Origin of the sequence: Pseudomonas sp. 51_B, assembly GCF_017491595.1 — a bacterium.
In the GTDB taxonomy this organism is placed as follows: Bacteria; Pseudomonadota; Gammaproteobacteria; order Pseudomonadales; family Pseudomonadaceae; genus Aquipseudomonas; species Aquipseudomonas promysalinigenes.
The window spans coordinates 115,344-171,489 of sequence record NZ_JAFGYW010000007.1 but is presented as its reverse complement, the minus strand read 5'-3'; the positions used below and the strand labels follow the sequence as shown (position 1 = coordinate 171,489).

Genomic DNA, 56,146 nt, shown 5'->3' with positions numbered 1-56,146 from the left:
TCGGGGCGAGGACCTTGGTGTAGCGCAGGTCGATCTGGGCACTTTTCAGCGACGCTTCGGCCTGCAATCGTTTGGCATTGGCATCGTCGAACTCCTGTTTCGACACCGCCTGCTCGCTCACCAGTTGCTTATAGCGTTCGGCCAGCGATTTGGTCGCTTGCAGATTGGCCTGAGCGTTGGCCAGGGTGGCTTCGTACACGGCAGGGTCGATCTGATAAAGCTGTTGGCCTTCTTTGACGTCGCTGCCTTCTTTGAACAGGCGCTTGAGGATGATGCCGTTGACCTGTGGGCGCACTTCGGCGATGCGGAAGGCGCTGGTGCGGCCTGGCAGTTCCGAGGTCAGGGTGAAGGGTTGCGGTTGAATGGTTACTACGCCGACCTGAGGAGCCTGCGCTGCAGGCGCGGCTTCTTCTTTCTTGCAGCCACTTAGCAGGGTTGCCAGGGCGACGGCGGAAACCAGAGCGGTAACGGCTGGCTTGAATTGCATGAGGATCCTCGGGTCGCTAGAGCAGGGAGACGCTCAAGAGTAATGGAAGAGTCTTGTCAGAAAAAAACTATCCGGTGGATAAATAGCTTACTAACGAATATACTTACATTCACGGTTGTTTGTAAATACTGCTGGTAGTACTTAGCTACTACCGTAGCCCCTGATTAGTTCATCCGTGAGGCACCCTGCAGAGGTGCCCTCGGCGGTTTACCCGTCTGCCAGTGCAGCCGGCCCCAGATGAGGTTGCACTGCCATGGTCCGTCGAACCAAAGAAGAAGCCCAGGAAACCCGCGCCCAGATCATCGAAGCTGCGGAGAAGGCCTTCTACAAGCGCGGAATCGCGCGAACCACCCTGGCCGACATCGCCGAGCTGGCAGGTGTGACCCGAGGGGCGATCTACTGGCATTTCAACAACAAGGCGGAGCTTGTGCAGGCGCTGCTCGACAGCCTGCACGAAACCCATGACCACCTGGCGCGGGCCAGTGAAAGCGAAGACGAACTGGACCCGCTTGGCTGCATGCGCAAGCTGTTGTTGCAAGTACTCACCGAACTGGTGCTGGACGCCCGTACCCGACGTATCAATGAGATCCTGCATCACAAGTGCGAGTTCACCGACCAAATGTGTGAAATTCGCCAGCAGCGCCAAGGTGCGGTGCTGGATTGCCACGTAGGCATCAAGCTGGCCTTCGCCAACGCCGTGCGCCGTGGCCAGTTGCCTGGTGATCTGGATATCGAGCGCGCGGCCGTTGCCTTGTTCGCCTATATCGATGGGCTGATCGGGCGCTGGCTGCTGCTGCCGGACAGTTTCGATCTGTTGCGCGATGCGGAAAAATGGGTCGACACCGGGCTGGATATGCTGCGCTTGAGCCCGGCGCTGCGCAAATGACACTTTGTTAAGGATTGTGAGGAAGTGTTTCCCGACTGTATTAACGGGGGATTAACCCACGCACCTTCAGCGCCCACGCAACTGCCGATCAGGCAGGGCCAGTGCCGCCAGCAACCCCAGCAGCGCGATGCTCGCACTGCCCAGCAACACATGGCGGAACGTTGCCAGCAGCCGCGTTTGCGTATCAGGGTCCGCCTGCCCGGCCTTGAGGCTGCCTAGCAGCGGGTTACCCAGCAACTCGAAGCCATCATGATGCAGCAGCGTCAGCAGCAGGCTGGACATGCACGCCACGCCCATGGCGCCTCCCAACGAACGGAATAGGTTGGTGGTGCTGGTGGCAACCCCGATATCCCTGCTGTCCACGGCGCTCTGTGTACCCACCAGCGACGTCGGGAACTGCAGGCCACAGGCGATGCCAGTCAGCAGCATGAACAGACCGCCGAGCATGGCCGATTGTGGTGGGGTGATGGCCATTGCGCAGATCGCCACGGGCATCAGCAGTGCGCCGGCCAGAATCTGCGGTTTGAAGCGGCCGGTACGGCTGGTCATGCGACCACCGGTAAACGCGCCAATGGGCAGCCCCATTGCCAATGGCAACAGATGCAACGCGGCGCTATCGGCACCGGCGCCAGTGATGCCCTGATAGCGCAGCGGCATCAACATGGTCAACGAAATCGACTGAAAACTGGCGCAGAAGATCACCGCCCAGCACAGCACCGCCACCCGGTTACCGAACAGGCCCATGGGCAGTAACGGTTCCGGGCAGCGGCGCTCGTGGCCAATGAACAACGCCAGGCCGAATACTGCGCAGGCGAACAAGGCCAGCACCGAGGGCGCGGTCCAGGGTTGGCCCTGGCCGACCAGGGTGATGCCTAGCAGCAGGCTGCCCAGGCCAATAATCAATAGCACGGCGCCTAGATAGTCGACTCGAGCTTGGCGATGCTGCACCGGCATGCCAGCCAGGGCACGATGGATCGCCCAAAGCGCCAATAGGCCCAGCGGCAGATTGATCCAGAACACCCAGCGCCAGGACAGGTATTCGGTCAGCCAGCCGCCGAGCACCGGTCCAGCTACGCTGGCCACGGCGTACATGCTGCTGAAGTAGCCTTGGTAGCGCCCACGCTCACGCGGCGGCACGAAATCACCAATGATCGCCTGGCTCACCGACACCATGCCGCCGGCGCCTATGCCCTGCAGCACGCGCGCCATGACCAGTTGCGGCATGTTCTGGGCCAGGGCGCAGCCTATCGAGGCCAGGGTGAACAGGCTGATACCGGTGAGGATCATGCGCCGACGGCCATAGAGGTCGCCTAGCTTGCCGTAGATGGGCACGGCAATGGTCATCGCCACCATGTAGCCGGAGATGACCCAGGCCAACAAGCCGAAGTCGTCGAATTGGGCTGATATGGCCGGCATCGAGACCGCGACGATGGTCTGGTCCAGGGCGCCGAGGAAAATCGCCAGCATCAAGGCAGTCAGCACGTTGCGCAGAACGGTCGGGGGCAGGGCGGCGGTCACGGGGGCACCTTGTGTTGTGGGGCAGCGCGAATAGCCGGATTGTAACCTGAGTTAGGTAGCTTCCTATGTACTATCTGCATCGCCTATGCAAGATCGGCATTGGCGCATTCATCCAGCGCTGCATGGCCGCGTGATATCGTTGGTATGCCACAGAGGCTGTAAGCCGCGGCCTGCACCAGGTTGGTGCAGCAATTTGCCGCAGTGTTCGCAAGCCGCTGTCTCCACACCTTTTATTCCTCTGCCTGCATGTCGAGCATAACCGCCCAGATGGCGACGGTTGGAACAGGGCAGGTAGACCCGATTCAGGGGTCGGTAGCAACCGTTCAATTTCTACAGATATAAGCGGAGTGATCATGCCCAAGGCTTCCCACCAAGATCTGCGTTTTGCCTTCCGCGAGCTGCTCGCTTCAGGTTCCTGCTACCACACCGCTTCGGTGTTCGACCCGATGTCGGCACGTATCGCTGCCGACCTGGGTTTCGAAGTCGGCATCCTCGGTGGTTCGGTGGCCTCTTTGCAGGTACTGGCCGCACCTGACTTTGCCTTAATCACCTTGAGTGAGTTCGTCGAGCAGGCCACGCGCATTGGCCGAGTGGCACAATTGCCGGTGCTCGCCGATGCCGACCACGGTTATGGCAATGCGCTCAATGTGATGCGCACGGTGGTCGAGCTCGAGCGCGCTGGCGTGGCTGCGCTGACCATTGAAGACACCCTCTTGCCCGCCCAGTTCGGGCGTAAGTCCACCGACCTGATTTCGGTTGAAGAAGGCGTGGGCAAGATTCGCGCGGCACTGGAGGCGCGTGTCGACTCGTCGCTGTCGATCATCGCCCGCACCAACGCAGGCGTGCTCAGCACCGAGGAAATCATTGTCCGCACTCAGAGCTACCAGAAGGCGGGTGCCGATGGCATCTGCATGGTCGGGGTGAAGGATTTCGAGCACCTGGAGCAGATTGCCGAGCACCTTAGCGTGCCGTTGATGCTGGTGACTTACGCCAACCCCAACCTGCGTGACGATGAACGCCTGGCGCGCCTGGGGGTGCGGATCGTGGTAGATGGCCATGCCGCTTACTTCGCAGCGATCAAGGCGACCTACGACTGCCTGCGCCTGCAGCGCGGTCAACAGAACAAGTCCGAAAACCTCAACGCTACCGAGCTTTCGCATACCTATACCCAGCCCGAGGACTACATCCGTTGGGCCAAGGAGTACATGAGCGTCGAGGAGTGATCGGCGTGGTGCCGCTCAGCTAACGCACGGCACTCAAGGTTGCGGTATGGGGCACGCAGTGCTCCTGCTCGCAACGGTGCGCTGCACTGGGCTGGCTGCGTAACAGCTCGGCGCGCCAACAGGCCGAACCGTACAACGCGGCGACAGCGATCAAGGCCATGGTCATGGCGACTCGTTTGGATTTGATGCCCATGTAACGCACCTCCTGTTTGGCGCGACACTGACACCTTCAAGCATAGTCAATACAGATCGCTGTCCCATGGCGGTTCGTCCTTGAACCGGTGCGCCAGGAAATCCAGCATGCTGCGCAACGTGGCAGGCATGTGCTTGCGGGAGGTGTAGACCGCATTCAGGTTCAACGCCTGTGGCTTAGCCTCGGGGATCAGGCGCAGCAATGCGCCGCTGCGCAGGGCATCGGCTGCCTGGTAGGTCGGCAGCATGGCAATGCCAGCGCCGGCCAGAGCCGCCCCCTGCAATGTCATGCTCTCGTTGGCGCTGATATTGCCTTGCACCGGGACGGCGACCTGTTGTCCGTCTACCTCGAAATGCCAAAGGCTGTGGCCGAAATAGGCGTGGGTCAGGCAATTATGCTGGCTCAGTTGCTCGACCCGCAGCGGCGTGCCGTGCTCACGCAGGTAGGCTGGTGCTGCGCAGATGACCGAGCGGCACAGGGTCAAGCGCCTGGCGATCAAGTTCGGATCCAGGTCATTGCTGGTGCGGATCGCCAGGTCAATGCGCTCATCCACCAGGTTGACCGTGCGATCGAGCATCTGCAGCTCGACCTTTACTGCAGGGTAGCGCCGCACGTAGTCAGCGATTGCCGGTGCCAGCTGGGCCTGGCCAAACGATGTACTGACGCTGATGCGCAGTGCGCCCCTGGGCGCATCGTTGGGTTGTTGCACGGCAGCTTGAAGGTCGCCGGCCAGCTCCAGCAACTGACGGCAGCGGGGCAGGGTCTGTTCACCGGCGGCCGTGAGGCTGAGTTTGCGGGTAGTGCGCTGCATCAAGCGTGCGCCTACCCAGTGCTCAAGCTCGGCCAGGTAGCGCGATACCACCGGTCGCGACAGCTGCAGGTGATCCGCTGCGGCGGACTGGCTACCCAAGTCGACGACGGTGACGAAAACGCGCATGGCGTTGAGACGGTCCATGATTTGCTCGATTTCAGAAACAAACTATGTTCGAGCATCGCATTTTTTGTGATGGTTTGGGCAACTAAGCTGGCAGCCATCTTTCCTATCACAGGGCTTATCGATGTCGTTGCTTACACCTTTGCGTGGCCTATTACTGGCATGTGTTGCCTTGGCCGGACCCGCGCTTGGCGCAATGCCTTTGCACCTGGATGTCTACAACCCAGGCGAACAGGCAATTTTTCCGGTCAGCTCGGTGATCGTTAGCGGAACTAAAGACGCCATCCTCATCGATGCCCAATTCGGCAAGGCTCAGGCCGAGCAATTGGTGCAGCGCCTGCGTGCCAGCGGCAAGCGCCTGACCACTATCTATATCAGCCATGGCGACCCGGATTACTACTTCGGCCTGGATACCGTGACCCGTGCCTTCCCCAAGGCCAAGGTGTTGGCCTCGGCAGCAACGCTGGCTCACATCCGCCAGACCATGGATGCCAAGCTTGCGTATTGGGGGCCGCTAATGGGTGCCGATAAACCGGCGCAGCTGGTGTTGCCCCAGGCACTCAAGGGCCAGCGCCTGATGCTCGAAGGCCGGGCGCTGGAGGTCGTGGGGCTGGACGGGCCGCAGCCTGAGCGCAGCTTTGTCTGGATCCCCTCGATCAAGGCAGTGGTTGGCGGTGTCGTGGTTTCGCAGAACATCCATGTGTGGATGGCTGACACCCAGACAGCCAAGTCCCATGCTGATTGGCTTGGTACGCTGGCCAGGATCCAGGCCTTGGCACCTCGTACGGTTGTGCCGGGGCACTACCTGGGCCAGAGCAACCACTCCCTCGACGCAGTGCGTTTTACGGCCGATTACATTCGTGCCTTCGATGCCGAAACCAGCGAAGCGACAAACAGTGGCGCACTCATCCAAGCGATGAAGCAACGCTACCCCAAGCTTGCCGATGAAAGTTCGCTGGAACTCAGCGCCAAGGTCGCCAAAGGTGAGATGAAGTGGTGATTGCGCGCCGCTCAGGCGCGTGCCGATGGGCAGGGGCGCAGTGACCCAGGCCAGCCAAGGTTGTTAATCCGCCTGCCGCTCATGGGCTGGCCTGCTGCTCTAGCCAGTCCATGAGTTCTACCAGCCCCGGCGGCAGGCTCTTGGCCTGGCTCGCCAGGTAATACCCTTTGCCGGTACGCACCTTGAGCGGGAACGGCATGCACAGCCTGCCGCTACGCAAGTCATCGCCGATCAGCGCCCAGTCGCCGATCGCCACACCTGTGCCTTGCGAGGCCATGGCCATCGCCATGTCCAGCGTTTCAAAATGCTGCTTGCGCCCCGGGTTGTGCAGGTCCACCCCCGCAGCGTGAAGCCATAGCCGCCAGTCATGTTCATCTCGGGAGGGGTGCAGCAACATGTGCTGCGCCAAGTCCCGGACCTCTCGCAGCGCAACTGGCCCCTCCAGCAGCGAAGGCGCGCAGACAGGCGTCAGTTGTTCGTCGAACAGCTTGCGCACTCGCAGCCCATGGTTGGGTGCATCGCCATAGACCACAGCCGCATCGAAACCTTCACGGCGAAAGTCCACCCCATGCTGCACTGTGGTGGTCAGCTCCACTGGCACATCAGGCCTCAGCGCCTGCCACTCCATCAGCCGTGGCAGCAGCCAGCGCATCACGCAGGTTGGGGCCTTGAGCTGCAAGGTGGCATTGCGCCCGCCAACCTCGCGCACGCCCTGTTCGATCAGGCCAAAGACCTGTTGTACCCGAGGCAACCAATCCTGGCCCTCGCGGGTCAGGCTCAGGCCGCGGGCCTGGCGCTGAAACAAGGCATAACCCAGATGCTCTTCGAGCCCGGCAATCTGACGGCTGACGGCGCCCTGGGTGATGTGAAGCTGCTGTGCAGCGCGGGTGAAATTGCAATGCTGCGCCGTGACCAGAAAGGTGTAAAGCGCTGGCAGGGGAGGTAGGCGTTTCATCGCGCTGAGCCATGTGTTCAGGACATGGCTAGTATGTGTTTTTTTGCCTTGTGGCGGTAGCCATGGGTTAGGTCCAATGGCGCATATTCCAACACTATTCTGGGTGACCCCATGGCAACCTGCGGCGAAGTACTGGTCAAATTCCTTGAAGGCTATGGCGTGGACCATGTCTTTGGCATTCCTGGTGTACATACCGTGGAGCTGTACCGTGGTTTGGCAGGTTCGTCGATCCGCCACATCACCCCGCGCCACGAGCAAGGCGCTGGGTTCATGGCTGACGGCTATGCCCGAACCCGCGGCAAGCCTGGCGTGTGCTTCATCATCACCGGCCCTGGCATGACCAACATCACCACTGCCATGGGCCAGGCCTATGCCGACTCCATTCCGATGCTGGTGATCTCCAGTGTGCAATCGCGTGACCAATTGGGCGGTGGCCGCGGCAAACTGCACGAGCTGCCCAATCAGGCAGCGTTGGTGTCGGGCGTTGCGGCGTTTTCCCAGACGCTGATGAGCGCCGCTGACCTGCCTCAGGTGCTGGCGCGTGCCTTTGCTGTGTTCGACAGTGCACGCCCGCGCCCGGTGCATATCGAGATCCCCCTGGATGTGCTGGTCGAGCCGGCGGACCATTTGCTGCCCGCCCGTGCGGTACGCAGCGCCCGCGCAGGCGCAGCCCCTGGCCCTGTGGCGGCCATGGCCCAGCGCCTGGCCAACGCCCGCCGGCCACTCATCCTGGCCGGTGGCGGTGCGCTGGCGGCGGGCGCGCCGTTGGCGCAGTTGGCGGAGCACCTGCAGGCGCCTGTCGCCCTGACCATCAATGCCAAAGGGTTGCTGCCGGCCAGCCATCCACTGCAGATTGGTTCGACCCAGTCACTGGTTGCTACCCGTGAGCTGGTGGAGGAGGCCGATGTGGTATTGGCGATCGGCACCGAACTTGCCGAGACCGACTACGACGTGACCTTCAAGGGCGGCTTCAAGATTCCAGGCAGCCTGCTGCGAATCGACATCGACCCCGACCAGACCGTGCGCAACTACCTACCGGAACTGGCCCTGGTCGCCGATGCCCAGTTGGCTGCCCAGGCGTTGTTAGAGGCCCTGCGGTTGCTGCCAGCGCCACCCTGTGATGAAGGTTGGGGCGCTGCCCGTGCCCTGCGGTTGCGCAAGGCCATGGCGGCCGGCTGGGATCAGCCCACCTTGAGCCAGACCCGCTTGCTGACGAGCATTTTGCAGCGCCTGCCAAACGCGATCCTGGTAGGGGATTCGACCCAGCCGGTGTACACCGGCAACCTGACCCTGGACATGCAGGCACCACGCCGTTGGTTCAATGCATCTACCGGTTACGGCACGTTGGGCTATGCGTTGCCTGCTGCAATGGGCGCTTGGCTCGGCAGTGCCGAACAGCCCAACGAGCGTGCGCCTGCGGTCTGCCTGATCGGCGACGGCGGCATGCAGTTCACCTTGCCGGAACTGGCCAGCGCCGTAGAGGCCAAGGTGCCGCTGATCGTATTGCTGTGGAATAACCAAGGTTACGAGGAGATCAAGAAGTACATGGTCAACCGCTCGATCGAACCGGTGGGCGTGGATATCCACACCCCCGACTTCATCGGGGTGGCACGTGCATTGGGCGCCGACGCCGAGCAGGTTGACGATGTCATGCACCTGCAGGCTGCACTGGGCAGGGCAGTGCAGCGCCAAGGCCCGACGCTGATCCAGGTCGATCAGAACGCCTGGCACGCCGCAGTCACGGGCTGAACTCAGCTGGCGCTGGCGCGCAGCCTGGCGACGTCGCGGATCGGTGGAGCGCCGTAGAGTCGGCTGTATTCGCGGCTGAACTGCGACGGGCTTTCATAGCCTACCCGATACGCGGCAACCGCCGCTTCCAGGCCGTCGTTGAGCATCAGCCGCCGCGCCTCCTGCAACCGCAGTTGCTTCTGGTACTGCAACGGGCTCATGGAGGTGACGGCCTTGAAGCGGTGATGCAAGGTCGAGATGCTCAGATGCACCTCGCGCGCCAGTTGCTCGATGCGTAGCGGCTGCTGGTAGTTCTGGTTAAGCCAGGTGATGGCCTGGCAGACCCGATGGGTCTGGCTATTGGCCAAAGCAATTTCGTACAGGCGATAGCCCTGCGGCCCGCGCAGCAGGCGGTAGAGGATCTCGCGCCTAATCAGCGGCGCCAGCATGTCGATATCCCGCGGAGTGTCGAGCAGGCGCACCAGGCGCAGCAGCGCGTCGAGCAATTGCGGGTCGGTTCGCTCGACATACAGGCCACGGCCGGAGGGCAGATTGGGCACCAGCATCGGCCCGCTTTCAGCGATCAGCTGGCTGATTTCGGCAGGGTCCAAGTCCATACGAATGCCAAGGCTCGGGTTTTCCGGGCTGGCGTCGAGCTTCACGCCGCTCAATGGCAGGGTTACCGATACCACCATGTAATGCAGCGGGTCGTAGGCATACTGTTCATCGCCCAGGAACAAGCTTTTGCTGCCCTGGGCCAGAATGCACAAGGCCGGTTGGGCCAGGGTCGGCACCGAGCGCACGTTTTCGGTATAGCGCACCAGGTACAGGTCGTCGATGGCTGAGGCGGGGCCATGGGGAGCCGTGGCGTGCTTGCTTATCAGCTGGGCCAACTCCTGGCGCTGCACTTCCAGGGTTGGATCGATGGACGGGGCGGTGGTCATGATGGCTTTCCTCTGCTGACCGACGCAGCATAGGTTTGGGCAATGGCCGACGCTAGTCGAATGCTGCACGTCGATTGCCTGATCCTGCCGCGCAGCAGGATCAGGCAATCGCTGAGCAGTAATGGCCTAACGCGTCGCGCGTGCCAGCACCTAACCTTGGCAGCCTGGCTTTTCCGTCCGCCTGCTTCAAGGAGATCGTGCTATGACCCAGCGCCAACCGGTCACTCACCTGGCTTTCATTCGTGCCTGCAGCGGCCGTTCCGCCGAACTTGGCGCACGCCTGCGCGACCTGCTGGAACCGTCCTTGCAGACCCCGGGCTGCCTTAGCTTTACGGTGCAGCGTTCCCAGGCCGACGCCGACCTGTGGCTGCTTAGCGGTAGCTGGCAGGACCAACAGGCAATGACGGGCTACTTTGCCTCGCCCACCTTGAATGTGTTCGGTGAACTGGTTCAAGCGCAGGTAGTCAGCAGCCTGGACTTGCATACCTTCGATTGAAAGGCGGTTAGAATGCTGCCCCTCAATCAACAGGCGCAGGGCAACATGGCACGCAGAGAATTCCCCCATTTCGAAGCAGTTTCGGCGATGGTTCCGGTTGAGGGCGGCGGCTATAACGCTGCTATCGCGGTCAAGGCCCTGGGTATGGGCGGCGCTGCGCGCTTTCACAAGGTACTAGGCGATGAAGTCTTCAAAAGCGCTATGGCGGCTGACGAAGCCGCCTGCGCCGAGCTTGCACGCCTGCAGGGCGTGAGCGAGGAAGGCGAACTGATCTGGTGATCAGGCCTGTGGGCGAGCCATCTTGAACAGGTTGCCCAGCTCGAAATAATCCGCTGGGCCACCGCCACGCAGGATCGGTTCGGCCGCGGCGGTGTCGTAGATACCGTCCTTGAGCAAGTGCTCGGCAATGTGTACCGCCACCACCTCACCCAGGATCAACCAGCTCGGCACCAGTTGCTGGTCGGCGCGTGTGAGCTGGACGATCTGGGTCACCTTGCACTCGAAAGCCACCGGCGTTTCGCCCACGCGCGGCACTTTGACGATACTCGACGGCACTGCCGTCAGGCCGCTCAGTTCGAACTCGTTGACGTCGGCAGGCACAGCCGCGCAGCTTTGATTCATTTGCTCGGCCAATGGGCGGGTCGCCAGGTTCCAGACGAATTCGCCAGTCTGCTCGATGTTGTTCAGGCTGTCTTTGCGCCCGACGCTGCAGAAACCGATGATCGGGGGGATGTAGTTGAAGGCGTTGAAGAAGCTGTAGGGCGCAAGGTTCAACTGGCCATCTTGGCTCTGCGAAGAGATCCAGCCGATAGGGCGCGGACCAACGATGGCATTGAAGGGGTCGTGAGGCAGGCCGTGGCCTTTGGCGGGTTCGTAGTAGTACATCTTGCCGACATCCTGGGGAAGGGTGGCCTAGTGTGCCAAGCATTTGCTCCCCTGAAAATGATCAAGCCCGGCCGAAGCCGGGCTGGTAGCACGCAGCAGCACTCAGCTGATGCGGTGGCCATTGGTGCGGTCGAAGCCATCTTCGGCAAAGCGCTGCGCATTGGTGTGATCGAAACCGTCTTCGGCAAAGCGTTGTGCGTTGGTGTGATCGAAACCATCTTCGGCGAAGCGTTGTGCGTTGGTGTGATCGAAACCATCTTCGGCGAAACGTTGTGCGTTGGTGTGATCGAAACCGTCTTCGGCGAAGCGTTGTGCGTTGGTGTGATCGAAACCGTCTTCGGCGAAGCGTTGCGCGTTGGTGTGATCGAAACCATCTTCGGCGAAGCGTTGTGCGCCAGTGTGGTCGAAACCGTCTTCGGCGTAGCTGGCAGATTGAGTCACTGCTGCAAAGGTGTGTGCACTGGTACGGTCGAACCCATCTTCAGCGAATGCGCCAGCAGCGACAACCGAGAGGGCCAGCGTCAGGATCAGTTTGCTTTTCATGGTGGTGCTCCTTGGATGTGGGGGAAGTTTGTTTCTATGGATTCAATGCTACGCCTATTAATCCGATAAAAAAGCGCAAAAGTTGGCGTTTAAAAATCGAATTATTTGATGTTTTGGTTGGCACCTAGCGTTCATCTGCTTTTGCACGTGCATATGCGTGAGAGACGTCAAGGGCTAGAGCGGCGAGATGCTTCACCTGCATTTGCAGGATGAGATTCTGGGATTAATCGTGAGTTAAGAACGCGAGATATACATCACTGCTTTGGTCGGCGACCCTGATCGGCATTTGCTGAAAATTGCCATCGCCTGGCGCTTGGGTGAACCCTTGACGTCACAAGGATCCAGCAGTGCATCAATGAAGCTTTACCTGGCTGGGAATTCTGACTTGCATCGTGTTGGGCACCGGATAGGGGGGCAACGCTGCAGACCACTCGCCAACGTCAGCCGCGACAGGCATTGAGAACGTTGCTATCAGTCGCAGCTCAAGCAGCGCCGACGCGTCGTTCGATAGCATAGCCGCACGAATCTGCAGCCCAGCTTTTGGCAACCATAAAAAAAGGGCGTCCGTTTCACGGAGCGCCCCTTCTTCAATCGCACGACCCGGTCAGTCGGTGGTAATCCGCGAATGCTGCTTGGTGTCTTTCATGGTGGCGTACACCAACAGCGAGCAAGCGATGCACGCTGTGACGTACCAATAGAAGCCGCTCTCCATGCCTACGCTCTTGAACCACAGGGCCACGTACTCAGCGGTACCGCCGAAGATCGAGACGGTCAGCGCATACGGCAGGCCAACGCCCAGGGCGCGGATTTCAGTCGGGAACAGCTCGGCTTTGACCACTGCGTTGATCGAGGTGTAGCCACTGACGATGATCAGCGCCGCCATGATCAGGAAGAACGCGCCCCACCAGGTCTGGATGGTGTGCAGGGTGCTGAGAATCGGCACGGTGAACAGGGTGCCAAGTACGCCGAAGGCGATCAGGATCGGGCGTCGGCCGATCTTGTCGGAAAGGCCGCCGATCACCGGCTGCAGGCACATGAACAGGAACAGCGTGGCTGCCGAGATGGTGGTCGAGTCACTGATGCTCATACCCACGGTATTGACCAGGTACTTCTGCATGTAGGTGGTGTAGGTGTAGAAGGCCAGTGTGCCGCCCATGGTCAGGCCGACCACGGTCAGCAGTTCCTTGGGGTGGCGCATGAGGGTGCGCATCAGGCTTTCTTTGGCCTTTTCCTTCTTGGTGAAGGAGGCGGTTTCTTCCATGCCGCGACGCAGGTACAGGGCGACCACCGCGCACAGCGCACCGATCACGAAAGGTACACGCCAGCCCCAGGCATACAATTGCTCAGTGGTCAGGGTCTGCTGCAGGATGATCAGTACCGCCAGAGCAATGAGCTGGCCGGAAATCAGCGTTACGTACTGGAAGCTGGAGAAGAAGCCACGGCGGTCCTTGCTGGCCATCTCGCTCAGGTAGGTGGCAGAGGTACCGTACTCGCCGCCGACCGAAAGGCCCTGCATCAGGCGTGCGATAACCAGCAGGATCGGCGCGGCGACGCCGATGGTTTCATAGCCTGGGGTCAGGGCGATCACCAGGGAGCCGGCGCACATCAGCAGCACCGAAGCCATCAGCGCAGCCTTGCGGCCCTTGCGGTCTGCATACAGGCCCATCAACCAGCCACCGATTGGGCGCATCAGAAAGCCCACGGCGAAGATCGCGGCAGTATTGAGCAGTTGAGCGGTGGAGTCGCCAGCCGGGAAGAAGGCCTTGGCGAAGTACAGCGAGAATGCAGCGTAAACGTACCAGTCGTACCATTCGACCATGTTGCCGATGGACCCACTGAAGATCGATTTAAGGCGGCTGGCGGTGGTTTTTTCAGCAGCGGGCGCGACGGCCGCCCCGGCTGGCAGGGAGGTGGCGTTATCCATCTGGGATACCTTCTCGTTGTTTTTGTGGAGCGCGCCGAAGCGCAGCTTGCCAAGACAATTGCAGAAGCTGTGCCAAACGGGTGCATGGCGATCCAAATGGGGGCGCGGAGCCGGTGCAGGCTGGGTTTTAGGTGAGAAGTGCCGTGGGCCTTGGAGGGGCAAGCCTGTTTGAGTGAGCGGATTTCCGCTTATCGCCCTGCGCACATGAGCGAAAAACCGCTCATTGCACGAAGTCCTCACGAACAATCCCGTGACGCTGCATCTTTTCGTTCAGGGTGCGGCGCGGCAGTTGCAGCGTCTGCATCACTGCTTTGATTTCCCCTGCGTGCTGGCGCAAGGCTGCACGCAGGCACTGAGCTTCGAAAGCTTCCATCTGCTCCACCAGCGATGGGCCGGCAGGGGCGACTTCGATATTCGGCGAGCCCAGGCCCAGCGCGTGGCGCTCCGCTGCGTTGGCCAATTCCCGTACATTGCCTGGCCAGTCGTGGCACAGCAGCTGCGAGAGTTGTGGACCGCTCAAAGGCGGCGCCGCGCGTCCTAACCTGGCAGCGGCCGACTGTGCAAAATGCTCGAACAGCAAGGGTATGTCTTCACGCCGGTCGCGCAGCGGTGCCAAGCGCAACTCCGCCACATTCAGGCGATAGGCCAGGTCCTCGCGAAACCGCCCGGCCCGCGCCTCTTCGAGCAAGTCAGGTTTGGTGGCGGCGATGATGCGCAAGTCGACGCTGATGCTCTGGTTGGCCCCTAGCCGCTCCAGTTTCTGCTCCTGGATCACCCGCAGCAGCTTTGCCTGCTGGGCCAACGGCATGCTTTCGATTTCGTCGAGAAACACCGTGCCGCCGTTGGCGTACTCCAGTTTGCCGATGCGTTTGCCCTGCGCACCGGTGAATGCACCGCTTTCATGGCCGAACAATTCGGCTTCGAACAGTGATTCGGGGATGGCTGCGCAGTTGAGCGCCACGAATGGTTTGTCGGCGCGCGGCCCGAAGTCGTGCAGGCAACGCGCTACCCGCTCCTTGCCGCTGCCGGTTTCACCGCGCAGCAGCACGTTGACTGGCAAGCTGGCCAGGTCCAAGACCTGCCTGCGTAGCTGCTGCAAACCTTGAGACATACCCAGCAAGGTGGTTTCCAGCCGCGACTTGAGGTCGGCCTGTTCATGCAGGCGGCGGTTCTCCAGCACCAACTGACGCTTTTCCAGTGCCCGTCGCAGGCTCCCGAGCAAGTGCTGTGGGGTGAAGGGCTTTTCCAGGAAGTCATACGCACCACTGCGCATCGCCTCCACCGCCATCGGCACATCGCCGTGGCCGGTCAGCAGAATCACCGGCAGGTCCGGGTCATCCAGTTGCAGGCGCTCGAGCAGCTGCAGGCCACCCATGCCCGGCATGCGTACGTCGCTGATGACCACGCCGGCAAAGTGCGCAGGCAGTTGCGCCAGGCAGTCCTCGGCGCAAGCGAACAACTGCACGCTGAAGCCAGACAGGCTCAGCCACTGTTCGACCGCGGTGCGGATGCTGGCTTCATCATCCACGACGATCACCGAGTTCAACATACAGTCTCCAGGTCACGGGGCAGGGTCAGGCTCAGCCGGGCGCCGCCGGGCATGTTCTCTGCGTACAGCAGGCCTCCGGCCTCGACGATGATGCCATAGGAAATCGCCAGGCCCAGGCCCAAGCCTTCGCCCACCGGTTTGGTGGTGAAGAACGGATCGAAGACCTTCGCCAGGTCCGCTTGGGCAATACCACCGCCTGAATCCAACACGCTCAGGCGCCATTGATCGTGCAGTGGTTCGATGCGCACCTCAAGGCGTTTGTAGCGCTTGTCAGCCATGGCGTCGAGGGCGTTGTGCAGCAGGTTGATCAGCACCTGCTCAAGGCGGATCGCATCGCCGCGGACCCAGGCCGGACGTGCCAGGTACAGCGCTACGTCCACTTGCTCACTGCGCATGCGCGTGTCCAGCAGGTGCAGGGCCTGATCGACCACGGTTGCCAGGTCGAGGCGTTCGCGCAGGCCAACCGGGCTATTGCGGGCAAAGGTCTTCAGGTGGCCGGTCAATGCGGCCATGCGCGTGAGCATCTGCTCCAACGGCTCCAGGGCTTTGCGTGCATCGTCGTAGCGGCCATGGTCGAGCAGCAGGCGCAGGGTTTCCAGCTGCATGCGTTGCGTGGTCAGCGGTTGGTTGATCTCGTGGGCCATGGCCGCCGACATCTGCCCCAGTGCCGCCAGTTTGGCCGACTGCACCAGGCCTTCCTGGGCAGTACGCAGTTCGCGGGTGCGTTCTTCGACCTGCCGCTTGAGCGCCTCGCGGCTGCGCTGGCGCAGCCGGGCCAGGCGTAAACGCTGGCTGACGAACAGCGCGGCGAACACCAGGCTGAGCCACACGGCGGCGGCGCTCAGTGCGGCATTGCGGCCGGCAGCCTCGACCTGAGGTTTGCGCAGCAAGTGCAAGGTCCAGCCCTCACCGTCCAGCGGCAAGCTTTCCCAGAGGTATTCGACGCTACCTCCTGGGCCTTGCACGCGGCTCAAGTGGCTGTTGCTGGCGAACCGGGTCAGCTCTTGATGCGCAAGTGGCACCAGCGGCTGCTTGTCGTACTGACGGGTCTGGGCAAGCTCGGCACGATCGGCTCCGCTGAGCGGCTTGAGCTCTCGATAGCGCCAGCCATCCTGATTGGCGATGAAGGTGATGCCACGGGCGTCACTGACCAGCAGAATATTGCTACCTTGGCGCCATTCGCGTTCCAGTTCCGGGAACTCCAGCTTGACCACCATGGCGCCGAGAAAGCGCCCCTGCTCGTCGCTGACTGCGCTGGCCAGGAAGTAGCCAGGCACACCGCTGGTCACCCCCACTGCATAGAAGCGGCCGCTACCATGGCTGCGGGTCTGTTTGAAATAGGGCCGAAAGCCGTAGTTGGAGCCGACGTAGCTGGTGGGCATGCGCCAATTACTGGCGGCCACCGCCAGGCCGGTGCGGTCGAGCAGCTCCAGGGTCGAAGAGTTGGCTGCGCCGTTGATGCGCTCGAGTTTCAGGTTGAGCGCGTGCTGCATCTGCTCGCTGACCGGGCCGCGCAGGGCGTCGATCAGCTGCGGGTCCAGCGCCAGCACGGCGGGCAGAGCGCGGTAACGGTCGATCAGGGTGTGCAGGGCATTGGCGTACAGCACCAGCTGCTGGCTGGCGCGGCGGGCGTCATCTTCCATGGCCTGGCGCTTGGCCTGGTGCATCGCCCAGCCGCCACTCAGGGCCGTACCTAGCACGATCAGCAGGGTAATCAGCCCCAGACGCAGGGCGCGAAAGGAAAAGGGCATGGGCGGGTCCAGGTAATGGTGATATCAGGCCCGGCCTCTACACGGCGGTTCATCGCATGGATGAACCGCCGTGTAGAGGCCGGAGCCGACGACGAACCTGTTACAGCAGCTCGAAGCTCTTCTGCTGCACGGCCTCTGAATCCAGCCCGATCTGGACATTGAACTCGCCAGGCTCGGCGACCCGCTGCAACTGGCCATTGTAGAACTTCAGATCATCTTCGCTGATGGGGAAGGTCAGGGTTCGCGACTCACCAGCCTTGAGCATCAGTTTCTGGAAGTTCTTCAGTTGCTTGACCGGGCGGCTCATTGATGCCGAGACATCCTGCAGGTACAGCTGCACGACGGTCTCGCCATCACGCTGGCCGGTATTTTTCACGGTGATCTTGGCTTGCAGCGTATCGCCTCGCTTGAGCTGGTTGCCAGACAGGGACAGGCCCGACAGCTCGAAACTGCTGTAGCTCAAGCCGTAGCCGAATGGGTACAGCGGGCCGTTGGGCTCTTCGAAGTACTGCGATGTGAAGTTGCCTGGCTTGCCGGGAGTGAATGGCCGACCGATGCGCATGTGGTTGTAGTACATCGGAATTTGCCCTACCGAACGAGGGAAGGTGATGGCCAGCTTGCCCGATGGGTTGTAATCGCCAAACAGCACGTCGGCAATGGCGTTGCCACCTTCGGTGCCGGAGTACCAGGTTTCCAGGATGGCATCGGCCTGGTCACGCTCCCAGCCAATCGACAGGGGGCGGCCATTCATCAGCACCAATACCAGCGGCTTGCCTGTGGCCTTCAGAGCCTTTATTAGCTCGCGCTGGCTAGCCGGAATTTCCAGGCTCGTACGGCTTGACGACTCATGGGACATCCCACGCGACTCGCCAACCACAGCCACTACTACATCGGACTGCTGGGCAGCCTTGATCGCTTCGTCGATCATGACGCCCGCAGGCCGTGGGTCATCGACGATCTCCGGGGCATCGGCGTTGAGGAAATTCAGGTAGTCGACGATTGCCTTGTCACCAATGATGTTGGCGCCTTTTGCGTATACCAGCTTGGCCTTGCCCTCCAGAGCACGCCGCAAGCCCTCGCGCACGGTGACAGAGTGCATCGGCTTGCCATCGGCGTACCAACTGCCGAGCATGTCATTCGGGGCATCTGCCAATGGGCCGACCAGAGCGACTGTACCGGCTTTTTTAAGCGGCAGAGTCTGGTTGCGGTTCTCCAGCAATACCAGGCTGCGCCGGGCCACGTCACGGGCAGCTGCGCGGTGCAGGCGGTCTTCGGTGTAATAGTCCTTGAGGTCGTTTTCGGCTTTGGCAATGCGCAGGTAAGGGTCTTTGAACAGGCCCATGTCATATTTGGCGCCGAGCACTTCGCGCACGGCCTGGTTCAGTTCGTGTTCTGTCACTTCGCCAGACTTCAGCAGCCCGGGCAGTTCTTTGCCATAAAGGGTGTCGTTCATGCTCATGTCGATGCCGGCCTTGATCGCCAGCTTGGCGGCTTCGCGGCCATCTCGCGCCACACCGTGGCGGATCAGCTCCTGGATGGCGCCGTGGTCACTGATGGTCACACCTTTGAAGCCCCACTGCTTGCGCAGCAGATCGTTCATCAGCCAAGTGTTGGAAGTGGCCGGGACACCGTTGATCGAGTTGAGCGCCACCATCACCCCGCCAGCGCCCGCGTCGAGCGCGGCGCGGTAGGGTGGCAGGTAGTCGTTGTACATCTTGGGCAGGCTCATATCGACGGTGTTGTAGTCACGTCCGCCTTCCACAGCGCCGTACAAGGCGAAATGCTTGACGATGGCCATGATGCTGTCAGGGTTGGCCGGGCTGCTGCCCTGGAACGAGCGCACCATGACCTGGCCAATCTTCGAGGTCAGGTAAGTGTCTTCGCCGAAGCCTTCGCTGGTGCGCCCCCAGCGCGGGTCGCGGGCGATGTCGACCATGGGTGCGAAGGTCATGTCCAGCGCATCGGCCGAAGCTTCGATGGCCGAAGTGCGGCCGACCTTGGCGATCGCGTCCATATCCCAGCTAGCCGCCAGGCCCAGGCTGATCGGGAAGATCGTGCGTTCGCCGTGGATGGTGTCGTAGGCGAAGAACATCGGAATCTTCAGGCGGCTGCGCATGGCAGCGTCCTGCATCGGCCGGTTCTCGGGGGCGGTACGCGAGTTGAAGGTGCCACCGATGCGCCCGGCCGCGATTTCTTCGCGGATCTTGTCGCGGGGCATTTCCGGGCCGATGCTGATCAGGCGCAACTGGCCGATCTTTTCGGCCTCGGTCATCTGGCTGATCAGATGGTCGATGAACGCCTGCTTGTCCTGCAGGGGAGGGGCGGTTGGAGCGGCAAGCGCCGCCTGGCTGGCAAGGGCCATGGCCAGGCCCAGCAAAGACAGTTTCATCATCGATTCCATAATCGAGGCCTTGGCCGTATCCGGAGCGGTACGCGCGTGGCCGAAGTTTTCAGGCGGCTATTGTTGTACGATTCGCCGGTAATTCATCCAGCGGCGGATTATGCCTGAAAGTATCGGTCGCGGATGAACACCCCAATGCCGGGATAAAAACTATAAAAACGCTGACGAGACCCAAGGCATGACCCTGCTCAACGAATACCAACGCCGCCAGGTGGCCGAGGCGATCGCCCTGGCAGAGCGGCGCACCGATGCGCAACTGGTGACCGTGCTGGCGCGCCGTGCCGATGACTACGCCTATCTGCCGTTGTTCTGGGCCGCTGTGCTGGCCCTTGCCACCCCGGCGCTGTTGAATTGGCTGGTGGGCTGGCCAGGCTTGCGTGGGTTGCTGGTGGCCAACGTACTGCTGTTCATCGGCTTGTGCGTGCTATTGCGCCAGCCACGGGTGGCTGCATGGCTGACTCCGACAGCCTTGCTGCGCTGGCGCGCCGCGCGCCTGGCGCACCAGCAGTTTCGGGAGCAGAACCTTGAGGGTACGGCCGGCGCCACGGGGGTGCTGATCTTTGTCGCCGAGCAGGAGCAGCATGTAGAAATCCTCGTCGATCAAGGGGCAGCCCCTTACCTGGATGCCAAGGTCCGCGCAGTGTTGGTGGCGCGCCTGACTGAACAGGTGCGTCAAGGCCATACCTTGCAGGGTTTTGTCGAATGCATCGAGGCTTGTGGCGAACTGCTGGGCAAACACCTGCCGCGCACCCACCCTCGTAATGAACTACCCAACCACCTGGTGATTCTCGACTGAACTGGCGGCTAGAGGGGTGTAGAATGCGCGGCATCGCGCAATGCGCCCCTTTTTGTAACCTGAGGCACCTGTTTTCCATGTCTGCCAGTAATTGCGCGCCCGCGGCGCCCGATGCACGCGCCCAGTTTCTAGACCAGCTCGATGCTGCCCTGCGCACCAACTCATTGGTCAAGTTGGTGCTGGCGCGCCATGTCGGGGCCGACCCGACCTTGCAGCGCATCATTGCCAAGCCGCTGCAGGTCAAGGGGCAAGAGCAGCTGTCGCTGGTGTATCGACACCAGACGCGTGACATCACTCGCAACCTGCCAATCGATCAGGCTCAGGCGCTGATAGCGCAGCTGTTGCCAGAGAGCTTTCGCAATGCCCACTTGTTCGACGCTCACGGCGAAGTGCAGCTGACCTTCAGTAAAAAAGGCAAACCTATGCTCCAGCGCCACGCGGCGCAGGCTCCGCGAGAGGTGGTAGCCAAGGCTGAGCATGACCGCCAGAAGAAACGCTATCTAGAGCTCTCGCGGCCTTTCCTGCGCGACCTGGGGGTGACCGATGCTCAGGGCGCGCTGATTCCGTCGATGTCGCGCAAGTGGAAGCAGATCAACAAATTCATCGAAGTGTTCGATCACGCCCTGGCCAATGCACCGGTGCTGGCGGCGCAGCCGCTGCGCGTCGCCGATTTCGGCTCTGGCAAGGGCTACCTGACCTTCGCCATGCATGACTTCCTGCGTAATACCCAGGGCCGCGATGCGCAGGTAACCGGTGTGGAGTTGCGCCAGGACATGGTCGAGCTGTGTAACGCCGCCGCTCAGCGCCTGGAGCATTCGGGCCTGGAGTTCCAGTGCGGTGACGTTCGCAGCGTTGTGCCCGAGGCAATCGACGTGATGATTGCCCTGCATGCTTGCGACATCGCCACCGACTATGCCATTCACACAGGCATACGCTGCAACGCTGCGATCATCATGTGCTCACCGTGCTGCCACAAGCAAATCCGCCCGCAGCTGCACAGCCCGGGGCTACTGCAACCGATGTTGCAATACGGGCTGCATCTGGGGCAGCAGGCCGAAATGCTCACCGACAGCCTGCGCGCGTTGTATCTGGAGGCGTGTGGTTATGAAACCAAGGTGTTCGAGTTTATCTCCCTTGAGCACACCAACAAGAACAAGATGATTCTTGCGGTGAAACGTCCGCAAGTGGGTGATAACACGGCATTGTTGGAAAAGATCGGGCAGCTCAAAGCGTTTTATGGGGTGCAGGAGCATTGCCTGGAGACGTTGTTGCAGGCCGATAAGCTTCTGTGATTGCCACAACCACATCTTAGCCAGTCGCAATCAACGTTCAGCGAACCGCTGACGGCCCTTCGATCGCCAACCCTTCCATACCCAATGGATGCGTAGTCGCATCGAAGAAGTACAGCCGCGTCCCCGGCATGTTCCCGAACCGGTCGACGAAATGCTGCTTCTGGTTGAGCACAGACGCTTCGCTCAGCGGCCGGACAGCGATCGACAAGTGACTGGGCTGCGCCTGAACGATGGCTTCGAGCAAATGCTTGTCGCTGCCGTCCAGATGCTGCCCGAACAGGCACAGGCCCTGTTTCTCCTGAGCCAGTTGCCCCAACCCCCAGGCCAGATAATCGGAGTGGCGGATGGCGCGCATCTTCTCGTCGCTGCGCTCTTCGTTGACGAACAGCGGCACTTCACCGGGAATGTTCACGGCGAAGCCTTCGAGTAATTCTGCACTGTCGGCGCTGCGCTGGCGGGTGCTGCCATCGGGCAGCTTTAGCAGGTGCAGGCCGCCATGCAGGTGCAAGACTCGAATGCCCTCGCTGCTGGTGCGGCGCACGTCGAAAAAACCTTCCTCGTCGAACAACGCGGCAAAGCCCTGCGGGTCATGTTGTATCGCCCAAGGCAGAATCAGGTCGTAGTTGCTTGTGTAGACGCTGCGATACTCGCGCAGGGCCTGGTTGATCGATGTCAGGGTGGCGGCGGGTACCAAGGCCCAAGGCAGATGCACGGTGCGGATCGCGTGGATCAACCCTTCCTTGATCGAGTAGTAGCGGTTCAACGGCGCAGTGGAGTTGATGGCCAGGGCTGCGTTGGCGCGTACGGTGTGATTGAGAGTGCTCAACACCGGCTCGAACAGTTCGGTGCCCAGCGACTTGAACAGCGCCTGATCGCTAATCGCTAGGCCCTTCTTGCGCCCAGCGCGCTGGGCTTGTTCGTATAGTGAAAAGTAGCCGAACGGCTTCCACAGCGCACGACTGGCACCGTTGCCCAGCAGCAATGCAGTGCAGGGGTGGCGCTGGTTGAGATCAGGCCAAGCGGCGAGGTGGGCGTCGAGAGTTGGCATGGGCAATCCATTCGGTGAGGCGGGAAACGGCCAGGACTTTAGCACGACATATGGGCGCTGAGCGCGGGCGCCGTCGGGGGTTGGCGTAACAACGAAAAAAGGAGCTCGAGGCTCCTTTTGACAGCGATGACGTTGTTGGAACGCCATGCGAGGATAGCAATGTTTGGAGCGGGTAGAGGGAATCGAACCCTCAACTAAAGCTTGGGAAGCTTTCGTTTTGCCACTAAACTATACCCGCGTTTGCGATGCACTTTTTACCAGAACCTTCCTTGAAATAGAAGCCCGCGTTCTAAAAAAGCTGATCGGCGCCCCATCTGTGCGGGTGTCGAACACAAGGCGCCGATACGCTTAAATAGCCAATGCATGCTGCCCCTGGATGTATGCGCCAGCGCGTGGGCGGGTTTCGCGCGCCGTGGGTTTGAGAAAACCTAGCAAGGCGTCGCGGGTATCATCGCAGGCTGACTTGCTTTCCATATCCAAAAAATGCCCAGCGTCGCGGATGACGCTGAACTGGCTATTGCCGACGTGTTTGCCGAATTCTCGGGCATCTTGCACCGTGGTGTACTCGTCGCGCTCGCCGTTGATGAACAGCACCGGGATGGCGATATTGCGGGCGCCGTGCAGTGCCCGTTGCAGGTCGCGCTGCAACACTTGGTTGATGTGGAAGTGCATCTGCGCATACTCGTGGCTGTCCAGGCTGCTGACGTGCCGGAAGTTGAAGCGCTTGAACAGTGACGGCAGGTACTTGCCGATGGTGTCATTGACCAGGTTGCCGACTTGGTAACGGTCGCAGGCGGCCAGATACTGGCAACCCCGTTCCAGGTAGTCGCGCATCGGCTCGTTGATAACTGGCGAAAACGAACTGACCACGGCCTTTTTCACCCTGCGCGGCTGGTGCGCCAGCGCCAGCAGGGTGCAGGCACCGCCCCAGGAAAAGGACATGACGTGGTCGCACTGGAACCGCTCTATCAGCTCCAGCAGTATCTGCGCCTCGTCCTCCTTGCTGATCAGCCGCTCTTGGCGGTTGTGCGGCTTGGACTTGCCAGCGTATGGCTGGTCGTAAAGCACTACGTTGAATTGTGGGTGCAGATTGCGCACGGTCTGGGCGAACGAAGCGGTGGTGGCCAACGACCCATTGATCAGAATGATCGTCTTTTCGGCCGCGTCCGCGCGATAGAACTCCGTGTAAACCCGATACTGACCTTGGATATCAAGTACAGCGATTTCTGGCCTCATGTCATCGACTCCTGGCGCAAAAAGGGTAATCGCGTCACCTAGGGTGCACGTTCTTTATGACAGGTAGGCATTCGCCTGAGTAAATCGGGGGGCCCTGTGTCGATCCTTGGCACACGTGTCGACGATGTTGTTCTGGTGGGCAATTGCCGTGCCCCAACGCATCGAGGCGTAGGGTGGCCGGCAAAAGGTGTCAGGAACTGCAGGCGTGACTGGTTGGTCACTCGCGGACTGACAAGGATGGAGTCAAGCAGTGAGGCAGACTTCGCGCAAGTGCTCTTCGCGCGAATTTGTGACTTCAACCGCTCAGCGGTCGTATGCCGATGTTATGGCATTCACACCGAGGCGATTTCGTCTGCAGTCAAAGCCCTGTATTGGCCGGGCTGTAAGCTCGGATCGAGGCGAATCGACCCCATGGTTTCACGGTGCAGGCCGACGACCTTGTTGTCGAAATAGCCGAACATGCGTTTGACCTGGTGGTAGCGCCCTTCGACGATCGCCAGCCGGGCCAGGCGTGGACCCAGGATTTCCAATCGCGCGGGCAAGGTGGTCAAGTCTTCAAAAGCGAAATAAAAACCTTCCTGGAATTTGCCCACATAGTGGTCGCCAATCTCGCCTTCGGTATGCACCAAGTACTGCTTGGGCAGCTTGGTGGCTGGCTGGGTCAGGCGCCGCGACCATTGGCCATCGTTGGTCAGAATCATCAAGCCTGTGGTATTGAAGTCCAGACGCCCGGCGATATGCAGGCCCTCGCGCAAGGCTTCGGGCAGCAAGTCGAGCACGGTGCGATGTTGCGGATCTTGGGTCGCACTGACGCAGCCTATAGGCTTGTGCAGCATCAGGTAGCGGGCGAGGTGGCCGCCTTGCAGCAACTGCTCGTCGACCTCAACTCGGCTGAATTCACGGACCTGCGCCTTCGGGTCGGTTACCACTTCGCCGTCCAGGCGGACACGGCGCTGCGCCAGCAACATGCGCACTTGCTGGCGGTTGTAGCAGGGCAGGTTGGCAAGGAATCGGTCGAGGCGCATGGTGGCTGCGGGAAAAAGGCGGCAGTTTAGCGGTTTTCATCGCTGCGCGGGGCAGCCTTTGAGGCCAACTGATCCTCTACGGCAGCACAGCGTGGGCACAGGCAGGCTTTGTTTCGCAGTTCGGCTGGCAGAGCTTGGAGCACCGCCGGATCTATACTCACGCCGTAGCACCAACAGGCCTGGGTGGCGCTGCGTGGGTCGGCCAGGCTGCAGTGGTTGAGTGCACCGCAGGCAGGGCAAAGCTGGCTTTCAGTCATGACCGCTTTCCGGTGTTTCACTGCAGACGCAGTTGCGACCGGACTGCTTGGCACGGTAGAGGGCACGGTCGGCGCGGGTCAGCAGGGCGTGCAGGGAGTCGCCAGGCTGCAAGGCGCTGACGCCGATACTGGTGGTCAGGCGCAAAGGGTTTTCTTCATAGTTGAAGGTCAGTTGCTCGGTACGGCGACGGATCTTCTGCGCCACTTCCAGCGCCTGCCTGCATTCGGTTTCACGCAACAACACGATGAACTCCTCACCCCCCCAGCGGCAGAGTATATCCGACTGGCGCAGGCTGCCTTGCAGCACGTTGGCGAACTGACGCAGCACTTCGTCGCCTGCCAGATGACCATGGGTATCATTGAGCACCTTGAAATGATCGAGGTCGATCAACAACGCGACCAGCGGTGCGCAATTGCGCTGAGCATCTTTTAGCGCTTGTGCAGCCAGAACATCGAAACTGCGCCGGTTGGGCAGGCCGGTGAGGCTATCGAGGGTGGCTAGCGCCTCGGTGCTGGCGCGATGCCGCCTGAGCATGCCGTTGAGCAGGCACAGTACCACCAGGGTGATCATCGCGCAGATGACCAGGTTCAGGTACAGCGAGTGACGGATGTGATCCAGGGTGCCGGTTTCACGTTTGTCCACCATCAGATACCAGCCCAGCTCAGGCAGCTGCCGCACATTGAGGAAGTGGCTGTGGCCCTCGCTGTCGTTGTATTCGTGGCTGCCTTCGGCAGGCGTCGGGCGTAGTGCAAGCAACGCTTTGAGGTCGGCATTGTCGGCCAGAGGTTGGCCGACCTTCAGGTCATGGGGCGCACCGTGGGAGCCGGTTAGGATGACCTTCCCTTGGGCGTCAGTGAAGAATACCGAGCGTTGATAGCGAAGCTGATAGTTGTCGATGAGTTTGATCACCGCGTCCACGCTCAGGCCAACCCCGGCAGCGCCGATGAAGCGCTGCTGGTAATCCAGGACGCGGTAGTTGATGAACACGGTCAGGCTATCCTGGTTCGCCATGTCCACGTCGACGTTTATTTCATAAGGCGCTTGCATCTGGCGCAGGCGGAAATACCAGGCATCGCGCCAGGTACCGGGCACCACTTGCTTGAGCACGCCCTTGGCCTGGTAATAGGTGAGGCTGCGGTCGGAGACGAAGAATGATGTGAAGATATCCTGTTTGCCCATGACCTCGCCGAGGTAGCGGGTGATGCGCTGGGTATCTTGTTCACCGGCCAGCACCCAGTCACGCAGGAAGGTGTCCTGGGCCATCATCGAGGCGATCAGCACCGGGCGTATGAGGTCTTTCTGGATTTCCGAGTAGACGGTGTCGGAGGTCAGTGGCAGTTCAGTGTTGACGATGCCGTCACGAATCGCGCTGCGCGAAGCGAAGTAGCTGATCAGCGAAGTGGCGAGAAAGCCACAGGCCAGCAACAGCAGTAGGGCCAGTATCAGCGAGCGCTGTGATAACAGGGCGGAGCGTGAAGGCATGATCTTCCCATGATGTGTGCCGAGGCGCTCATTCTAGTGAGATGAATGGCAAATGACTGCAAGTTTTTAAGGGCCATATTCGGTTGTATCAATTTGTTGCCGAAATGGCACTGCACGCCTCCGAGGCTGTCTGAATCTGTGTCGATGAACGCATTGTGTCGACGCTCGTCAGCGCCGCTGTTCGGGCACCCCAGCGGTCCAGGAGGCCGCCATGTCCTATCGAATTCTGTTGATCGCCCTGTTGGGGTTGATGACCACTGCCTGCGCGCCCTATTACGAAGGCGGCGAGTATTACCGATCCGATTATTACACCACTGACCGCTACGCAGCGCCGGGCTATTACCGTTACGACCGTTATTATGTAGCGCCGCAGCCACGCTACTACTACCAACCTGCGCCTCGCTACTACCGCCCGGTGCCTGCGCCGCACTATCGGCCCGGTCCACCGCCGGGGCTGAACCAGTGGCATGGCAACCCGCGCTACGATTATGGCAACCGCCAGCGCAATGATTACGGGCGAGATCGCGACCGCTACGATTATCGCGATGGCAGTCAGCGCTACCAAAACGACCGCTGGCACTCCAACAACCGCGGCGACGACGGCCGCAGGCCAGCTGGGTGGCGCGGCGGTGATCGCAACTGGCAGCGCTGAGGCTGTCACGCATCGAGGTCTTGCAGTGGGTGGCGCCCCTCCCACACCTTGGCGAAATGCGCCTCGACCACCGCTGCGGGCACTTGTGCAACGTCTGGCCAGTGCCAGCGCGGCTGGTTGTCCTTGTCCAATAGTCGGGCGCGCACGCCCTCGCTGAACTCCGGATGCCGGCAGCAATTGAGGCTGATGCCGTACTCCATCTGAAACACCTGAGCCAATGACAGGTGGCGTGCGCGGTGCAGTTGTTCCCACACCAGGTGCGCCGTCAGCGGGCAGCCTTGATCCAGGCGCTGCCCGGCGTCGGCCAGTACCGGGTCGCTATGGTGCTTGAGGCCCTGCAACGCCCGCCAGGCGGCTGCGGGGTCTGCCACATCAAGCAGTGAGTCCAGCTCCTGGCGCCGCGGCAACCATTGCGCACTCGGCAACTCGGCCCAGGCGCGATGCTGCTCTGCCTTGAGTAGGCTATTGAGTTGTAGGGCGGTCTGCTCTTGCCAGTTCAGTTGGAGCAACTCTTCGATCAAGGACTCTTGCTGTTGTTCGCCGAAGAAACGGTCAGCCAGACCCAGGTCGAGGGCATCTCGGGCGTTGATTGGCGCTCCTGTCAGCCCTAGGAACAGGCCGAGCTTGCCGGGCAGTCGGGCGAGGAACCAGCTGGCGCCAACGTCCGGGTACAGGCCGATGCTGATTTCTGGCATCGCCAAGCGGCTGCTGGGTGTGACGATACGTACTCCAGCGCCTTGCAGCAGGCCCATGCCGCCACCCAGCACATGGCCGTGGCCCCAGCACAGCAACGGTTTGGGGTAGGTGTGCAGCAGGTAGTCCAGACGGTATTCGGCCGCGAAGAAGCTGGCGGCCAGCGGCGGTACACCGCCGGGGTGCGCGAGACAGGCCTGGGCCAGCGCTCGCACATCGCCGCCGGCGCAGAACGCCTTCGCGCCGTTGCCACGCAACAGTACGCAGACCACTGCAGGGTCGCGGGCCCAACGGTGCAATTGTTCGCCGAGCACTTCGATCATCGGCAGGTCGAGAGCGTTCAGCGCCTTGGGCGCATCGAGGGTGGCGATGCCGATACGGGCGCCATCGACGCCGGTTAGTACCTCGCAATGAATGGCCATGGACTACCTCGCACACGTGATCTTGCAAGTATGGCCCGGATGGCTGAGCGTGCCGGTCGTCGGTCGGATCGATTGACAAGCCCAGGTAGCTTACCTAGTGTCGCGCCATTGTTTACGGATGGCCGCCATGACTGAAGACGATCGCATCAAACTCGAACCCAGCTGGAAGGCTGCCCTACGCGCCGAGTTCGACCAGCCCTACATGCAGCAGTTGCGTGAGTTCCTGCGCCAGGAGCACGCAGCCGGCAAAGAGATCTACCCGCCGGGGCCGTTGATTTTCAACGCGCTCAATACCACCCCGCTGAGCCAAGTCAAAGTGGTGATCCTCGGCCAGGACCCGTACCACGGCCCCGGCCAAGCCCATGGCCTGTGCTTCTCGGTACAGCCGGGCGTACCGGCACCGCCGTCGCTGGTCAACATCTACAAAGAGTTGCAGCGCGACCTGAACATCCCCATCCCTAATCACGGCTACCTGCAAAGCTGGGCCGAGCAGGGCGTGCTGCTGCTCAATACCACCATGACGGTCGAGCGCGCCAATGCAGCCTCGCATGCCAAGAAGGGTTGGGAGCTATTTACCGACCGAATCATCCAGGTAGTCAGCGAGCAGTGCCCCAACGTGGTGTTCCTGCTGTGGGGGGCACATGCCCAGAGCAAGCAGAAGCTGATCGACGGCACCAAGCACCTGGTGCTCAAGTCGGTGCATCCCTCGCCACTGTCGGCATACCGCGGTTTTCTTGGTTGTGGGCACTTCAGCCGTACCAATGCCTTTCTCGAACAGCGCGGCATGGCGCCTATCAACTGGGCATTGCCGCCACTGTGAATACCGCCCGGGGCTGCCAGGCAGCCCTTACGGACGGGCCTTTACCCAATACCTGAACAATGGCTCTGCCAGAAACAGCACCAGCACCAGCCGCACCACCTGCAGCGCCGTTACCAGCGGTACCGACAGTTGCAAGGTCTCAGCCGTAAGGCTCATCTCGGCGATGCCGCCGGGCATCATTCCCAGCGTCAGTGAGCGCAGGTCAAGTTCGGTCATCATACTGAGCACCCATGCAGCGCTGCCGGCAATGGCCATGCACAGCGAAGTGGCGAGCAGTGTACGGCCTAGAAAGGAGGGTGCGCGGCGGAAAAACGCCCGGTTGAAGTGGCATGCCAGCCCGCTGCCGATCAGCCACTGGCCTACCTGGCTGGCGCCATCGGGCAGGGCGATCTGCAACGTACCTATAAGGCTTATCGAGGCGGCCACCAGCAGAGGGCCGAACAGCCAAGGGTTGGGTTGACGCAGGCGCTGCCACACAAAGCCCATGCCCACACCCAGCGGCACGATCAGCGCCAGCCAGCCCCAGCTGACACTGGCGGTGTGGTTCAGTGGCACGCCATCGCCTAGCAGAAACTTGAACAGTGCCGGCACGCACAGCACCACCGTCAGTACCCGCAGGCTCTGCGCTGCAGCCACTTGGCTGAGCACAGCACCGTTGCGCGCGCCAAGGTTGACCATTTCACCCGAACCACCGGGCATGCTGGCGAAGAACGCGGTGGCACGGTCCTCTCCGGTGCGCCGCAGCAGCCATACGCTGATGACGCTGGACAAGGTGGTGAACAGTGCGCCGAAGCAGATCAGTGCGAAGTGGCTGGCGACTTGCTCGATCACTGCCGGGGTGAAGTGCAGGCCTATACCGATACCAATGATGCATTGGCCGCATTTGCGGCCATTGGGTATTTCCGCTAGCTGCCAAGGCGTCAGGCAGCGCACCAGGATGATCGCCAGCAACGAGCCGACCATCCAAGGCAAAGGCCAGCCGACCTTGCTGGCGGCATAACCGCCTGCAAGCCCGACCAGCCCGGTGGCAACGAACAGCGGTACAGACCGATCAGGCATCGGCCATGGCCCGGCGCTGCAGGCTGCGTTTGCGCCAGATGCGCAGCAGCGGCAGTGCCAGCATGCAGCCCACCAATACCCAAACGCCCATGCTGATCGGGCTCGACCAGAGGATGCCCAGTTCACCGTTGGAGATCGACAGGGCGCGGCGCAGGTTCTGCTCCATCAGGCCACCGAGGATGAAGCCCAGCAGAATCGGCGACAGCGGGAAGTCCAGCTTGCGCAGGATGTAGCCCATGATGCCGATGCCGACCATCAGGAACAGGTCGAAGGTGGTGGCATGCACGGCGTACACGCCGATTGCGGTAATGATTGCGATCACCGGCACCAGCGCCCAGTTCGGCACGGCCAGAATGCGAGTGAAGATGCGGATCATCGGAATGTTCAGAATCACCAGCATGATGTTGGCGATGAACAACGAGGCGATCAGGCCCCAGACGATGTCTGGCTGTTGTTCGAACAGCAGCGGGCCTGGAGTGATGTTGTACAGGGTGAGCGCGCCGATCATTACCGCAGTAGTGCCCGAGCCGGGCACGCCAAGGGTCAGCATCGGTACCAGCGCACCGCAGCAGGATGCACCGATAGCGGTTTCCGGGGCCGCCAGGCCGCGGGCATCACCCTTGCCGAACTTGCCCGATTCACCGGCCAGCCGTTTTTCGGTCATGTAGGCAACAGCACTGGCCAGGGTTGCACCGGCGCCCGGCAGCACGCCCATGATGAAGCCCAGCAGGCCGCAGCGGATGTTGACCACGAACACCGACGCCGCTTCCTTTAGATTGAACAGCATGCGCCCGGTGGCCTTGACCGCTTCGTGGCCATGGTGGGTTTTTTCCAGCAACAGCAGGATCTCGCTGACCGAGAACAGGCCCAGTACCAGCACCACGAACTGGATGCCATCGGCCAGGTGCACACTGTCGCCGGTGAAGCGGTAGACGCCGCTGTTGGCATCGATACCGACGGCCGACAGGAACAGTCCGATCAGTGCGGCGATGAAGGTTTTTAGCGGCTTGTCACCGGCCATGCCGCCCAGGGCGACGATGGCGAACACCATCAGCACGAAGTACTCCGCCGGGCCAAAGGCGATCGCCCACTTGGCCAGCAGCGGGGCGAACAGCACCATGCCGCAAGTGGCGATGAGCGCGCCGATGAACGAGCTCCAGGCCGACAGCGACAGAGCCACGCCGGCCAAGCCCTGGCGTGCCATTGGGTAACCGTCCAGGGTGGTCATCACGGTCGAGGCTTCGCCGGGAATATTCAGCAGGATCGAGCTGATCCGGCCGCCGTACTCGCAACCCAGGTAAACGGCAGCTAGCAGGATCAATGCAGACTCCGGCGGCAGGCCCAGGGCGAAAGCGATTGGGATCAGCAGCGCCACGCCGTTGATCGGGCCCAGGCCTGGCAGCAAGCCGACCACGGTGCCGATCAGCGTGCCCGACAGGGCGGTGACCAGGTTGTAGGGGGACAGGGCGACGCCGAAGCCCTGGCCCAGGTAGCTCAAGGTATCCATGTGTCAGTTCTCCAGTACGCTCAGCAGGCCAAGGGGCAGGGGTACGTCCATGACGCGGTCGAACAGCCAGTAGAGGAATACGCTCATGCCCACCACCACCAGGGTGCTGTGCAGCCAGCGGCCACCGTACAGGCGGGCCATGGGGATGCCGACCAGAATGGCGCTGAGGATGAAGCCCAGTACTTCGAAGGTGGCTGCGAACAGCACCAGCAGGCCGACGCAGCAGGTGATCTTGATCAGGGTTTGGCGGTCCAGCTCTGGTTCATCGTCCTTGCGCACGATGGGGGTCGGGCGGATGGCCAGGTACAGCAAGCCCAGGCTCATCAAGCCGAGCATCAGCAACGGGTAGGCCCGGGGCCCTACCGGCTCGTAGGAAAAAGCGGCCTGATAGGGCCAGGCCATTACGGCCAGGATGGCGCACAGCGCCAGCAAGACCACGGCGAAGAGGCGTTGCAGGATCATGTTGGAATCCTCGGGAATGTTCGACGCGACATAGACCCTGTGGGGCTGGGTTGACCCGCGAACCAGTGCCAAGCACTGGCCATGCGCCGCGGGGAGTGCTTTACGGGTCAACCTGCTGCCACCAGGGTCGAGTTACAGCTCCAATCACTGAACCAGGCCGAATTCCTTGGCCAGTTTCTTGTACTCAGCCACTTGGTTCTTCACATAACCGTCCAGCTCCGAGCCGGTCATGGCGAACGGGAACAGCTCACGCTGGTCACGCAGCTTGGCGAAGTCTTCGGAGGCCAGCATCTTGTCGAACGATTCTTTCCACCAGGCGTATTCCTCGTCGCTCACCTTCGGGCCGAGGTAGAAACCGCGCACCACTGGCCAAACGATGTCGTAGCCCTGCTCCCTGGCAGTGGGGATATCTTTCATTTCTGGCTCGTCCAGGCGGTTTTCAGAGAACACGGCGAGGATGCGCATGTTGCCGCTCTGGATGTGCGGCATGGAGTCGGAGATGTCGGTGGAGCCAACCTGGATATGCCCACCCAGCAAAGCGGTGGCGATTTCACCGCCGCCTTCAAGGGCCACGTAGCGCAGGTCTCGCGGGTTGATACCCGCTGCTTTGGCGATCAATGCGGTTTGCATCCAGTCCTGGCTGCCGACGGTGCCGCCAGAACCGATCACGACCTTGCTCGGGTCCTTTTTCAGCGCCGCGACCAAGTCGTCGAGGCTTTTATAGGGCGAGTCGCTTTTCACTGCGATAGCGCCGTAGCTGGTGCCGACGGCGGCCAGCCACTTCACCGCGTTCTCGTCAAAGCGGCCGAACTTGCCCTGGGCCAGGTTCAACAAAGAGCCACTGGACCAGGCGACCAGGGTGCCGGCGTCGGCCGGGCGCTGGGCGACCACCGCGTTGTACGCCACCGCGCCGACACCGCCAGGCATGTAGGTCACACGCATCGGCTTGCTGAGGATTTTTTCCTGCACCAGGGCGCTCTGCGCCAGCTTACAGGTCAGGTCGAAGCCACCGCCTGGGGAGGCTGGGGCAATGCACTCGGGGCGTTTGGGCTCGGCGGCCAGAGCGTTACCGGCCAGCAACAGGCAACCGGTGGCGAGGGCGAGGCGGCGCAGGGAAAAGGTCATCGTCAGTCTCCGTGAACATTGTTGTTTTGAATTACCACAGGGCTACGCTGTAGCTCACCAGTACCCGTACTTCGTCCGCATCACGGGCGAAATTGGAGCGGAAGGTGGCGTTGCGCAGGCGCACGGCGACGTTTTTCAACGGGCCGGCTTGTACCACGTACTTGATTTCGCTGTCGCGTTCCCACTCCTTGCCCTCGCCACCAGCGGCGCGGCTGACGTTATCGCCGTTGATGTAGCGGGTCATGAAGCTCAGGCCTGGAATGCCCAGGGCGGCGAAGTTGTAGTCGTAGCGGGCTTGCCAGGAGCGCTCGTCGGCATTGGCGAAGTCGTTGATCTGTACGAAGTTGACCAGGTAGGGATCGGCGCCGTCGATGTAGGGGAAGGCGCTGTCGCCCGACAGCTGCTGCCAGGCGGCGCTGACTTTGTGCCCACCCAGGCTATAGCTGAACATGGTGTTGAAGGTGGTGTTGTCGATTCGCCCGGCCTTGGCCGCCCCTGCGTCGTCACTGATTGCCAGGCGTACGTCGGCGGCGAGGGCGCCCGGGCCCCAGGGCTGGGTGGCGAGCATGCCGATGAAGTGCTGGCGGTAGATGTCATCGAGCTGCGCGAAGTGGTAGCTGCCGGTGATGCGGTCGGAGAACTTGTAGTCAAGGCCCGCCAGATCGAGGTTGTCGGCGCTGAACGAACCACCGAAGCGGCCGTTCTTGTTGTTCAGGGCAAGGTCTTCCCAGTTGGTATCGTTGCGGTCCTTGGCCTTGTCCAGGCGCCCACCGGTGAAGGTCAGGCCCTTGATCTCCTGAGAAGTCAGCAGGCCGCCTTCGAAGGTTTGCGGCAGAATACGCCCGTCATTGGGCTGCAAGGTCGGCAGTTCAGGGATGAGAGTGCCGATCTTAAGCTCGGTCTTGGAAACTTTGACCTTGCCGGTCAGCCCAAGCTTGGAGTATTCGTTGGCGGCTTTGCCGTCATCGTGGGTCGGCAGCAGGCCGGTGTCGGTGCGGTCGGGGCTGGAATCAAGCTTGATGCCCATCATACCCAGCGCATCCACGCCGAAGCCCACCGTGCCATCGGTGTAGCCGGACTCGAAGTTGAGCATGAAACCCTGGGCCCATTCGTCGCGCTTGGATTGCTGCGCACTGGTGCCGTCGCGAAAGTCGCGATTGAAATACATGTTGCGGGTTTCAAAGGTCGCCGTGCTGTCTTCCAAGAAGGCGGCCTGGCTGAGCGGAGCAACACCGGCAAGTGCAAGAGCGCTGGCGATGGCAGAGGGGCGCGGGGACAGGGAACGGCTAGGCGCGAACGCCTTCGGCTGCAATGACAGCATCGAGATGACTCCGTTTATTGTTCTTATTCGTTGCACCTTACTGGTGCTTTTTTCGGCGCATGGAGCGACCGTAGTGCGATGCTAGGCAACGAACCTTTCGCTAACCTTTCAGCGTGAAAGGTTTGTTCGAAGGGCTTCACAGGGTTGCCGACAGCGGTAAACTCCGCGCCACCGCCCCACCCGAGCAGGGAGAATCCGATGCGTGTACTGCTGGTCGAAGACCACCTGCAACTGGCCGAAAGCGTGGCCCAGGCCCTCAAGAGTCACGGCCTGACGGTGGACGTGCTGCATGATGGCGTAGCTGCCGACCTGGCCTTGGCCAGCGAGGAGTACGCCGTTGCCGTGCTCGATGTGGGCCTGCCGCGCATGGACGGTTTCGAAGTGCTGGCGCGCCTGCGCGGCCGTGGCAAGACTGTACCGGTGCTGATGCTGACAGCGCGCAGCGATGTGAAGGACCGTGTGCATGGCCTGAACCTGGGGGCGGACGATTACCTGGCGAAACCTTTCGAACTGACCGAGCTCGAGGCCCGGGTCAAGGCATTGCTGCGGCGCAGTGTGCTGGGTGGTGAACGCCAGCAACGTTGCGGGCCATTGGTTTACGATCTGGACACCCGACGCTTCAACCTCGGGGACGACATTCTGACGCTGACCTCTCGTGAGCAGAGCGTGCTCGAGGCCTTGATCGCTCGCCCCGGCCGGGTGATGAGCAAGGAGCAGTTGGCGGCGCAGGTCTTTGGCCTGGATGAAGAGGCCAGCCCAGACGCCATCGAAATCTACGTTCATCGCCTGCGCAAGAAGCTCGATGGCTACCCGGTCGCCATCGTCACGTTCCGGGGCCTGGGTTATTTGCTTGAGCATCGTGATGCGCAGTAATGGCAGCCTGCGCGGGCGGCTGCTGGGCAACCTTGCGCTGCTTCTAGTGGTATTGATGCTGGCCAGTGGCTTGAGCGCTTACTGGAATGGACGTGAAGCTGCCGATACCGCTTATGACCGGACCCTGCTGGCATCGGCACGTACCATTGCCGCCGGGCTTTCGCAGCGCGACGGCAGCCTCAGCGCCGATGTGCCTTATGTGGCCCTCGATACCTTCGCCTATGACAGCGCCGGGCGTATCTACTATCAGGTCCTGGACATCAACCAAAAGTTGATTTCAGGCTATGAGCACCTGCCACCGCCGCCGCCCGGCACGCCGCGTACTGACGACTACCCCGCACTGGCGCGCTTCTACGATGCCACGTACCTTGGCCAGGACGTGCGCGTGGTCAGCCTGCTCAAAGCGGTGAGCGAGCCGAACATGAACGGCATGGCAGAAATTCGCGTGGCCGAGACCGAAGAGGCGAGGGTACGCATGGCGCGCAGCTTGATGGCCGATACGCTGCTGCGTCTGGGCATGCTGGCGCTGGGCGCACTGGTATTGGTGTGGTTTGCCGTGAGTGCGGCGCTACGGCCGTTGGAGCGCCTGCGCACGGCGGTCGAGGAGCGTCAGCCTGATGACCTGCGGGCGCTGCCAGTGGTGCAGGTGCAGCATGAGTTGACGCCGCTGGTCGGTGCCCTGAACCACTTCACCGAGCGTTTGCGCGGGCAGTTCGAACGCCAGGCAAAGTTCATCGCCGAAGCTGCCCACGAACTACGTACACCGTTGGCGGCCCTCAAGGCGCGGGTCGAGCTGGGGCTGCGCTCGCAGCGGCCCGAAGAATGGCGGCAAACCCTGGAAACCGCCGCACAGGGTACCGACCGGTTGACTCATCTGGCCAATCAGTTGCTGTCGTTGGCGCGGGTTGAAAATGGCGCCCGTGCCATTGCCGAGGGCGGGGCACAGCGTCTGGACCTGAGCCAGCTTGCCCGGGAACTGGGGATGGCCATGGCGCCATTGGCCTATAACCGGGGTGTGGCTTTGGCGCTTGAGGCACCGGCGCCAGTGTGGCTGAAAGGAGAGCCAACTTTGCTCAATGAGTTGCTCAGCAACCTGGTGGACAACGCCCTGGCCCATACGCCGGCCAATGGCAATGTCATCATTCGTGTACTGGGCCCGGCGGTACTTGAGGTCGAAGATGACGGTCCCGGCATCCCCGAAGATGAGCGGGAACGGGTATTCGAGCGGTTCTACCGCAGAGGTGCGCAGGGCAGCGGCCTGGGCTTGGCTATCGTGGGTGAGATCTGCCGGGCTCACTTGGCGCAGATCAGCCTGCACGATGGCGAGAAGGGTGGGCTGAAGGTGCGCGTGAGCTTCATCGCTGACTGACCTTTACCGCTTGGGCAACCGCTAATCAGCGCAGCATGCTGCGTGCTTCCAGCAGCTCTGCCACTTCGAGCTCCGTGCCGAACGGCAAGCCAAGGTGCTGGTAGGCAGGCAGCGCCGCCAGGGGCCGGCTGCGCCCGCGCTGGCTTAGGCACTTGGCGATCTGCACCACGTCGATGTAGTCGACCTTATCGGTGCGACGGTCCAGGTCCTGCACCTGGCTTGGTAGGTTCACCAACTGCTCGGGAAACTCCCACGCAGAGAGAATCTTGTCACCCAACACGGGTTGGATCTGCTCGATCACATAGTGCAGGCAGACAGGGTCGGACAGCAGTTCGTTGTGTTCTTCGGCATAAATCAGCACGGGCAGAGCGCCAATCTGGTTGACGAGCCCCCCGAGTGTCGCCTGGTCAGGCTTCAAGTGGGTGTATCTTCGGCAGATTTCATAGCTAACGCCGGCGATCTCGAGGCTATTCGCCCAAATATCTCGTAACTTCTGTTCCACGGCGGGTGAGCGAGCATGGAAGATCTGCTCGATGACCAAGCCGATGGACAAGTTGCAGCTATAGTTGATGCCCAGACGGGTAATGGCAGTGTGCAGGTCAGTGACCTCTACCGCAGCACGCAGCAGGGGGCTGTTGACCACCTTGATCAGGCGCGCCGCCAAGGCGGCGTCGCGTCCTATCACTTTGCTCAGCGCGGCTACGCTGATTTCGGTGTCTTCGGCCGCCTCGCGAATGCTCAAGGCAACCTCGGGCAGGGTCGGCAGCACCAGGTCATCGTTCTCGATGGCAGCGAGCAACTGTGCTTGAACCATCTCGGCCAGCTTGTTCATGAACGTCTCAACGGCAAAGGGGGTGCACTGTTCAGCGCTGGATTTCCCGGTCGCGGTCCAACTCATACGGCAGGGTCAGCAGCTGCAGGCGTGGGCCTTCAAGGCTTCCCAGGTGCAAGTTGTCATCCTCTACCGCCTCCGCGCTCAGTACCGCCAATAGCTCGCACTCATTGCCAGCGCTGGCAGCCAGTACGACCTCGCCTACCGATGACCCATGGGTAGGCGAAAAGATTGGCGTAGCGGGGGCTGGAGCCTCCTGCTGAGCCAGTGCCAGCCGGTACTGGCGGCGCTTGAGCTTACCCAGATACTGCATGCGCGCGACGATTTCCTGGCCGGTGTAGCAGCCTTTCTTGAAGCTTACGCCGTCGACCGCTTGCAGGTTTATCATCTGTGGGATGAACAATTCACGGGTCGGGCCCATGACTTGGCCGATACCGGCGCGGATCTGGCCCAGCAGCCAGTCGTTCAGGCAGCCTTCGGGCAGCGTTGCAGCCAGCCGTTGGCGAACGTCGGCAGCCTGCGCCACAGGTATCCAGAGTTCGCTGCGCTCAGCCGAGACGGTAATGGCGATAAGGCCATCATGACGCACGGTGCTACCTGGCGCTGGCGGTAGGTCAAGCCCTAATGCCTGCAATGCGCCAGCGCCACCTTGCAGGCCGAAACGCGCCCAGGCGGCGCTCTCGTCTGTGAGGGTTGCCTTGGAAAATACTGCATACTTCTTGAGGTCGGCCAGTTGAGGCTCCAGCAACTCGCTGGCCATCGCCAGCAGGTAGCCATTGCCTTCGGGCAAAATCCGGAAGCTCGACTGCATGCGCCCTTTGACCATGCAGCGGGCGCCCAGGCTGGCGTACTCAAGGCTCAGATAACTGATGTTGCAGGTCAGCTGGCCCTGCAGGAACTTGCCGGCGTCGGAGCCGCGCACGGCGAGAATGCCCTCGTGGGACAGGGGGGTGAAGAAAGCGGAATCGGCCATGGGACATCGCATTGGCTAAAGACTGGCGGCCATCATAGAACGCCAGTAACAAAATAGGTAGGTGACTAGACCAACGCCCTGTGCCGCTTCCTTCAGCGCGCGGTATACTGCGCGACCATTCGAGGAGGGCCCCATGGTCGAACAAACTGAACTCAACCGGCTTTTCTGGCACAGCCGTCGCGGCATGCTGGAACTGGACGTACTGCTGGTGCCATTCACCCAGGAGGTCTATCCGACCCTGAGCGAAGCTGACCGCGAACTCTATGTGCGCCTGCTGAGCTGTGAAGATCAGGACATGTTCGGCTGGTTCATGGAGCGCACCGAATCTGAAGACCCGGAGCTGCAGCGCATGGTCCGTATCATTCTGGATCGTGTCCAGCCCAAGTGAGTATTTCGACTGCCGCTGGCAGGGCTCGCGCCTGCTGCTGGCGGCTTACCTGGGTTGCCAGGTGCTGGCCCTGCTGGCGCTGTGGCTGATTGCATTACCTGGGTGGCTCGGGCTTTGCCTGCTGGCCGCTGTCTTCGCCCACGGCTGTTGGGCCATTCCCCATCGTATTCTGCTGACAGCTCCCCGCGCCATTACCGGCTTGCGCCGCAGCGCCACGGGCTGGTGCGTGTACAGCCATGCCCAAGGCTGGCAGCCGGTTCGTTTGTGTCGCGACACTGTGGCACTGCCGGGGTTGGTAGTCTTGCGCTTTGCCAGAGCTGGGCACTGGTTCGGCCAGAGCCAGTGCATACTTGCCGATTCCCTGGCGCCTGACCTGCATCGACGTTTACGGGTGCGGCTGAGGTTCAGCCGGCGCCGCTTCAACGTCAACCTCAAGCCGGAGTGAGAACGGTGTCCTTGGCCTCGGTAAGCATGCTTGGGTAGTCCAGGGTGTAATGCAAACCACGGCTCTCCTTGCGCTGCATCGCCGAGCGGATCATCAGTTCCGCCACCTGTGCCAGGTTGCGCAATTCGATCAAGTCGCGGCTGACCTTGTAATTGCTGTAGAACTCGTCGATTTCATCCAGTAACAGGCGTACGCGGTGTTCGGCGCGCTGCAGGCGCTTGCTGGTGCGTACGATGCCCACGTAGTCCCACATGAAGCGCCGCAACTCGTCCCAGTTGTGCGCGATGATCACGTCTTCGTCCGAGTCGGTCACTTGGCTGGCGTCCCAGCAGGGCAGGGCGTTGGGCATGCTGATCCGGCCAAGGTGCGCCTGGATGTCCGCTGCCGCAGCGCGGCCATACACGAAACATTCCAGTAGCGAATTACTGGCCATGCGGTTGGCGCCGTGCAAGCCAGTGAAGCTGGTTTCGCCGATTGCATACAGTCCCGGTACATCGGTATGCCCGCGCTGGTCGACCACGACGCCGCCGCAGGTGTAATGCGCAGCAGGCACCACCGGGATCGGTTGGCGAGTGATGTCGATGCCAAACCCCAGGCAGCGCTCGTAAACGGTCGGGAAGTGACTTTTGATGAACTCTGCTGGCTTGTGGGTAATGTCCAGATACACACAATCGACACCCAGGCGCTTCATTTCGTGGTCGATGGCGCGCGCGACGATGTCGCGGGGGGCAAGCTCCTCGCGCGGGTCGAAGCGCGGCATGAAACGCTCGCCATTGGGCAGGCGCAACAGCGCACCTTCGCCACGCAGCGCCTCGGTGATCAAGAAGCTCTTGGCTTGCGGGTGATACAGGCAAGTGGGATGAAACTGATTGAATTCCAGGTTGGCCACCCGGCAGCCAGCCCGCCAGGCCATGGCAATGCCGTCACCGCAGGCACCGTCGGGATTGCTGGTATAGAGGTAGACTTTGGCGGCGCCGCCGGTGGCAAGTACTGTGAAGCGCGCGCCGAAAGTGTCGACTTCGCCGCTGTTGCGGTTAAGTACGTAGGCACCCAAGCACCGATCGCCCGGCAGGCCCAGGCGGCGCTCGGTAATCAGGTCCACGGCGACCCGTTGTTCGAGCAGCTCGATGTTCGGGCGCTTGCGCGCTTGTTCCAGCAGCGTGGTGAAGATCGCTGCGCCAGTGGCGTCGGCCGCATGGATGATGCGCCGATGGCTGTGGCCACCCTCACGGGTCAAGTGGAACTCGAAGCCGCCATCATCGACGCTGTAATGTTCGTCGCGGGTAAAAGGCACGCCTTGTTCGATCAGCCATTCAATGGCTTCGCGGCTGTGCTCGACGGTGAAGCGCACAGCGTTTTCATGGCACAACCCGCCACCGGCGTTGAGGGTATCTTCGACATGCGACTGTACGGTGTCGGTATTGTCCAGTACCGCAGCGACCCCACCCTGGGCCCAGAAGGTCGAACCATTGGCCAAGTCGCCTTTGCTCAGCACGGCAATACGCAAGTGGTCCGGAAGGTTCAGTGCCAGGCTAAGGCCGGCTGCGCCGCTGCCGATCACCAGGACATCATGTTGGAATTGTTGGCTCATGTCGGGACACTAGTAATCTTTGGAAAGGGCACGGCACAATAGCCACGTGCAGATGGCAATGTGAAACTATCGTGAATGCTGGCCGGGCTGTATTTATAGCAGCCCGGGGTGGCGAATATCTATGACAGTTGGGGCGTTGCATCAATCTTTGCGGGAACTTTCCGATGCGGCCGGAAATCCTAAGAAGGCTGTCCGCACGCCAGATTATGCCAAGGCGACGCGGGGCGGCAGCTCTATCCGGGCTGACACCTGCGTAATTTGAAACCTGTTTATCGACGTCGCGAGCCGTGATTACGCCGCGTCTTCCGTGCGAGCCGACCGAGGGCCGCAGGAAACTTGCTTGGAGGGGAGAACTTTTGCGCAAAGCCCGAGTCTATGTTTGCAAGCCTCAACAAAGGCTGCTGCAACGCTCCTTCGAGTTCACTGAGGAGTGTTCATGCTAACCCAGGAAGAGGATCAGCAGCTTGTCGAGCGCGTGCAGCGCGGCGACAGGCGAGCGTTCGATCTGTTGGTGCTGAAGTATCAGCACAAGATTCTCGGGTTGATCGTGCGGTTCGTTCACGATACCCACGAAGCCCAGGATGTGGCGCAGGAAGCCTTTATCAAGGCCTACCGCGCGCTTGGCAATTTCCGCGGAGACAGTGCGTTTTATACCTGGCTGTACCGCATCGCCATTAACACGGCGAAGAATTACCTGGTGTCCCGTGGAAGACGGCCGCCAGACAGCGATGTGAGCTCCGAGGATGCGGAGTTTTACGACGGCGATCATGGTCTCAAGGATCTCGAGTCCCCAGAGCGCTCGTTGTTGCGGGATGAAATCGAAGGCACTGTCCATCGCACCATCCAGCAACTGCCAGAAGATTTGCGTACGGCGTTGACCCTGCGTGAATTCGATGGGTTGAGTTATGAAGACATTGCCAGCGTCATGCAATGTCCAGTGGGTACCGTGCGCTCTCGAATCTTCCGCGCTCGGGAGGCCATAGATAAAGCCCTGCAGCCGTTGTTGCAGGAAACCTGAGACAGCGGCGACAGCCAAGAGAGGAACCGTCATGAGTCGTGAAGCTTTGCAGGAATCGCTGTCCGCGGTGATGGATAACGAAGCGGACGAACTGGAATTGCGTCGGGTGTTGAACGCCGTCGACGACGCTGAAACCCGTGCCACCTGGTCGCGTTACCAGGTAGCGCGTGCAGCAATGCACAAGGAGCTGTTGCTGCCTAAACTGGATATCGCCTCGGCAGTATCTGCAGCCCTGGCCGACGAAGCCGTGCCGGCTAAGGTCAAACAAGGCCCGTGGCGCACGATTGGCCGTCTGGCTGTTGCTGCTTCGGTCACCGTAGCGGTGCTGGCAGGCGTGCGGATGTACAACCAGGATGAAATCACTGGCGCGCAGCTCGCTGCCCAGCAACCTGCCCAGCAAGGCCTGACCATGCCACAAACTCAAGGTCCGGCTGTTCTGGCAGGCTACAGTGAAAGCAGTGAGCAGCCGACTGGGCCTATGGCCAACGGCGTGCTGCAGAACCAGGCCGGTTGGGACCAGCGTCTGCCAGGCTATCTGCGCCAGCACGCTCAGGAATCTGCGCTCAAGGGCACTGAAACCGCTCTGCCTTATGCCCGCGCTGCCAGCCTGGAAAACCGCTAAGTAAGGAGGCCCATGCGCGCGCTACCTCTGCTGTCGCTGCTGATTGGCAGCTGCATTGCGGTGCCAGCGTTGGCGGCCAATTCCTCGCCTCAGGCGAGCGAATGGCTGAACAAGCTGGCACGGGCCGAGCAAAAGCAAAGTTATCAAGGCTCTTTCGTCTACGAGCGAAATGGTAGCTTCTCTTCCCACGATATCTGGCATCGCGTTCAGGACGGCCAAGTCAGCGAGCGGTTGCTTCAGCTCGACGGCCCCGCCGAGGAAATCGTGCGCCTGAACGGCAACGTGCAGTGCGTCAGTGGTGCCCTCACTGGCGCAGCCAGCGGATCCAGCAGTCTGCCTGATGCTGCGCCGCACCTTCTCGACCCGCTCAAGCTCATGAGCTGGTATGACCTTGCAATGGCTGGCACGTCCCGAGTGGCCGGGCGTGACGCGGTAATTGTCACGCTGACCCCGCGAGACCAGCATCGCTATGCTTTCGAACTTCATCTGGACCGTCGCACTGGCTTGCCGCTTCGTTCATTGATGCTCAATGACAAAGGGCAGCTACTCGAGCGTTTCCAGATGACGCGTCTGGACACTCAAGACCCACCTAGCGACAAGGACCTGCAGGCCAGTGCCGCCTGCAAACCGATCCAACCCGGCGCTACCACCACCACTACGGCGGTCGCGGGTTGGCGGTCGGACTGGCTGCCGCCTGGCTTCGAGCTGATCAACAGTGCGGTGCGCCGTGATTCCGAGCGTAACAGTTCAGTCAGTAGCCTGATGTACGACGATGGCCTGGCTCGTTTTTCGGTTTTTTTGGAACCGGTGAAGGATGATGGCGGTGCCGATGTGCGGACCCAGCTCGGGCCGACCTCCGCTGTATCGCGTCGTTTGAATACCCCAAAAGGAAAAGTGCAGGTCACCGTGGTCGGCGAAATTCCGTTGGGCACCGCGGAGCGTGTAGCGCTGTCGATGCGCCCTCAGGATGCCCAGGCGCGCCAGTGATGGCGTGCATTGTCGGGGCGGTTGCAGGGTTTTTGACGGGCGAATTGGCATGCGGCTGAAATGAAATTAAAGCATTGTCATTTGCAATCTTTCGGCAAATTTTCTATAGGTCAGGCTTCTAGGAGTCTGGCCTTTCCTGCTTTAGGCAGGGCTATTTCCAACTACCGCTCGTTGTGACGGGAGCCGTATGTCAATACCACGCTTGAAATACTACCTAACGATATTCGCCGCCGTGCTCATGCTCGGCCAGGTGCTCACTGCTCAGGCCGATGAAGCCCTGCCGGACTTCACCACCCTGGTTGAGCAAGCCTCGCCGGCAGTAGTGAACATCAGTACCAAGCAGAAGCTGCCTGACCGCGTTGCTGCCGGGCAGATGCCCGACCTCGAAGGCCTGCCACCGATGTTCCGCGAGTTCTTCGAACGTAACATGCCGCAGCAGCCTCGCTCGCCGCGCGGCGATCGTCAGCGCGAGGCCATGTCTCTGGGCTCGGGTTTCATCATCTCCAGTGATGGCTACGTACTGACCAACAACCATGTGGTAGCCGATGCCGACGAGATCATCGTGCGTCTGTCCGACCGCAGTGAGCTGCAGGCCAAGCTGATCGGCACTGACCCACGTACTGACGTAGCGTTGCTGAAGGTCGATGGCAAGAACCTGCCGACCGTCAAGCTTGGTGACTCGGAAAAGCTGAAGGTGGGTGAGTGGGTGCTGGCCATCGGTTCGCCGTTCGGTTTTGACCACTCGGTGACCAAAGGTATCGTCAGTGCCAAAGGGCGTACCCTGCCCAACGATACCTATGTGCCGTTCATCCAGACAGACGTTGCCATCAACCCAGGGAACTCCGGTGGGCCGCTGTTCAACATGAAGGGCGAAGTGGTAGGCATCAACTCGCAAATCTTCACCCGTTCCGGCGGCTTCATGGGCCTGTCGTTCGCGATTCCAATCGATGTTGCCATCGATGTGTCCAATCAGCTGAAGAAAGATGGCAAGGTCAGCCGCGGCTGGTTGGGCGTGGTGATTCAAGAGGTCAACAAGGACCTGGCTGAATCCTTCGGCCTCGACAAGCCTGCAGGTGCTCTGGTCGCCCAGGTACTGGAAAACAGCCCGGCAGCCAAAGGGGGCCTGCAGGTGGGTGATGTAATTCTGAGCATGAACGGCCAACCGATCATCATGTCGGCAGATTTGCCACACTTGGTCGGTAGCCTCAAGGATGGTGAGAAAGCCAAGCTGGAGATCATCCGCAACGGCAAGCGCCAGACCCTGGACGTGGCCGTCGGCCCGATGCCTGACGACGATGCCGATATCGGCACTGGCAGCAGTGCTGATGGCAGCGCCGAGCGTAACAGCAACCGCCTGGGCGTTTCGGTGGCAGACCTGACTGCAGAGCAGAAGAAAACCCTGGAGCTCAAAGGCGGCGTGGTCATCAAGGAAGTACAGGATGGCCCGGCTGCTTTGATCGGGCTGCGCCCAGGTGACGTCATCAGCCACCTGAACAACCAGGCAGTCACTTCGGCCAAACAGTTCACCGAAATCGCCAAGGATCTGCCGAAGAATCGCTCGGTATCGATGCGCGTCCTGCGCCAGGGCCGTGCCAGCTTCATTACCTTCAAACTCGCTGAATAAGCGGGCTTTGCGGGTGACCAGGGGGCAGCTTCGGCTGCCCTTTTTCATGAAAGTTCACAATTGCCAGGGGCAATGCTGTGTACAGTCCGATAGAGGAAACTCCCATATCCCAACAGCTTAAGGTACAATTCCCGGCTATTTTTCGGCGGGCGTCCGGCTCGCAGCCTTTTCCGAGTGTTGACCCGTGAGTGATTTGAGTCATATCCGCAATTTCTCCATCATCGCCCACATCGACCATGGCAAGTCGACGCTGGCCGACCGTTTCATTCAAATGTGCGGTGGCCTGACGGCGCGCGAAATGGAAGCCCAGGTACTGGACTCCATGGATCTGGAGCGCGAGCGCGGTATCACCATCAAGGCCCATAGCGTCACGCTCAATTACAAGGCGCAGGACGGCAAGGTCTACCAGCTCAATTTCATCGACACCCCTGGTCACGTCGACTTCACCTATGAAGTCTCGCGTTCGCTGGCCGCTTGCGAGGGTGCGCTGTTGGTGGTCGATGCAGGCCAAGGCGTCGAAGCCCAGTCGGTTGCCAACTGCTACACGGCCATCGAGCAAGGCCTGGAAGTCATGCCGGTGTTGAACAAGATGGACCTGCCCCAGGCCGACCCGGATCGCGTCAAGGACGAGATCGAGAAGATCATCGGCATCGACGCTACCGACGCCGTTGCCTGCAGTGCCAAAAGCGGCATGGGCGTGGACGAGGTGCTCGAGCGCCTGGTTCATACCATCCCCGCGCCAGAAGGCGATATCGATGCGCCGCTGCAGGCGCTGATCATCGACTCTTGGTTCGACAACTACCTTGGCGTGGTATCGCTGGTGCGTGTGCGCCACGGGCGCGTCAAGAAGGGCGACAAGATTCTGGTCAAATCCACCGGCAAGGTGCATCTGGTCGACAGCGTCGGTGTGTTCACCCCCAAGCACACTCAGACGGCCGACCTCAAAGCTGGCGAGGTGGGCTTCATCATCGGCAGCATCAAGGACATTCACGGTGCGCCGGTGGGCGATACCCTGACCTTGTCCACGACTCCTGAAGTCGAAGTGCTGCCTGGCTTTAAGCGGATCCAGCCGCAGGTCTACGCCGGCCTGTTCCCGGTCAGCTCCGACGACTTCGAGGACTTCCGCGATGCCCTGCAGAAGCTGACCCTCAATGACTCTTCGCTGCAGTACATGCCAGAAAGCTCCGATGCCCTGGGCTTCGGTTTCCGTTGCGGCTTCCTCGGCATGCTGCACATGGAAATCATCCAGGAGCGCCTGGAGCGCGAGTACGACCTGGACCTGATCACCACCGCACCAAGCGTGATCTACGAGCTTGAACTGAAAACCGGTGAAACCATCACCGTCGACAACCCGTCCAAGCTTCCAGATGTATCGGCCGTGGCTGATTTCCGCGAACCGATCGTCACCGCGACCATCCTGGTGCCGCAGGAACACCTGGGTAACGTCATCACCCTGTGCATCGAGAAGCGTGGCGTGCAGCGCGACATGCAGTTCCTCGGCAGCCAGGTGCAGGTGCGCTACGACTTGCCGATGAACGAAGTGGTGCTGGACTTCTTCGACCGCTTGAAGTCGACCAGCCGCGGCTATGCTTCGCTGGACTACCATTTTGATCGCTACCAGTCTGCCAACCTGGTCAAGCTGGACGTACTGATCAACGGCGACAAGGTCGATGCCCTGGCATTGATCGTGCACCGTGACAATGCGGCTTATAAAGGCCGTGCGTTGACTGAGAAGATGAAGGAGCTGATTCCTCGGCAGATGTTCGACGTGGCGATTCAGGCTGCCATCGGTGGCCAGATCATTGCGCGAACGACCGTCAAGGCACTCAGAAAGAACGTACTGGCCAAGTGCTACGGTGGTGACGTCAGCCGTAAGAAGAAACTGCTCGAGAAGCAGAAGGCCGGTAAGAAACGCATGAAACAGGTAGGTAACGTGGAAATTCCACAAGAAGCCTTCCTCGCCGTGCTCAGGTTGGATAGCTAGGTCCTATGTCGCTAAATTTCCCGCTGTTGCTAGTCATCGCCGTTTTCGTCTGCGGTCTGCTGGGCTTGATCGACCTGCTGTTCCTGGCCCCGCGCCGGCGGGCAGCGATCGCCAATTACCAGGGCAGCGTCACTCAGCCAGAAATGGCGGTGGTCGAGCGCCTCAACAAGGAGCCGCTGCTGGTCGAGTACGGTAAGTCGTTCTTCCCGGTGCTGTTCATCGTGCTGGTGCTGCGGTCGTTCCTGGTCGAACCGTTCCAGATCCCTTCGGGGTCGATGAAACCGACTCTGGAAGTGGGCGACTTCATCCTGGTGAACAAGTTCTCCTATGGCATTCGCCTGCCGGTGATCGACAAGAAGGTCATCGAGGTCGGTGACCCGCAACGCGGCGATGTGATGGTGTTCCGCTACCCAAGCGACCCGAACGTCAACTACATCAAGCGGGTAGTGGGCCTGCCGGGCGACACGATCCGTTACACCAGCGACAAGCGGCTGTTCGTCAACGGTCAGCCGATTGCCGAGCAGTTGGTCGGTACCGAGCCTGGAACGTTGGGCAGTGCCGAGCTGTACAAAGAGAAACTTGGCGAAGCCGAGCATCTGATCCGCAAGGAGATGACCCGTTATCGCATGCCGCCGGACCAGCAATGGACCGTGCCGGCTGGCCATTACTTCATGATGGGCGACAACCGCGACAACTCCAATGACAGCCGCTACTGGGATGACCCGAAAATCCCGAAGGAGCTGCATGGGATGGTGCCGGATCGCAACATCGTCGGCAAAGCCTTCGCCGTGTGGATGAGCTGGCCAGAACCCAAGCTCAGCCACTTGCCTAACCTGTCGCGGGTCGGGCTGATCCATTGATACCCTTCGGCGCTGTCCTAAAGACAGCGCCGAATGCATTTCTGACATAGGCTGTGATCTCAGGGAACGAGAGTTTCGCCGCTCGCCGCGACGGACCACAGCCAAACAGTCTTTCAGGATGTTGATTTGAACAACGCGTTGAACAACCTGCGGGTGGCTGCATGAGTGCTTCCCTTGCCCGTCTCGAGCGCAAGCTCGGCTACACCTTCAAGAACCAGGAGCAGATGCTGCTGGCCCTGACCCACCGCAGCTATGCCGGGCGCAATAACGAGCGCCTGGAGTTTCTCGGTGATGCCATTCTCAACTTCGTCGCTGGCGAGGCGCTGTTCGAGCGTTTCCCGCAGGCCCGTGAAGGCCAGTTGTCGCGCTTGCGCGCTCGCCTGGTCAAGGGTGAGACCCTGGCCCGTCTGGCCCGTGGCTTCGACCTGGGCGAGTATCTGCGTCTGGGTTCGGGTGAGCTCAAGAGCGGTGGCTTCCGCCGGGAGTCGATCCTCGCTGACGCCCTCGAGGCGCTGATCGGCGCCATCTACCTGGACGCAGACATGCAGACCGCACGCGAGCGTGTGTTGGCCTGGCTGACCGATGAGTTCGAAGGGCTGACCTTGGTCGACACCAACAAGGACCCGAAAACCCGCCTGCAAGAGTTTCTGCAATCGCGCAGCTGTGAGCTGCCGCGTTACGAAGTGGTCGATATCCAGGGTGAACCGCACTGCCGAACCTTCTTCGTCGAATGCGAAGTAGTGCTGCTGAACAACAAAAGCCGTGGTCAGGGTGTCAGCCGGCGTATCGCCGAGCAGGTCGCCGCCGCCGCTGCATTGATCGCCCTGGGCGTGGAGAATGGCAATGACTGAAAACAATCCGACCCGCTGCGGTTACGTGGCCATTGTCGGCCGCCCCAACGTGGGCAAGTCGACCCTGCTGAACCACATCCTGGGGCAGAAGCTGGCCATCACCTCGCGCAAGCCGCAGACCACTCGTCACAACATGCTCGGTATCAAGACCGAGGGTGAGGTACAGGCGATCTATGTCGACACCCCCGGCATGCACAAGGCCAACGACAAAGCACTGAATCGCTACATGAACCGCAACGCGTCGGCGGCTCTGAAAGACGTCGATGTGGTGATTTTCGTGGTCGATCGCACCCGTTGGACCGACGAGGACCAACTGGTGCTCGAACGTGTGCAGTACGTCACCGGCCCCCTGATCATCGCCGTCAACAAGACTGACCGCATGGAAGAGAAGGCCGAGTTGATCCCGCACCTGCAGTGGCTGCAAGAGCAGTTACCCAACGCTGAGGTGATGCCGATCTCGGCGCAGCAGGGCCACAATCTCGACGCGCTGGAAGCTCAGATCGCCAAGCATCTGCCGGAAAATGACCACTTCTTCCCGGAAGACCAGATCACCGACCGTAGCAGCCGGTTCCTCGCCGCTGAACTGGTGCGCGAGAAAATCATGCGTCAATTGGGTGCGGAGCTTCCGTACCAGATCACCGTGGAAATCGAAGAGTTCAAGCAGCAGGGGCATGTGCTGCACATCCATGCATTGATCCTGGTCGAGCGTGACGGCCAGAAGAAGATCATCATTGGTGACAAGGGCGAGCGCATCAAGCGCATAGGTTCCGAGGCGCGCAAGGACATGGAAGTGCTGTTCGACTCCAAGGTCATGCTCAACCTCTGGGTCAAAGTCAAAGGCGGCTGGTCCGACGATGAGCGCGCCCTGCGTTCGCTGGGCTACGGCGACCTGTAACCGACCCCGATAATCGGCTTACTCTGTGGGGGCGGGTTTACCTGTGAATGCGATGGCGGCTCGACCGCCGCATTCGGCGGTGAACCCGCTCCCACAGTTGTTTGTGAAGCATAGAGATGCCACATGGACCAGCCCACCCCCCAACCGGCCTACGTTCTGCACAGCCGCGCCTACAAGGAAACCAGTGCGCTGGTGGACTTTCTCACGCCCCAAGGCTTGATGCGTGCAGTACTGCGCCGTGCGCGCGGTAAAGGCGGGAGCCTGGTCAGACCATTCGTACCTCTGGAAGTGGAGCTGTACGGTAAGGGTGAGCTGAAGAACGTCAGGCGGCTGGACACCGTTGGTATTGCTGCCTGGTTGCATGGTGATGCGCTGTTCAGTGGGTTGTACCTCAATGAACTATTGATGCGCCTGCTGCCGGCTGAGGCACCGCAACCGGAGTTGTTCGAGCATTACGCCTTGACCTTGCAGGCATTGGCCCAAGGACGTCCCTTGGAGCCGCTGCTGCGCACCTTCGAGTGGCGGCTGCTGGAGGACCTGGGCTACACCTTCTCGCTCAGCCATGACATCAACGACGACCTGATCCAGGCCGATGGTACTTACCGCCTGCGAGTCGATGCGGGCCTTGAGCGCGTGCACCTCGCCCAGCCTGGGCTGTTCAAGGGTACCGAGTTGCTGGCTCTGGCCCAGGCCGACTGGGAAGCACCGGGTGCTTTGCTTGCGGCCAAGCGCTTGATGCGCCAGGCATTGGCGGTACATTTGGGGCCAAAACCGCTGGTCAGTCGGGAATTGTTTCGCAAGCGCTGAGCACGTCGTATGCTGTGTGGCTCAAACTTCAGGAGAGCCTTTCGTGACTCACAGCAACCGCATGCTCCTCGGCGTCAACATCGACCACGTGGCGACTTTGCGCCAGGCCCGCGGCACCCGCTACCCGGACCCGGTCAAGGCTGCGCTGGATGCCGAGGAAGCAGGCGCCGATGGTATCACCGTACACCTGCGTGAAGACCGCCGGCACATCCAGGAGCGCGACGTCCTGCTGCTCAAAGACGTGCTGCAAACGCGCATGAACTTCGAAATGGGCGTCACCGAAGAGATGATGGCCTTCGCCGAACAGATCCGCCCGGCGCACATCTGCCTGGTACCCGAGACCCGTCAGGAGCTGACTACCGAGGGTGGCCTGGACGTGGCCGGCCAGGAAGCTCGGATCAAGGCGGCGGTCGAACGCCTGTCGCGTACCGGCGCTGAAGTTTCACTGTTCATCGACGCCGACGAGCGGCAGATCGAGGCGTCGCGTCGGGTCGGCGCACCGGCCATCGAGCTGCATACCGGGCGCTACGCCGATGCCCATACCCCCACCGAGGTGGCCGAGGAACTGCAGCGCATCGTCGATGGCGTGGCGTTTGGCGTCGGCCAGGGGCTGATCGTCAATGCCGGCCATGGCCTGCACTACCACAACGTCGAAGCCGTGGCTGCGATCAAAGGCATCAATGAGCTCAACATCGGCCATGCGCTGGTCGCCCATGCCTTGTTCGTAGGCTTCAAAGCGGCCGTGGCCGAGATGAAGGCACTTATCGTCGCAGCAGCGCGCTGAGCCTTTTGCGACCTCAGCAGCCCTCACGGCCCCCGCCCGAAGTTACTTGCGTGCCAACAGAGTAGCGCGACGTGGGGCCGGCAGGCCCTCGATGGTTTTGCCGTGATCATTCGGGTCGAGGAAATCGCTTAGCGACTGGTAGCGCATCCATTCGGTACTGCGCTGTTCCTCGACGCTGGTGACGCTCACGTCCACGCAGCGCACATCGCTGAAGCCTGCGCGGCGCAACCAGCGTTCCAGGGCCGGAACCGACGGCAAAAACCACACATTGCGCATCTGCGCGTAGCGATCTTCAGGCACCAGCACCTGGTTTTCGTCCCCCTCGATCACCAAGGTTTCCAGCACCAGCTCGCCGCCCTTGACCAGGCAATCCTTGAGCGCCAGCAGGTGTTCGATGGGCGAGCGGCGGTGGTAGAACACGCCCATGGAAAACACCGTGTCGAAACCTTCAAGGTTTGCTGGCAGTTCTTCCAAGGCCAACGGCAGATGCCAGGCGGGCAGTTCGGGCAGGTAGCGCTGCACGGCCTGGAACTGGCAGAAGAACAGCCAGTTGGGGTCGACGCCGATGACCATGTCTGCGCCTGCGCCCAGCATCCGCCACTGGTAGTAGCCGTTGCCGCAGCCGACATCGAGCACCCGCTTGCCTTTGAGATCCAGGTGCGGGCCTACCCGCGACCACTTCCAGTCCGAGCGCCATTCAGTATCGACGTGCACCCCGAACAGGTCGAATGGGCCCTTGCGCCAAGGCGACAAGCCCATCAACGCCTGGCGCATCTGTGCACGGGTAGCGTCATCGCACGGGCAGTCCAGGCGTAAGCCGTTGACCAGGTCGATGACGCTTGGCTGCAGGGCTGGCAGCGCCTCGAGCGCCCCGCGCCAGCGGTCAAGGTCGCCGTGTCCTTTTTCCAGCTTGGCTTGAAGTTGAGCTTGCAGGCCTTGGGACCACGCAGCCAGAGGGGTGCCCGCCAGGCGGCGGATAAGTGGAGACAGATCGATCATGGCAGGGCTATCAGCGAGGCGAAATTGAGGCATTGGAACCAGGGCACCACGTTGCCGAAGCCCGCCGCGTGCAGGCGTTCCTTATGGGCTTCGAGGGTGTCTGGCTTCATCACGTTTTCGATGGCGGTGCGCTTCTGGGCGATTTCCAGTTCGCTGTAGCCATTGGCCCGCTTGAAGTCCAAGTGCAGGTCATTGAGCAGGTCGTGCTGGTCTTCATCGGCGAAGCACAGCTTTTCAGAGAGGATCAGCGCCCCACCTGGCAGCAGCGCTTGGCGGATCTGGCCAAGCAGTGCCAGGCGTCGTTCCGGGGCGATGAATTGCAGGGTGAAGTTCATCGCCACTACCGAGGCAGGTTGCAGGGGCAGGGTGAGGATGTCGGCCTCCAGCACCTCGACCGGCAGCAATTCCTGGAACATCGAGTCCTGGGCGGTGAGGTACTGGCGGCAACGCTCGACCATGGCGGCGGAATTGTCCACTGCGATTACCCGGCAACCGTCGCTGCGCACATGCCGTCGCAGCGACTGGGTCACGGCACCCAGGGAAGCCCCGAGGTCGTACAGCGCGGTGTGGGGCTGGGCGAAGCGGGCGGCCAGCACGCCGAGGTTCTCGACGATGGTCGGGTAACCTGGAACCGAACGCTTGATCATGTCCGGGAACACGCGCACTACGTCCTCGTTGAACACGAAGTCGGGAACTTGCTCCAGAGGTTGGGCGAATAGGCGGTCGGGCTGTTTACTCACGGTGAATCCAGGCGGCTGACGATATGCAGGGCCGGCATTCTAGCCAAACCGCAGCATCGATGCATGATTGGCTGACCAGCGCTTGGCGATCAATGCACCCGTATCGCGCAATCGAAGGTCTGCACCGGGCGTACTTCCGGGGCCCAGGGTTGTTGGTAAATCAGCACCAAGTGCCCTTCACCGGCGGCGCGGGCCTGGTAGCGCCAGGTGGAGATGCCCGAACTGCCAACCAGGCCGGCGTCCTCTGGGGCGCTGTATACCTCGGGGCCTAGACTCTGCAGCACGTTGGACGCAGGGTTCTGCACCAGCCAGCGGTAACCGGTGGTGGGGTTGCTGGGCAGCGTCAGCGTAAGGCTCTGGCCGACCTGCAAGCGCTTGGGACATTCGCTTTCGGCGTCCAGTTCGACGGCATTTTTCGGCTGCTGGGCGCAGGCGGCGAGCAGGGCGAGGCTCAGGGGAACGAGCAGACGAGGTGCGGTCATGGGAGCTCCAGAGGCTGGCGATGGCCTGAGGATAACCGAAGAATGAAAGATTTTGTGCTGCCGATGCCAGGCTCTGCGCGGGTGACCACCTTAGGCAGTGGCGACCTCATGCGAGCAACTGCCTTGGCTATTTATGCCGGCCTCTTCGCGGCTTGTGCCGCGAGGAGGCCAGGACACCTCAGAACAGCACTTTGGCCACGTCTGCAAAGCGCTTGGCGAAATGCACCGTCAGGCCCTCGCGCAGGTAATCGGGCAGTTCCTCGAAGTCCCCACGATTGGGCTCGGGCAGAATTAGCTCGAAAATCTTCTGCCGCCGCGCTGCGATCACCTTCTCGCGTACGCCTCCGATAGGCAGTACCTGGCCGGTGAGGGTGAGTTCCCCAGTCATGGCTACGCCTTTCTTCGGTGCCTGATCGCGGGCAAGCGATAGCAGCGCACTGGCCATGGTGATGCCGGCACTGGGGCCATCTTTTGGCGTAGCGCCTTCAGGCACGTGCAGGTGGATGAAGGCTTCGTTGAAGAACCCTGGGTCACCGCCGAACTGCTTGAGGTTGGAGCTGACGTAACTGTAAGCAATTTCAGCAGATTCCTTCATCACATCGCCGAGCTTGCCGGTCAGCTTGAAGCCGCGGTTCAGGGTATGGATGCGCGTTGCCTCGATCGGCAAGGTGGCGCCACCCATGCTGGTCCAGGCAAGGCCAGTGATCACGCCTTTGCCAGCCAGCACCTGCTCGCTGCGGAACACCGGCATGCCCAAGGCCGCCTCCAGGTCCTTGTTGCCGATCTTGAGCTTGGCATCTGGGTCTTCCAGCAGCTTGACCACCGATTTGCGTACCAGCTTGCCCAATTGTTTTTCCAGTTGGCGCACGCCGGCTTCCCGGGCATACCCTTCGATAACCGTGCGCAGGGCGCTGTCGCTGATGCTCAGGCTGGTCTTGGCGACCCCGGCCTTTTCCAGCTGCTTGGGCCACAAGTGGCGCTTGGCGATGGCCAGTTTCTCTTCGGTGATATAACCGGACAGGCGAATCACCTCCATGCGGTCGAGCAGGGGCCCTGGGATGGAGTCGAGGGTGTTGGCGGTGCACACGAACAGCACCTTGGATAGGTCCAGGCGCAGGTCCAGGTAATGGTCGAGGAAATCGACGTTCTGTTCCGGGTCGAGGGTTTCCAACAGCGCCGATGCCGGGTCCCCTTGGTAGCTCTGGCCCATCTTGTCGATTTCGTCGAGCATGATGACCGGGTTCATCACCTCCACATCCTTGAGCGCCTGCACCAGTTTGCCCGGTTGCGCGCCGATGTACGTGCGACGGTGGCCCTTGATCTCGGCTTCGTCACGCATGCCACCGACGCTGAACCGATAGAACGGCCGGCCTAGGGATTCGGCAATGGATTTACCGATGCTGGTCTTGCCGACCCCTGGAGGGCCCACCAGCAGTACGATAGAGCCGCTGATTTCGCCCTTCCAGGCGCCAACGGCGAGAAACTCCAGGATGCGCTCTTTGATGTCGTCCAGCCCGGCGTGGTGCTGGTCGAGCACCTTGCGTGCGTGCTTGAGGTCGAGCTTGTCCTTGCCATAAACACCCCAGGGCAGGGCAGTGGCCCAGTCCAGGTAGTTACGGGTCACGGCGTACTCGGGCGAGCCGGTTTCGAGAATCGCCAGCTTGCCCATTTCTTCATCGATACGCTTCTTGGCCTGTTCGGGCAGTTTCTTGCCAGCCAGGCGCTGCTCGAATTGCTCGATATCGGCGCTGCGGTCATCTTTGGTCAGGCCCAGCTCCTGCTGGATGACCTTGAGCTGCTCCTTGAGGAAAAACTCGCGCTGATGCTCGCCAATCTGCCGGTTCACCTCGGCTGAGATTTCGTTCTGCAAGCGCGCGACTTCCACCTCTTTGCGCAGCATCGGCAAGACCTTCTCCATGCGTTTGAGCATGGGGACGCAGTCAAGGACTTCCTGCAGCTGATTGCCGGTGGCAGAGGTCAGCGCGGCGGCGAAGTCGGTGAGCGGTGACGGGTCGTTGGGGCTGAAGCGGTTGAGGTAGTTCTTCAGCTCTTCGCTGTACAGCGGATTGAGCGGCAGCAGCTCTTTGATCGCGTTGATCAGGGCCATGCCGTACGCCTTGACCTCGTCGGTGGGCTCGGCAGGCTGGCGCGGGTACTCGACCTCAACCAGGTAGGGCGGGCGGTGATGCTTGAGCCAGGTACGGATGCGCACCCGGGTCAGGCCCTGGGCCACGAACTGCAATTTGCCGTTTTCCCGGCTAGCGTGGTGCACCTTGACCAGGGTGCCGTATTCCGGCAACGCCGAAGTGTCGAAATGACGATGGTCTTCCGGCGGGGTGTCCATGAAGAACAGTGCCAGCGAGTGGTGCTCGGTCTTGGCGACCAAGTCGAGGGTTTCGGCCCAGGG

53 protein-coding genes, 1 tRNA gene and 1 pseudogene (2 of these 55 only partly in view) are annotated in these 56,146 nt (G+C 61.2%); 24 read left to right on the top strand and 31 right to left on the bottom strand.

The genetic code is table 11. The features are described 5' to 3' along the window. On the bottom strand, positions 1-487 hold the beginning of the coding sequence (gene ttgA / locus J5M56_RS11190; protein WP_060478055.1) for a toluene efflux RND transporter periplasmic adaptor subunit TtgA. 668 nt of this gene lie to the left of the window's left edge; the window shows 487 of its 1,155 coding nt (coding positions 1-487); its start codon is at positions 485-487; the stop codon falls past the left edge of the window. A 253-nt stretch (positions 488-740) separates the two neighbouring features. Between ttgA and J5M56_RS11185 the strand changes: the two genes are divergently transcribed. Next, positions 741-1,373: a TetR family transcriptional regulator gene (locus tag J5M56_RS11185; RefSeq protein ID WP_186477536.1), complete on the top strand. Its 633-nt coding sequence runs from the start codon at positions 741-743 to the stop codon at positions 1,371-1,373. A 66-nt stretch (positions 1,374-1,439) separates the two neighbouring features. On the opposite strand, the gene J5M56_RS11180 is transcribed toward J5M56_RS11185, so the two are convergent. After that, complete coding sequence (locus J5M56_RS11180; RefSeq protein ID WP_207936860.1) at positions 1,440-2,891, bottom strand: MDR family MFS transporter; 1,452 nt, start codon at positions 2,889-2,891, stop codon at positions 1,440-1,442. A 353-nt stretch (positions 2,892-3,244) separates the two neighbouring features. Here J5M56_RS11180 and J5M56_RS11175 point away from each other — a divergent pair, with 353 nt between their 5' ends. Then, the gene (locus tag J5M56_RS11175; RefSeq protein ID WP_060478052.1) at positions 3,245-4,114 is read left to right on the top strand and encodes an oxaloacetate decarboxylase; all 870 of its coding nucleotides are present in this window, start codon (positions 3,245-3,247) and stop codon (positions 4,112-4,114) included. A gap of 19 nt (positions 4,115-4,133) precedes the next feature. Here the strand turns inward: J5M56_RS11175 and J5M56_RS11170 are convergent, their stop codons facing one another. Beyond that, the gene (locus tag J5M56_RS11170; protein ID WP_186477538.1) at positions 4,134-4,307 is read right to left on the bottom strand and encodes a hypothetical protein; all 174 of its coding nucleotides are present in this window, start codon (positions 4,305-4,307) and stop codon (positions 4,134-4,136) included. Between the two features lie 46 nt (positions 4,308-4,353). Then, on the bottom strand, positions 4,354-5,262 hold the full coding sequence (locus tag J5M56_RS11165; protein ID WP_186477539.1) for a LysR family transcriptional regulator: 909 nt from the start codon (positions 5,260-5,262) through the stop codon (positions 4,354-4,356). Positions 5,263-5,365: 103 nt separating this feature from the next. On the opposite strand from J5M56_RS11165, the gene J5M56_RS11160 reads away from it, so the two are divergent. Beyond that, positions 5,366-6,241, top strand: coding sequence for an MBL fold metallo-hydrolase (locus J5M56_RS11160; RefSeq protein ID WP_207936858.1), 876 nt, complete (start codon positions 5,366-5,368; stop codon positions 6,239-6,241). Between the two features lie 79 nt (positions 6,242-6,320). On the opposite strand, the gene J5M56_RS11155 is transcribed toward J5M56_RS11160, so the two are convergent. Beyond that, positions 6,321-7,196, bottom strand: a complete 876-nt coding sequence (locus J5M56_RS11155; protein WP_207936856.1) for a LysR substrate-binding domain-containing protein — start codon at positions 7,194-7,196, stop codon at positions 6,321-6,323. Between the two features lie 111 nt (positions 7,197-7,307). On the opposite strand from J5M56_RS11155, the gene J5M56_RS11150 reads away from it, so the two are divergent. Further along, entirely contained in the window at positions 7,308-8,945 is a 1,638-nt protein-coding gene (locus tag J5M56_RS11150) for a 5-guanidino-2-oxopentanoate decarboxylase (RefSeq protein WP_207936854.1), read from the top strand. A 2-nt stretch (positions 8,946-8,947) separates the two neighbouring features. Here the strand turns inward: J5M56_RS11150 and J5M56_RS11145 are convergent, their stop codons facing one another. Then, entirely contained in the window at positions 8,948-9,868 is a 921-nt protein-coding gene (locus tag J5M56_RS11145; protein ID WP_186477543.1) for an AraC family transcriptional regulator, read from the bottom strand. Between the two features lie 202 nt (positions 9,869-10,070). Here J5M56_RS11145 and J5M56_RS11140 point away from each other — a divergent pair, with 202 nt between their 5' ends. Next, positions 10,071-10,364 (top strand): antibiotic biosynthesis monooxygenase family protein, encoded by a 294-nt coding sequence (locus J5M56_RS11140; RefSeq protein ID WP_060478046.1) that lies wholly within the window; start codon positions 10,071-10,073, stop codon positions 10,362-10,364. Between the two features lie 12 nt (positions 10,365-10,376). Beyond that, positions 10,377-10,643, top strand: a complete 267-nt coding sequence (locus tag J5M56_RS11135; RefSeq protein ID WP_060478045.1) for a hypothetical protein — start codon at positions 10,377-10,379, stop codon at positions 10,641-10,643. Here the strand turns inward: J5M56_RS11135 and J5M56_RS11130 are convergent, their stop codons facing one another. The 6 genes and pseudogenes from J5M56_RS11130 to bglX form a co-directional block, all read right to left on the bottom strand. Further along, positions 10,644-11,249, bottom strand: coding sequence for a flavin reductase family protein (locus J5M56_RS11130; RefSeq protein WP_060478044.1), 606 nt, complete (start codon positions 11,247-11,249; stop codon positions 10,644-10,646). 222 nt (positions 11,250-11,471) lie between these two features. Further along, a pseudogene (locus J5M56_RS11125) lies at positions 11,472-11,792 on the bottom strand (heme utilization protein); the annotation flags it as partial. 604 nt (positions 11,793-12,396) lie between these two features. Further along, complete coding sequence (locus J5M56_RS11120; protein WP_060479694.1) at positions 12,397-13,716, bottom strand: MFS transporter; 1,320 nt, start codon at positions 13,714-13,716, stop codon at positions 12,397-12,399. A 220-nt stretch (positions 13,717-13,936) separates the two neighbouring features. Then, the gene (locus tag J5M56_RS11115; protein ID WP_060479693.1) at positions 13,937-15,265 is read right to left on the bottom strand and encodes a sigma-54 dependent transcriptional regulator; all 1,329 of its coding nucleotides are present in this window, start codon (positions 15,263-15,265) and stop codon (positions 13,937-13,939) included. Further along, a complete protein-coding gene (locus tag J5M56_RS11110; RefSeq protein ID WP_207936850.1) occupies positions 15,259-17,016 on the bottom strand; it encodes an ATP-binding protein in 1,758 nt (585 codons plus the stop codon). Before J5M56_RS11110 ends, J5M56_RS11115 begins: the two co-directional genes overlap by 7 nt. A gap of 100 nt (positions 17,017-17,116) precedes the next feature. Next, complete coding sequence (bglX, locus tag J5M56_RS11105; protein ID WP_186477547.1) at positions 17,117-19,408, bottom strand: beta-glucosidase BglX; 2,292 nt, start codon at positions 19,406-19,408, stop codon at positions 17,117-17,119. A 187-nt stretch (positions 19,409-19,595) separates the two neighbouring features. On the opposite strand from bglX, the gene J5M56_RS11100 reads away from it, so the two are divergent. Together J5M56_RS11100 and J5M56_RS11095 are read left to right on the top strand one after the other, a co-directional pair. Beyond that, positions 19,596-20,213, top strand: a complete 618-nt coding sequence (locus tag J5M56_RS11100) for a hypothetical protein (protein ID WP_186477548.1) — start codon at positions 19,596-19,598, stop codon at positions 20,211-20,213. A 77-nt stretch (positions 20,214-20,290) separates the two neighbouring features. Next, complete coding sequence (locus J5M56_RS11095) at positions 20,291-21,505, top strand: SAM-dependent methyltransferase (protein ID WP_186477549.1); 1,215 nt, start codon at positions 20,291-20,293, stop codon at positions 21,503-21,505. Between the two features lie 37 nt (positions 21,506-21,542). Here the strand turns inward: J5M56_RS11095 and J5M56_RS11090 are convergent, their stop codons facing one another. The 6 genes from J5M56_RS11090 to J5M56_RS11065 form a co-directional block, all read right to left on the bottom strand. Further along, a complete protein-coding gene (locus J5M56_RS11090; RefSeq protein WP_186477550.1) occupies positions 21,543-22,553 on the bottom strand; it encodes a DUF4917 family protein in 1,011 nt (336 codons plus the stop codon). Positions 22,554-22,717: 164 nt separating this feature from the next. After that, a tRNA-Gly gene (locus J5M56_RS11085) sits at positions 22,718-22,791 on the bottom strand. Positions 22,792-22,901: 110 nt separating this feature from the next. Beyond that, positions 22,902-23,789 (bottom strand): alpha/beta hydrolase, encoded by an 888-nt coding sequence (locus tag J5M56_RS11080; RefSeq protein WP_186477551.1) that lies wholly within the window; start codon positions 23,787-23,789, stop codon positions 22,902-22,904. 332 nt (positions 23,790-24,121) lie between these two features. Then, on the bottom strand, positions 24,122-24,814 hold the full coding sequence (locus J5M56_RS11075) for a 16S rRNA pseudouridine(516) synthase (RefSeq protein WP_207936848.1): 693 nt from the start codon (positions 24,812-24,814) through the stop codon (positions 24,122-24,124). A 26-nt stretch (positions 24,815-24,840) separates the two neighbouring features. Further along, positions 24,841-25,071: a cysteine-rich CWC family protein gene (locus J5M56_RS11070; protein ID WP_060479686.1), complete on the bottom strand. Its 231-nt coding sequence runs from the start codon at positions 25,069-25,071 to the stop codon at positions 24,841-24,843. Beyond that, positions 25,064-26,554 (bottom strand): diguanylate cyclase, encoded by a 1,491-nt coding sequence (locus J5M56_RS11065; protein WP_186477553.1) that lies wholly within the window; start codon positions 26,552-26,554, stop codon positions 25,064-25,066. The genes J5M56_RS11070 and J5M56_RS11065 overlap by 8 nt, the downstream gene beginning before the upstream one ends. A 211-nt stretch (positions 26,555-26,765) precedes the next feature. Here J5M56_RS11065 and J5M56_RS11060 point away from each other — a divergent pair, with 211 nt between their 5' ends. After that, entirely contained in the window at positions 26,766-27,206 is a 441-nt protein-coding gene (locus tag J5M56_RS11060; RefSeq protein ID WP_186477554.1) for a hypothetical protein, read from the top strand. Positions 27,207-27,211: 5 nt separating this feature from the next. Here J5M56_RS11060 and J5M56_RS11055 read toward each other — a convergent pair whose 3' ends face one another. Beyond that, positions 27,212-28,321 carry an enoyl-CoA hydratase/isomerase family protein gene (locus J5M56_RS11055; RefSeq protein ID WP_207936846.1) on the bottom strand — a complete coding sequence of 370 codons (1,110 nt, stop codon included), beginning with the start codon at positions 28,319-28,321 and terminating at the stop codon, positions 27,212-27,214. Between the two features lie 127 nt (positions 28,322-28,448). On the opposite strand from J5M56_RS11055, the gene ung reads away from it, so the two are divergent. Continuing rightward, a complete protein-coding gene (ung, locus tag J5M56_RS11050) occupies positions 28,449-29,141 on the top strand; it encodes a uracil-DNA glycosylase (protein ID WP_060479682.1) in 693 nt (230 codons plus the stop codon). A 27-nt stretch (positions 29,142-29,168) separates the two neighbouring features. On the opposite strand, the gene J5M56_RS11045 is transcribed toward ung, so the two are convergent. The 5 genes from J5M56_RS11045 to J5M56_RS11025 form a co-directional block, all read right to left on the bottom strand. Further along, on the bottom strand, positions 29,169-30,200 hold the full coding sequence (locus J5M56_RS11045) for an AbrB family transcriptional regulator (RefSeq protein ID WP_207936844.1): 1,032 nt from the start codon (positions 30,198-30,200) through the stop codon (positions 29,169-29,171). Then, entirely contained in the window at positions 30,193-31,707 is a 1,515-nt protein-coding gene (locus J5M56_RS11040; protein WP_186477557.1) for a tripartite tricarboxylate transporter permease, read from the bottom strand. Before J5M56_RS11040 ends, J5M56_RS11045 begins: the two co-directional genes overlap by 8 nt. Before the next feature lie 3 nt (positions 31,708-31,710). Then, entirely contained in the window at positions 31,711-32,169 is a 459-nt protein-coding gene (locus tag J5M56_RS11035) for a tripartite tricarboxylate transporter TctB family protein (RefSeq protein ID WP_060479679.1), read from the bottom strand. Positions 32,170-32,313: 144 nt separating this feature from the next. Then, entirely contained in the window at positions 32,314-33,294 is a 981-nt protein-coding gene (locus tag J5M56_RS11030; RefSeq protein ID WP_186477558.1) for a tripartite tricarboxylate transporter substrate binding protein, read from the bottom strand. A gap of 31 nt (positions 33,295-33,325) precedes the next feature. Further along, positions 33,326-34,615, bottom strand: coding sequence for an OprD family porin (locus tag J5M56_RS11025; RefSeq protein ID WP_186477559.1), 1,290 nt, complete (start codon positions 34,613-34,615; stop codon positions 33,326-33,328). Positions 34,616-34,813: 198 nt separating this feature from the next. On the opposite strand from J5M56_RS11025, the gene J5M56_RS11020 reads away from it, so the two are divergent. After that, positions 34,814-35,488: a response regulator gene (locus tag J5M56_RS11020; protein WP_186477560.1), complete on the top strand. Its 675-nt coding sequence runs from the start codon at positions 34,814-34,816 to the stop codon at positions 35,486-35,488. Continuing rightward, positions 35,478-36,857, top strand: coding sequence for a sensor histidine kinase (locus tag J5M56_RS11015; protein WP_207936897.1), 1,380 nt, complete (start codon positions 35,478-35,480; stop codon positions 36,855-36,857). The genes J5M56_RS11020 and J5M56_RS11015 overlap by 11 nt, the downstream gene beginning before the upstream one ends. Before the next feature lie 25 nt (positions 36,858-36,882). On the opposite strand, the gene J5M56_RS11010 is transcribed toward J5M56_RS11015, so the two are convergent. Together J5M56_RS11010 and J5M56_RS11005 are read right to left on the bottom strand one after the other, a co-directional pair. Beyond that, positions 36,883-37,689: an HDOD domain-containing protein gene (locus J5M56_RS11010; protein WP_207936842.1), complete on the bottom strand. Its 807-nt coding sequence runs from the start codon at positions 37,687-37,689 to the stop codon at positions 36,883-36,885. A gap of 31 nt (positions 37,690-37,720) precedes the next feature. Then, positions 37,721-38,662: a folate-binding protein YgfZ gene (locus tag J5M56_RS11005; protein WP_207936840.1), complete on the bottom strand. Its 942-nt coding sequence runs from the start codon at positions 38,660-38,662 to the stop codon at positions 37,721-37,723. A 133-nt stretch (positions 38,663-38,795) separates the two neighbouring features. Between J5M56_RS11005 and J5M56_RS11000 the strand changes: the two genes are divergently transcribed. Continuing rightward, positions 38,796-39,050: a succinate dehydrogenase assembly factor 2 gene (locus J5M56_RS11000; RefSeq protein WP_008094993.1), complete on the top strand. Its 255-nt coding sequence runs from the start codon at positions 38,796-38,798 to the stop codon at positions 39,048-39,050. After that, on the top strand, positions 39,034-39,495 hold the full coding sequence (locus tag J5M56_RS10995; RefSeq protein WP_207936838.1) for a protein YgfX: 462 nt from the start codon (positions 39,034-39,036) through the stop codon (positions 39,493-39,495). Before J5M56_RS11000 ends, J5M56_RS10995 begins: the two co-directional genes overlap by 17 nt. Here J5M56_RS10995 and nadB read toward each other — a convergent pair. Beyond that, positions 39,482-41,086 carry an L-aspartate oxidase gene (gene nadB, locus J5M56_RS10990; RefSeq protein WP_186477564.1) on the bottom strand — a complete coding sequence of 535 codons (1,605 nt, stop codon included), beginning with the start codon at positions 41,084-41,086 and terminating at the stop codon, positions 39,482-39,484. The genes J5M56_RS10995 and nadB overlap by 14 nt on opposite strands. Positions 41,087-41,522: 436 nt before the next feature. Between nadB and rpoE the strand changes: the two genes are divergently transcribed. From rpoE to pdxJ, 10 genes are all read left to right on the top strand, one after another. Beyond that, entirely contained in the window at positions 41,523-42,104 is a 582-nt protein-coding gene (rpoE, locus tag J5M56_RS10985) for an RNA polymerase sigma factor RpoE (RefSeq protein ID WP_003252049.1), read from the top strand. A 31-nt stretch (positions 42,105-42,135) separates the two neighbouring features. After that, positions 42,136-42,726, top strand: a complete 591-nt coding sequence (locus tag J5M56_RS10980; RefSeq protein ID WP_186477565.1) for an RseA family anti-sigma factor — start codon at positions 42,136-42,138, stop codon at positions 42,724-42,726. A gap of 12 nt (positions 42,727-42,738) precedes the next feature. After that, a complete protein-coding gene (locus tag J5M56_RS10975) occupies positions 42,739-43,713 on the top strand; it encodes a MucB/RseB C-terminal domain-containing protein (protein WP_207936836.1) in 975 nt (324 codons plus the stop codon). Between the two features lie 187 nt (positions 43,714-43,900). Further along, positions 43,901-45,337, top strand: coding sequence for a DegQ family serine endoprotease (locus tag J5M56_RS10970; protein ID WP_186477567.1), 1,437 nt, complete (start codon positions 43,901-43,903; stop codon positions 45,335-45,337). Between the two features lie 184 nt (positions 45,338-45,521). Beyond that, positions 45,522-47,321, top strand: coding sequence for a translation elongation factor 4 (lepA, locus tag J5M56_RS10965; RefSeq protein ID WP_060477883.1), 1,800 nt, complete (start codon positions 45,522-45,524; stop codon positions 47,319-47,321). Positions 47,322-47,326: 5 nt separating this feature from the next. Next, positions 47,327-48,181, top strand: a complete 855-nt coding sequence (gene lepB, locus J5M56_RS10960) for a signal peptidase I (RefSeq protein ID WP_060477882.1) — start codon at positions 47,327-47,329, stop codon at positions 48,179-48,181. A gap of 161 nt (positions 48,182-48,342) precedes the next feature. After that, a complete protein-coding gene (gene rnc / locus J5M56_RS10955; RefSeq protein ID WP_060477881.1) occupies positions 48,343-49,032 on the top strand; it encodes a ribonuclease III in 690 nt (229 codons plus the stop codon). Then, complete coding sequence (gene era, locus J5M56_RS10950) at positions 49,025-49,927, top strand: GTPase Era (RefSeq protein ID WP_060477880.1); 903 nt, start codon at positions 49,025-49,027, stop codon at positions 49,925-49,927. The genes rnc and era overlap by 8 nt, the downstream gene beginning before the upstream one ends. 123 nt (positions 49,928-50,050) lie before the next feature. Next, positions 50,051-50,734, top strand: a complete 684-nt coding sequence (gene recO / locus J5M56_RS10945) for a DNA repair protein RecO (RefSeq protein WP_186477568.1) — start codon at positions 50,051-50,053, stop codon at positions 50,732-50,734. 43 nt (positions 50,735-50,777) lie between these two features. Next, the gene (pdxJ, locus tag J5M56_RS10940) at positions 50,778-51,518 is read left to right on the top strand and encodes a pyridoxine 5'-phosphate synthase (RefSeq protein ID WP_060477878.1); all 741 of its coding nucleotides are present in this window, start codon (positions 50,778-50,780) and stop codon (positions 51,516-51,518) included. Between the two features lie 42 nt (positions 51,519-51,560). Here pdxJ and cmoB read toward each other — a convergent pair whose 3' ends face one another. From cmoB to lon, 4 genes are all read right to left on the bottom strand, one after another. Further along, positions 51,561-52,517, bottom strand: a complete 957-nt coding sequence (gene cmoB / locus J5M56_RS10935) for a tRNA 5-methoxyuridine(34)/uridine 5-oxyacetic acid(34) synthase CmoB (protein WP_207936834.1) — start codon at positions 52,515-52,517, stop codon at positions 51,561-51,563. Next, positions 52,514-53,257, bottom strand: coding sequence for a carboxy-S-adenosyl-L-methionine synthase CmoA (cmoA, locus tag J5M56_RS10930; protein WP_186477569.1), 744 nt, complete (start codon positions 53,255-53,257; stop codon positions 52,514-52,516). Before cmoA ends, cmoB begins: the two co-directional genes overlap by 4 nt. Before the next feature lie 89 nt (positions 53,258-53,346). Continuing rightward, positions 53,347-53,739, bottom strand: a complete 393-nt coding sequence (locus J5M56_RS10925) for a protease inhibitor I42 family protein (protein ID WP_060477875.1) — start codon at positions 53,737-53,739, stop codon at positions 53,347-53,349. A gap of 178 nt (positions 53,740-53,917) precedes the next feature. Next, a protein-coding gene (lon, locus tag J5M56_RS10920; RefSeq protein ID WP_060477874.1) for an endopeptidase La crosses the window boundary here: on the bottom strand, positions 53,918-56,146 show its 3' portion. Its footprint extends 192 nt past the window's final position; only the last 2,229 of its 2,421 coding nucleotides appear in the window; its start codon lies off the right edge, out of view — the gene reads right to left on this strand; it ends in the stop codon at positions 53,918-53,920.

Excerpts from the sequence above, each read along its gene's own strand:
- J5M56_RS11185 (WP_186477536.1), top strand. The coding sequence starts at position 741 with ATGGTCCGTCGAACCAAAGAAGAAGCCCAGGAAACCCGCGCCCAGATC.
- J5M56_RS11175 (WP_060478052.1), top strand. The coding sequence starts at position 3,245 with ATGCCCAAGGCTTCCCACCAAGATCTGCGTTTTGCCTTCCGCGAGCTG.
- J5M56_RS11170 (WP_186477538.1), bottom strand. The coding sequence starts at position 4,307 with ATGGGCATCAAATCCAAACGAGTCGCCATGACCATGGCCTTGATCGCT.
- J5M56_RS11165 (WP_186477539.1), bottom strand. The coding sequence starts at position 5,262 with ATGGACCGTCTCAACGCCATGCGCGTTTTCGTCACCGTCGTCGACTTG.
- J5M56_RS11160 (WP_207936858.1), top strand. The coding sequence starts at position 5,366 with ATGTCGTTGCTTACACCTTTGCGTGGCCTATTACTGGCATGTGTTGCC.
- J5M56_RS11155 (WP_207936856.1), bottom strand. The coding sequence starts at position 7,196 with ATGAAACGCCTACCTCCCCTGCCAGCGCTTTACACCTTTCTGGTCACG.
- J5M56_RS11150 (WP_207936854.1), top strand. The coding sequence starts at position 7,308 with ATGGCAACCTGCGGCGAAGTACTGGTCAAATTCCTTGAAGGCTATGGC.
- J5M56_RS11145 (WP_186477543.1), bottom strand. The coding sequence starts at position 9,868 with ATGACCACCGCCCCGTCCATCGATCCAACCCTGGAAGTGCAGCGCCAG.
- J5M56_RS11140 (WP_060478046.1), top strand. The coding sequence starts at position 10,071 with ATGACCCAGCGCCAACCGGTCACTCACCTGGCTTTCATTCGTGCCTGC.
- J5M56_RS11135 (WP_060478045.1), top strand. The coding sequence starts at position 10,377 with ATGCTGCCCCTCAATCAACAGGCGCAGGGCAACATGGCACGCAGAGAA.
- J5M56_RS11130 (WP_060478044.1), bottom strand. The coding sequence starts at position 11,249 with ATGTACTACTACGAACCCGCCAAAGGCCACGGCCTGCCTCACGACCCC.
- J5M56_RS11120 (WP_060479694.1), bottom strand. The coding sequence starts at position 13,716 with ATGGATAACGCCACCTCCCTGCCAGCCGGGGCGGCCGTCGCGCCCGCT.
- J5M56_RS11115 (WP_060479693.1), bottom strand. The coding sequence starts at position 15,265 with ATGTTGAACTCGGTGATCGTCGTGGATGATGAAGCCAGCATCCGCACC.
- J5M56_RS11110 (WP_207936850.1), bottom strand. The coding sequence starts at position 17,016 with ATGCCCTTTTCCTTTCGCGCCCTGCGTCTGGGGCTGATTACCCTGCTG.
- bglX (WP_186477547.1), bottom strand. The coding sequence starts at position 19,408 with ATGATGAAACTGTCTTTGCTGGGCCTGGCCATGGCCCTTGCCAGCCAG.
- J5M56_RS11100 (WP_186477548.1), top strand. The coding sequence starts at position 19,596 with ATGACCCTGCTCAACGAATACCAACGCCGCCAGGTGGCCGAGGCGATC.
- J5M56_RS11095 (WP_186477549.1), top strand. The coding sequence starts at position 20,291 with ATGTCTGCCAGTAATTGCGCGCCCGCGGCGCCCGATGCACGCGCCCAG.
- J5M56_RS11090 (WP_186477550.1), bottom strand. The coding sequence starts at position 22,553 with ATGCCAACTCTCGACGCCCACCTCGCCGCTTGGCCTGATCTCAACCAG.
- J5M56_RS11080 (WP_186477551.1), bottom strand. The coding sequence starts at position 23,789 with ATGAGGCCAGAAATCGCTGTACTTGATATCCAAGGTCAGTATCGGGTT.
- J5M56_RS11075 (WP_207936848.1), bottom strand. The coding sequence starts at position 24,814 with ATGCGCCTCGACCGATTCCTTGCCAACCTGCCCTGCTACAACCGCCAG.
- J5M56_RS11070 (WP_060479686.1), bottom strand. The coding sequence starts at position 25,071 with ATGACTGAAAGCCAGCTTTGCCCTGCCTGCGGTGCACTCAACCACTGC.
- J5M56_RS11065 (WP_186477553.1), bottom strand. The coding sequence starts at position 26,554 with ATGCCTTCACGCTCCGCCCTGTTATCACAGCGCTCGCTGATACTGGCC.
- J5M56_RS11060 (WP_186477554.1), top strand. The coding sequence starts at position 26,766 with ATGTCCTATCGAATTCTGTTGATCGCCCTGTTGGGGTTGATGACCACT.
- J5M56_RS11055 (WP_207936846.1), bottom strand. The coding sequence starts at position 28,321 with ATGGCCATTCATTGCGAGGTACTAACCGGCGTCGATGGCGCCCGTATC.
- ung (WP_060479682.1), top strand. The coding sequence starts at position 28,449 with ATGACTGAAGACGATCGCATCAAACTCGAACCCAGCTGGAAGGCTGCC.
- J5M56_RS11045 (WP_207936844.1), bottom strand. The coding sequence starts at position 30,200 with ATGCCTGATCGGTCTGTACCGCTGTTCGTTGCCACCGGGCTGGTCGGG.
- J5M56_RS11040 (WP_186477557.1), bottom strand. The coding sequence starts at position 31,707 with ATGGATACCTTGAGCTACCTGGGCCAGGGCTTCGGCGTCGCCCTGTCC.
- J5M56_RS11035 (WP_060479679.1), bottom strand. The coding sequence starts at position 32,169 with ATGATCCTGCAACGCCTCTTCGCCGTGGTCTTGCTGGCGCTGTGCGCC.
- J5M56_RS11030 (WP_186477558.1), bottom strand. The coding sequence starts at position 33,294 with ATGACCTTTTCCCTGCGCCGCCTCGCCCTCGCCACCGGTTGCCTGTTG.
- J5M56_RS11025 (WP_186477559.1), bottom strand. The coding sequence starts at position 34,615 with ATGCTGTCATTGCAGCCGAAGGCGTTCGCGCCTAGCCGTTCCCTGTCC.
- J5M56_RS11020 (WP_186477560.1), top strand. The coding sequence starts at position 34,814 with ATGCGTGTACTGCTGGTCGAAGACCACCTGCAACTGGCCGAAAGCGTG.
- J5M56_RS11015 (WP_207936897.1), top strand. The coding sequence starts at position 35,478 with ATGCGCAGTAATGGCAGCCTGCGCGGGCGGCTGCTGGGCAACCTTGCG.
- J5M56_RS11010 (WP_207936842.1), bottom strand. The coding sequence starts at position 37,689 with ATGAACAAGCTGGCCGAGATGGTTCAAGCACAGTTGCTCGCTGCCATC.
- J5M56_RS11005 (WP_207936840.1), bottom strand. The coding sequence starts at position 38,662 with ATGGCCGATTCCGCTTTCTTCACCCCCCTGTCCCACGAGGGCATTCTC.
- J5M56_RS11000 (WP_008094993.1), top strand. The coding sequence starts at position 38,796 with ATGGTCGAACAAACTGAACTCAACCGGCTTTTCTGGCACAGCCGTCGC.
- nadB (WP_186477564.1), bottom strand. The coding sequence starts at position 41,086 with ATGAGCCAACAATTCCAACATGATGTCCTGGTGATCGGCAGCGGCGCA.
- rpoE (WP_003252049.1), top strand. The coding sequence starts at position 41,523 with ATGCTAACCCAGGAAGAGGATCAGCAGCTTGTCGAGCGCGTGCAGCGC.
- J5M56_RS10980 (WP_186477565.1), top strand. The coding sequence starts at position 42,136 with ATGAGTCGTGAAGCTTTGCAGGAATCGCTGTCCGCGGTGATGGATAAC.
- J5M56_RS10975 (WP_207936836.1), top strand. The coding sequence starts at position 42,739 with ATGCGCGCGCTACCTCTGCTGTCGCTGCTGATTGGCAGCTGCATTGCG.
- J5M56_RS10970 (WP_186477567.1), top strand. The coding sequence starts at position 43,901 with ATGTCAATACCACGCTTGAAATACTACCTAACGATATTCGCCGCCGTG.
- lepB (WP_060477882.1), top strand. The coding sequence starts at position 47,327 with ATGTCGCTAAATTTCCCGCTGTTGCTAGTCATCGCCGTTTTCGTCTGC.
- rnc (WP_060477881.1), top strand. The coding sequence starts at position 48,343 with ATGAGTGCTTCCCTTGCCCGTCTCGAGCGCAAGCTCGGCTACACCTTC.
- era (WP_060477880.1), top strand. The coding sequence starts at position 49,025 with ATGACTGAAAACAATCCGACCCGCTGCGGTTACGTGGCCATTGTCGGC.
- recO (WP_186477568.1), top strand. The coding sequence starts at position 50,051 with ATGGACCAGCCCACCCCCCAACCGGCCTACGTTCTGCACAGCCGCGCC.
- cmoB (WP_207936834.1), bottom strand. The coding sequence starts at position 52,517 with ATGATCGATCTGTCTCCACTTATCCGCCGCCTGGCGGGCACCCCTCTG.
- J5M56_RS10925 (WP_060477875.1), bottom strand. The coding sequence starts at position 53,739 with ATGACCGCACCTCGTCTGCTCGTTCCCCTGAGCCTCGCCCTGCTCGCC.